The sequence below is a fragment of the Modestobacter sp. KNN46-3 genome (assembly GCF_011039295.1).
This window is the reverse complement of record NZ_JAAKGN010000003.1, coordinates 56,232-97,729: the sequence shown is the minus strand read 5'-3', so window position 1 is coordinate 97,729 and position 41,498 is coordinate 56,232. Positions and strand designations below refer to the sequence as shown.

The window sequence follows — 41,498 nt, the reverse complement described above, 5'->3', positions numbered from 1 at the left end:
CATGCCCGTCGAAGGTGAGTACGAGCCGAGTCCGGAGAAGTGGGTCCGCGACCAGGTGGAGGTGTACGAGCGCACCGGCGGCAGGGAGGGCAACACCCTGCCCGGCCGCACCGAGCCGGTCGTCGTCCTGTTCCAGGTGCTCGGCGGCGGCGGGGGCGACACAGCGGGGCTGGCCAGCACGCTCGGTGGGCTGAGCGGGGGTCAGACCGCCGACAACGCCGAGCTGGCGGCGAACTGCCGGACCGGCGCCGACGCCAACGCCTCGGTGGAGTGCGCACTGGTGGCCGACATCGAGTCGATCCAGGACCACTGGGGCGCGACGCTGGGCTCCGACTACCGCCCCGCGGACACCGTCTTCTTCGCGGGCACCGTGCAGACCGGCTGCGGCGGCGCGACCAGCGGGTCGGGCCCGTTCTACTGCCCGGCCGACGAGCAGGTCTACATCGACCTGAGCTTCTTCGACGACCTGCAGACCCGGTTCGGCGCCGCGGGCGGCGCCTTCGTCAACGCCTACGTGCTGGCCCACGAGTACGGCCACCACGTGCAGCACCTGCTGGGCACCAGCCGGCTGGTCACCCCGGGCGAGACCGGACCGGCCAGCGGCACCGTGCGCCTGGAGCTGCAGGCCGACTGCTACGCCGGCACCTGGGCGGACCACGCCGAGTCGGTGCCCGACTCCGGCGCACCGCTGATCGCCGACATCACCGACGACGACATCGACCGGGCGCTGGACACCGCCGGGCGGATCGGCGACGACTTCATCCAGACCGAGCTCGGCGGCGGCACCGTCGACCAGGACGCCTTCACCCACGGCTCGTCCGAGCAGCGGCGCCAGTGGTTCAGCACCGGCTACGCCACCGGCGACCCGGCGCAGTGCGACACCTTCTCCACCGACGACCTCGGCTGAGCGGGAGGACCGCTCAGCCGGCGGCGAGCGCCTGCTCGGCCGCCTCGACCTCCGCGTTCCACTCCGGCTTCTCGGCCTGCCAGCGGTCCTCGGTGCGGCCCTGCCGCCAGTAGCCGGAGATGGAGGTGAACGCCGGGTCGAGGCCGCGCTCGGTGCGCAGGTGCAGCCGGAGCTCCTTGACCAGGCCCGCCTCGCCGTGCACGAACACGTGGCCGGTGCCGGCCGGCAGCTGGACCGCCTTCACCGCGGTCACCAGGGCCTCCCCCGGCGCCCTGCCCTCGCGGTGCACCCACACGACGGTGGTCCCGTGGCCGAGCACCAGGTCCGACTGCTGCTCCGCCGGCCCGGCGACCTCCAGGAAGACGAACGCCGGCACGCCCCCCGGCAGCCGGGGCAGGGCGGCAGCGATCGCCGGCAGCGCGCTCTCGTCCCCGACCAGCAGGTGCCAGTCGGCGTCCGGGTTCGGGGTGTAGGCGCCGCCGGGACCGAACAGCTGGATCCGGTCGCCGGGCTGCGCGTTCGCCGCCCACGGCCCGGCCAGGCCGGTGTCGCCGTGGTGCACGAAGTCGATCGTCAGCTCGCCGGCGGCTGGGTCCCAGGAGCGCACGGTGTACGTACGGGTGACCGGCCAGAACTCGGCGGGCAGCTCGGCGCGAACCTGCTCCGGGTCGAAGGGGACGCCGTAGGGCGCATCGGCCGGTGGGAAGAGCAGCTTCACGTAGTGGTCGGTGAACTCGCCGGCCGGGAAGCCGGCCAGACCCTCGCCGCCCAGCACCACCCGGATCATGTGCGGGGTCAGGCGCGAGGTGCGCAGCACCTCGGCCACCCGGGCCACCCGGGGACGGCGGACCCGCTCGGCCTTCGTCGCACTGGCCATCACGGCCTCCTCTGGTCAGGGAAGGCTTGCCTTGCCTCCGGGCGCACCCTACGCGGCGACACCACCGCGACTCCGACCCCTGTCGCAAGATCGACGAAATCCGGAAATGCCCGTTTGTGCGCGTGTCCATCAGGGGTAACAGGTGTTCAGCGGAACGGCGCCCCACCGAGGCCACGGTGGGACCCACCGAGCGTTTTCGACCAGGGCACGCGGGTGCCCACACGCCGCCCCGCCACCTCGCATGACCACATCGACCCTGCAGGCCGGTGGTGGACCGTGCGATGGAGCGGGCGTGGTCGATGGGCACGGATGCCCAGGCATCGACGACAGACCACGAACAGCCCATGCAGGACGAGGAGGAACGATGACCCACTCCATCGACACACCGAAGCAGTCCGACAGCGGAGCATCAGAGGCTTCCGGCGCGCCCAAGAAGTCCGACGTCGCCAAGGACCAGGCGCGCGACGTGGGCAACACCGCGAAGCAGGCCGGCAGCGAGGTCGCCGGGACCGCGGCAGACCACGCCAAGGACGTCGCCGGCACCGCGGCGGAGCAGGCCAAGCAGGTCACCCAGGAGACCAAGCAGCAGGCGCAGGACCTCGTGAAGCAGGGCGTCTCCCAGCTCCAGGACCAGGTCCGGGGCGGGACGCAGAAGGCCGGCGACGGGCTGAGCGACATCGCCAAGCAGATGCGCATCATGGTCGACGGCGGCGACGAGACCCCGTCCGGCCCGGCCGCTGACCTGGTCCGCCAGGCCGGCGACAAGGTCGAGGAGCTCGCCGGCTGGCTGAAGAACCGTGAGCCCGCCGACCTCGTCAACGAGCTCCGCAGCTTCGCCCGCCGCAAGCCGGGCACCTTCATGCTCGGCGCGGCTCTGGCCGGCGTCGTCGCGGGTCGCCTGACCACCGGCGCCGTCGCCTCCCACAAGGACCAGGGCTCCTCCGGCAGCGGCAATCAGCAGCACCAGGGCGGCCAGCACCGCGGCGACACGGGCACGTACGCGACCGAGACCGCTGGGACGGACTACGTCGCCGGCACCCCGGCCGCTGGCTACGCGACCACCGGCACCACCGGGACGGTCCCGCCGCCGCCGTACGGCACCGTCCCCCCCGAGACCGCTGCGGTGCCCCCGGCCACCGCGGCCGGCTGGGACGACCCGGCCCGCACCCCGGGTGAGGGTCTGCGATGACCCAGCCCACCGCCCCGGGCGCACAGCCGTACGGGCAGCCCGGAACCGGCTACGCGCAGAGCGGTTCCACCGGCTACTCCAGCCCGCCGACCGGGTACGAGACCCACCACGTGGACAACTCGGCTCAGCCGATGACCGAGGAGGGGCACCCCGAGGTGGAGAACACCTCGGTCGGCACCCTGCTCGGTGAGGTGAGCAAGGACCTGTCGACGCTCATGCGTCAGGAGCTCGAGCTGGCCAAGGCCGAGCTCAAGCAGGAGGCCGGCCACGCCACCGCCATCGCGAAGGAAGAGGCGAACAAGGCCACCGCCATCGCGAAGGAAGAGGCGAACAAGGCCAGTGGCATCGCCAAGGAAGAGGCAGCCAAGGCCGGCAAGGGCGCCGGGATGCTCGGTGGCGCAGCCTTCGCCGGCTTCATGCTGGTCCTCTTCCTGAGCCTGGCCCTGATGTGGGCCCTCGCCGACCTCTTCGACAGCCTCGGCTGGGCCACGCTCGTCGTCGCCGTCCTCTGGGGCATCGCAGCGGCCGTCCTGGCCGCGATGGGCAAGAAGAAGCTCAAGCAGGTCGACCCCAAGCGGGTCACGCAGGTCGACCTCGCGCGGCTCAAGCAGGTCGACCTCAGCCGCTTCAAGACGATCAACCCGAAGCCCGAGCAGACGGTCGACACGCTCCAGCAGGTCCCCGGCGCGCTCAAGCCCAACTGACCTCCCACACAGCTACTCCGCAGAGGAGAACGACATGACCAGCAGTGACCCGGATGCGATCCGGCGCCAGATCGAGGACACCCGCGCGAACCTGAGCTACGACGTGGACGCGCTCAACGAGAAGGTCAACCCCACGCGGGTCGTCGACCGCCGCGTCGGCAAGGCCAAGAGCGGCATGTCCGGCCTGAAGGACAAGGTCTTCGGGGCCGCACACGAGGCCCGTGACCAGGCCGGCGGCCGCGCCTCCCAGGCGCAGGGCCAGGCACAGGGCGCGGCGCACCAGGCACAGGGCGCGGCGCAGAACGCTGCGGGCAGCGTGCAGGATGCCGCGCACAGCGCCATGGACACCGTCCAGCAGGCCCCCGAGACCCTCCAGCGCCAGGCGCAGGGCAACCCGCTCGCCGCGGGCCTCATCGCCTTCGGTGTCGGCTGGCTGGTCTCCTCCCTGATGCCGACCAGCGAGAAGGAGAAGCAGCTCGCCTCGCAGGCCGAGTCGGCCATCAGGGAGCACTCCGAGCCGCTGAAGCAGCAGGCCATGGAGCAGGCCAAGAACGTGGCTCAGGAGATCGGCGACAACCTGAAGCCGGCCGCCGTGAGCGCTGCGGGTTCGGTCCTCTCCACGGCTGCGCAGGGCGCCAAGGAGGTCAAGGACGAGGGCCAGCACGCCGCGAAGGACGTCAAGAACCAGGCCCAGGACTCCAAGCAGGAGGTCAAGGGCCAGGCCCAGGACTCCAAGCAGAAGGTCCAGGGGCAGCGTTCCTCCTGACCCACGCAACTCCCCGACGGGCCCCGGTGCAGCTGCACAGGGGCCCGTCGTGCGTCTCGGGCCCCGATGGTGGCGCCCCCTGATCGGGTGAGCACCCCCTCCCGGCAGCTCCAGCCCGGCCCGGCGAGCGCCGTTCCCCGACAGGACGGACTGCGTCCCCGGCTCGGGGCGGAGCCGGCCGAGAGGACGGAGCGACCGCGGTGGACGCACCCGCACGCGTGCTGGTGGCCGACGACGAGGAGGACATCCGGCACCTCGTCGCCCTCGCGGTCGGCAAGGCCGGCTGCACCGTCGTCGCCGCGGTACCTGACGGCGCCCAGGCCCTGACCGTGGCACGCGCCGAACGACCCGACCTGGTGGTCCTCGACGTCTCCATGCCGGGCGCCACCGGCCTGGAGGTCTGCCTCGCACTGCGCGCCGACCCCGCCACTGCCGACTGCCAGGTGCTGCTGCTGTCGGCCGGCGCCTCCCCCGACGACGTGGCCCGCGGCCTGGCCACGGGCGCGGACGCCTACCTGCCCAAGCCCTTCACCGTCGCCGGCCTGGTCCGACAGATCCAGCTGCTGACCGTGGAGCACCCCGCGTGACCGCCATAGCCGATCCCGTCGCGCGCTCCTCCGGGCCGGCCCACCGCACCGGCGTGGCCGGGCTGGGCGCCGCCGCCGCGGCCGCCACCGGCGTCCTGGCGCTCGTCGTCCGTCCCGCCCTCCCCCTGGTCCTGCTGGCCGGAGCCGTCGTGCTGCTCGCCGTCGCCGACCTGACGTGGCGACTGCACCGGCAACAGACCGCCGCCCGGCTGCTGGAGGCCCAGCGCCTGGACCTCTTCTCGCAGGGTCAGTCGACCGCGGACGAGCTCGAGGTCGCCACCCGGATGCTGCGAGCCCGGGCGGAGACCATGACCAGCGTGATCGACGCGGTCACCGAGCAGTCGATCATCGGCACCGACCGGGACGGTCTGGTTCGCGTGTGGAACCCCGGGGCCGAACGGATGCTCGGGCTCCCCCGGGCCGACGTCGTCCGCACCCGGTCGATCATCGACTTCCACGCCCCGGAGGAACTGACACCCGAGCAACCGGACGCCGGGGGCGGCACCCCGTTCGCCACCCTGGTGCGGGTCGCCCGGGAGCAGGGCAGCGACGTCCGCGACTGGACCTACCTGACCGCGGACGGCCGGCGGCTGACCGTGTCGGTGGCGATCACCCCGCGCACCGACGACGACGGCGAGCAGACCGGCTGGAACTTCGTCGGCACCGACATGACCGAGGTGCGCGCCACCGAACGGCTCAAGGACCAGTTCGTCAGCCTGATCTCCCACGAGCTGCGCACCCCGCTCAGCTCGATCCTGGGGTACCTGGAACTCGTCCTGGACGACCCGGAGCAGCCGCTGACCGACGACCAGCGGCAGTACCTGGGCACCGTCGAACGCAACGCGCAGCGCCTGCTGCGGCTGGTCGGCGACCTGCTGTTCACCGCCCAGGTCGACGCGGGCCGGTTCACCCTGCAGCCCGCGGAGGTCGACCTGGCCGACATCGTCCGGTCCGCCGAGGAGACCGCCCGGGTCACCGCCACGGCGCGCGGGGTGGCGATGTCCGTCGACGTCCTGGACGGCGGACTGGTCGTCTCCGGCGACGCGCTCCGGCTGGGGCAGGCCTGCGACAACCTGGTGTCCAACGCCGTCAAGTTCACCCCCGCCGGCGGACGGGTCGCCCTGCGGCTGCAGACGGCCTGGCGGGACGCGGACGGTGCGCTCGTCGACGTCCCCGCTGCGGGCGCGACCCCGGTGGCGTTGCTGTCGGTCAGCGACACCGGCGTCGGCATCCCGAACAGCGAACAGGGGAGGCTGTTCACCAGCTTCTTCCGCGCCTCGACCGCCCGGCGCAACGCCGTCCCGGGGGTCGGGCTGGGCCTGACCATCACCAAGGCGATCACCACCGCGCACGGCGGCACCCTGGACGTGGTGAGCGCCGAAGGACGCGGGACGACCTTCACCCTCGCGCTGCCCCTGCCGGCCTGACGGCCCCCGCCGCATCTTGCGGTTCTCTTGCGGATCGCTGGTGGGAGCCCTGCGGATGGCCCTCCAGAGTCGTGTCCGTCGCCGGGAGCACCCGTCGACACGGCCAGACCAGGGAGACACAGACATGACCGCCACCACCCGCACCCGGACCGCCCGCAAGGTCATCGGCTCGCTCGGCATCGTCGGCGCCGCTGCCGCCGTCGCCGGCATGGGCACCTTCGGCACGTTCACCGACAGCACCGCCCCGCTGAACGCCTCGGTCGCCTCGGGCACCCTGTCGCTGGACCTCAACTCGGTCAACAGCACCGCCACGCTGCCGATGAACGCCGCCGGCTTCGTCCCGGGGGACTCGATCAGCCGTTCGGTCGACCTGGTCAACAGCGGGGACCTCGGCTTCGCCGGCATCCAGCTCACCTCGAGCGCCACCGTCTCCAGCGTGCTGGACACCGACAAGGCCAACGGCCTGCAGCTGAGCGTCACCTCCTGCTCGGTGACCTGGACCGAGTCGGTCGTCAACGGCGTCGCCACCTACACCTGCAGCGGCGTCAAGACCCCGGTGGCCACCGGCCCGGCCGTGACCGACGTCGGCTTCGCGAAGGCCGCGAGCCTCGCGCCGAAGGGCACCGACCACCTCGTCGTCACCCTGAGCCTGCCGACCACCGCCGACAACACCTTCCAGGGCAAGAGCTCCACCCTGGCGCTCAGCTTCACCGGCACCCAGCAGACCGGCACCAACCGCTGACGCGGTTGCCCCTGCCCACCTGCTGACCCCGCCCCGGAGGAATCGCCATGACCACCGCCCTGCTCGCCTCTCCCGCAGCCCTCACGGACACCGCGATCGCCCGGCGTCCGGCGCAGCAGTCCACCCGATCAGGCCGCACCGCCGGCCTCGGGAAGCGCGTGGCCGGGTGGGCGTTCCGCTGGTCCCTCCGGCTGCTGGTCACCGTCGCCGTCCTGGCCTTCGGCCTGCTGGCCGTCGGCCCGCACGTCCTGGACTACCGGACGATGACGATGCTCACCGCCAGCATGTCCCCGGCCATCGACCCGGGTGACGTCACGATCGTGACGCCGCTGCCGGTCGGCGAGGTCACCGAGGGCATGATCATCGCCTACCACATCCCGATCGACGACCACCACCTCGTCAGCCACCGCGTCGTCTCCGTGGAGCACGGCGCCGACGGGACGGTCACCGTCGAGACCAAGGGAGACGCCAACGAGGCGGTCGACCCGTGGCAGGCAGTCCTGCAGGGCGACACCGCCTACCAGGTCCGGGCCGTCGTCCCCGAGCTCGGTCACGCGATCCAGGCCCTGCGCACCCCGGTGGTCAGCCAGGCGCTCGTGTACGGCGCCCCCGCCCTGCTGGCCGGCTGGCTGCTGCTGTCGATCTGGCGCCCGGCCACCGAGGTCCGCGAGGACGACGAGACCGAGGTCCAGTCGTGACCGGCCTCCGCCGCGGGGTCCTGCTGCTCGCCGTCGTGGTCGCCACCGTGCTGGCGGGCACCGCGACCGCCGCCCAGGCCGCGTTCGACGACGAGGCGTCGATGGCCACGCTGACCGTCGGCACCACCACTGTCCTCGCCCCGACGAACGTGACCGTCGAGACGTCCGGCTGCAAAGCCCGCTGGGTGGACGTGACCGTCAGGTGGGGCGCCAGCACCACGGAGAAGGTGACCGGGTACCAGGTCACGGCCCACCGCAGCGACGGAGTCGTCCAGGTGGTGGCCCAGACCGACGCGGCCACGACCAGCGTGTCCGGCACCGTCGACAAGTTCACCCTCACCGGCTACACGACCACCCTCACCGTCATGGCCCGGACCAGCTACGGCTGGACCGCGGTGTCCGCACAGACAGGGACCGTCCGATGCTGACCGCCCTCGTGATCGACGCCTCCCCCACCGCGCGACAGCAGGTCACCGGCCTGCTCGAGCTGGCCGGCTGGGGCGTCCACGAGGCCGCCGACGCCGAGGACGCCCGCTGGCTCAGCAGCGCGGTCGCCCTGGACCTGGTGGTCACCTCCGCCACCGTGCCCGGGGCCGTCGACGGCCCCGGGCTGCTCACCGAACTGCGCCGCGCCGGCAGCACCGCCCACTTCCTGGTCGTCACCCCCGACCCCACCGACGAGGTCCGCGCCGCAGCAGCCGCCGCCGGCGCCCTCGCCTGCCTCGCCGCGCCCGTCGACGCCCGACTGCTGGTGGACCTGGTGCGCAGCCGCACCGCCGCCGCGGCCGACGAGGCCGGCGCCCACGACCTGGTCGACGTGGAGGACCTGCACGACGCCGACCTGGACGCCGACCTGCAGGACCGGCTGAAGGCCATGTACGCCGACGCCCTGCCCACCCGGCTGTCCGCCATCTCCCGGAGCGTCCGCGCCGGGGACCCCCGCGCCGTCGCGGCCGCGGCCTACGCCCTCGCCGGCCCGTCCGGCCAGCTCGGCCACCCCGAGGTGGCCGACGTGTGCCGGGCGATCGCCGCCGACGCCCGGCGCGGCGTGCTGGCCCACCAGCGGCTCGCCCAGCTGACCGGCCTGACGGGGCCGGCGGCCCGGCGGGACGACGCCCGCCGCCGTGGGGAGCTCGCCTCGGCCGCCGACGCGACCACCGGACGCCACGACCTCGCCGGGCTGGTGCAGGTCGTCGACACAGCGATCGCCCGGACGGCCGCCCGGCGGCGCGGCCTGGCCGCCTGAACGACAACGAGGCCCGGTCCCCACAGGGGCCGGGCCTCGTCGTCGGATGCAGCTGTCCTGCCCAGGACCGAGTGCGGTCCTGGCCCTTCCTCAGGCCACCAAGCGGTACCCGACCCCCCGGACGGTCTTGATCGCGGGGTGGCTCAACCCTGCGGCCGTGAGCTTGCGCCGCAGGTTGGACATGTGGGCCTCGACCAACCGGAGGTTGCCCTCCCAGTCGGTCTGCCAGACCTCGCGCAGCAGCGTCTCCCGCTGCAGGACCCGGCCGGGCCGGGACACCAGCGCGGCGAGCAGGTCGAACTCGGTGCGGGTCAGGTCGACGGCAGCGCCGTCCACCCGGACCTCGCGGCTGTCCGGGTCGACCTCGAGGTCGGCCAGCCGCTGGACGGAGTCCTCCACGGAGGCGCGTGGCTCCGGGACCGCCGTGGTGCGCGGCCGGCGCAGCATCGTCTGTACCCGGGCCACCAGTTCCCGCGGCGAGAACGGCTTGGCCATGTAGCCGTCCGCCCCGACGGCGAGGCCGATCAGCAGATCGACCTCCTCCGCCCGCGCGGTCAGCATCAGGACGTAGCAGTCGGTCTCGGCGCGCAGTTGGCGGCAGACCTCGGTGCCGTCGGCGTCGGGCAGGCCGAGGTCGAGGACGACGACGTCGGGCGCCTCGCGGCGCACCTCGGCCAGGCAGGAGGCACCGGTGGTGGCCTCGCGCACGTCCATCCCGGCCCGGCGGAGCACCGTGACGACGAGCTCACGGATCTCGTCGGTGTCCTCGACCACGAGCACGGACTGACCCGGCACGACCCCTCCCCCCACGACTGATCACCAGCACCGGACGCCGCTCCGGCGTCCTTGCTGGTGATCGTCCGCAGGCGGTCGGCTCTGCACCCCAGCCCGAGCCCACCGCCCCGAAGGGGTGAGGGTGCACCTGCCCCTTGCGCTTCCGGCCCCCTTTCAGGGGCCCGCCGCGAGCTTGCGAGTCGTGGGGGGAAAGGGGGTCCTTCTTCAGACGAAGGCGCTCATCCCGGTGATCGAGCGGCCGACGATGAGGGTGTTCATCTCGCGGGTGCCCTCGTAGGAGTACAGCGCCTCGGCGTCGTTGAAGTACCGGACGACGTCGAAGTCCAGCACGATCCCGTTCCCACCGAACAGCTCCCGGGCCCAGCCGACGGTCTCCCGGCCCCGGGCGGTCACGTAGCTCTTGGCGAGCGCGGCCTGGTCGTCGCGCAGCTCGTCGGTCTCCTGCAGCTGGGACAGCCGGACGGTCATCCCCAGGCTGGCGGTGACGTTGCCCAGCATCCGGGCGAGCAGGTCCTGGACCAGCTGGAAGGAGCCGATCGCCTTGCCGAACTGGTGGCGCTCCTTGGCGTAGGCCACCGCCACCTCGTAGGCGCCCAGCTGGCAGCCGACGCCGCTCCAGGCGACCCCGCCCCGGGTCACCTTGAGCACCTTGTTGACGTCCTTGAAGGTGTTGCCGTCCTCGAGCTTGTTCTCCGCCGGGATGCGGCAGTCGGTGAAGGTGAGGTCGGCGTTCTGCACCGTGCGCAGCGCGAACTTGTCCTCGATCTTGGTGGCCGTGAAGCCGGGGGTGCCCTTCTCCACGACGAAGGTCTTCACCTGGTCGTCGGCCTCGTCCCGGGCGAAGACCACCACGACGTCGGCGAAGGTGCCGTTGCCGATCCAGCGCTTGGCGCCGTTGAGCACCCAGGAGTCGCCGTCCCGCCGGGCGGTGGTGCGCATGCCGCGGGCGACGTCGGAACCGCCCTCGGGCTCGGTCAGCCCGAACGCGCCGATGGTCTGCATCTGCATCATCGACGGGATCCAGCGCTGCCGCTGCTCCTCCGAGCCGAGGATCATGATCGAGCCCATCGCCAGGCCGTTGTGCACGCCCAGGAAGGTGGCCATCGACGGGTCGACCCGGGACAGCTCCATCGCCTGGAAGCCGGTGTAGAGCCGGGAGGCGCGCGGGCGGCCCTCCCAGTCGTAGGAGCGCCCCACGATGTCGGCCTCGGCGAACTTGGGGATCAGGTCGTGCGGGAACTCCGCCGCCGCCCAGGCGGCGTTGACGTGCGGCTTGATCTCCGACTCCAGGAACTCCCGGAGGGCGAGCAGTTCCTTCTGCTCGTCGTCGGACAGCAGCGTCTGGAAACCGAAGAAGTCGGCGGGCAGGAGCAGATCGGTCATGGCGGCGGTGCCTTCTCTCTCTCGTCGTCCTCGACGTCCTGCCCCCGATGCTGCGCCCCAACTCCCAGCCCAGCCACCGAGGGTGTCCCAGGTCACCCGCGGTGCGGTCGCAGCTCCACCGCGATCGACGGACGGGGCGGGGTGTCGCCGGTGTGCACCGCCGTGACGACCAGCCCGTGCGGCGCGGCGAGCGCGGCGACCTGATCGGCCCGGGTCTGCGCCCGTCCGGGCTGCAGCGGCTGGTCGACCAGGAGGAACCGGCCACCTCCGGCGAGCACCCGGCGCACCACCGCGTGCTCCTCCCCCGGAGCCCGCCAGAAGGCACCGACGTGCACCGCGACCACCAGGTCGAAGGCCGCGTCCGGCAGGTCGGCGTCGGCCAGGCCGGCGGTCTGCAGCGCGACCGTGCCGGCCGCCACCGCCGCCGCGTTCCGCACGGCCGCGGCGGTGGTCATGGTGGCCGAGCGGTCCAGCCCGAGGACGGATCCGGTGGTCAGCCTGGCTGCGAGCAGCGACAGCAGGACACCGTGTCCGCAGCCCACCTCGAGCACCCGCTCCCCCGGCCCCGGGTCGGCGACGTGCGCGGCCCAGGAGAGCCGGGCGGAGGCATCGGCGGCCATGTCAGCTCAGCGAGCGGGTCGCGCCCGGCAGGGTGCCGCCGGCGACGAGTTCCGCGGCGGCGTCCTGCAGCGCGGTCAGCGCGACCCGCTGGGTGAACGGCCCGGTGGAGACCCGGGCGACGCCCAGCTCGGCCAGCTCGCGTCCCGGCGGAGAGGCCGCCGGGACGCTCATCACCGAGACGCGTCCGCGGCCGAGGCCGGCCACGAGGCCCGCGATCTCCTCCCGCGAGACCACGCCGGGCACGAAGACCACCGGCGCGCCCGCGGCCAGGTAGGCCTGCCCCCGCCGCACGGCCTCGGCGAGCAGCGCGCCCCGGTCGGCCCCGGGCTCGGCCAGCAGGAAGGCGTCGGTGCGGGCGTTGAGCACGAAGTCGATGCCGGCGTCCCGGCCGGCGCGCAGCACCGCCTCGACGGCGGCGACCGCGTCGTCCAGCGGCCGCAGCTGGTCCTCCAGGTTGCCGCCGACGACGCCCAGCCCGATCGCCCGGCGGGCGGTCTCCCCCGGATCGCCGTAGCCGGCCTCCAGGTCCATCGACACCGGCAGGTCCACGGCGCGGGCGATGCGGCCCACCATGTCCAGGTGCAGGTCGAGCGGGATCTGCTCGCCGTCCTCGTAGCCGAACGTCGCCGCGATCGCGTGGCTCGCGGTGGCCAGCGCACGGACGCCGGGGGTGGCAGCGACGACCCGGGCCGAGACGACGTCCCAGACGTTGGCCAGCACCAGGATCTCCGGTGGGCGGTGCAGGTCGAGGAGGGTGCGGGCGCGGGTGGCGAGATCGGTCACCAGGGCAACGTAGCGACGGAACGGCCGGCTGACCGGCGGTTCCCGGCCGTGACGGTGACCGGCTGCTCCGCGCCCCTCTCTAGCCTGTCCGCATGGTCTCCCTGGGCACCCCGCTGTCTCCTTCGGCCACCCGCGTGCTGCTGCTGGGCAGCGGGGAACTGGCCAAGGAGGTGCTGATCGCGCTGCAGCGGCTGGGGGTGGAGACCATCGCCGCCGACCGGTACGACGACGCCCCCGGCCACCAGGTCGCCCACCACGCCCGGACGCTGACGATGAGCGACCCGGCGCAGCTGCGGTCCCTGATCGAGGCCGAGCGGCCCGACGTCGTCGTCCCGGAGATCGAGGCGATCGCCACCCAGACGCTGGTGGAGCTGGAGGCCGAGGGGGTGCGCGTCGTCCCGACCGCGCGGGCCGCCCGGCTGACCATGGACCGCGAGGGCATCCGCCGGCTGGCCGCCGAGGACCTGGCCCTGCCGACCAGCGCCTACCGGTTCTGCGACTCCCTCGAGGAGCTGCGCGCCGCGACCACCGAGGTCGGCTTCCCGTGCGTGGTGAAGCCGGTGATGTCCTCCTCCGGCAAGGGCCAGAGCAAGCTCGACGGCCCGGACGACGTGGACGGCGCCTGGGCGTACGCGATGGCCGGTGGCCGGGTCGCCGGCACCCGGGTGATCGTCGAGGGCTTCGTCGACTTCGACTACGAGATCACCCTGCTGACCGTGCGCTCGCTGCGCGACGGGGGGACGGTCACCGGCTTCTGCGCGCCGATCGGCCACCGCCAGGAGGCCGGCGACTACGTGGAGAGCTGGCAGCCGCAGCCGATGTCGGCGGTGGCGCTGGACCGCGCGCAGGCGATCTCCGCGGCGGTGACGGCCGAGCTGGGTGGGCTGGGCGTGTTCGGCGTCGAGCTGTTCGTCCGCGGGGACGACGTGTGGTTCTCCGAGGTGAGCCCGCGGCCGCACGACACCGGCATGGTGACGATGACGACGCAGTGGCAGAACGAGTTCGAGCTGCACGCCCGCGCCCTGCTGGGGCTCCCGGTGGACACCACGCTGCGCAACCCGGGCGCCTCGGCGGTCGTCTACGGCGGCGTGGAGGCCACCGGGGTCACCTTCGACGGGGTCGACGATGCACTGTCGCTGCCCGGTGTCGAGCTGCGGCTGTTCGGCAAGCCGGAGAGCTTCGCCCGCCGGCGGATGGGCGTGGCGCTGGCCCGCGCCGAGGACGTCGACGCCGCCCGGGCCACCGCCCGCGAGGCGGCCTCCCGGGTGCACCCCCGCGCCTGAGCCGCCCGCCGGCGTCCACAACGGGACGCCCGGTCCACAACCGCCTGGATCGCCCCCGGCGCGGCCCACCCGCCGCCACGCTGGTCCGGCGCACGCACGAGGAGAGGACCGCCGATGACCACCGACGAGGTGCTGATGCTGCTGCTGGCCGGCGCCCGGCTCGCCGCCGAGCCCGGGGTGCAGGCCGCCGAGCTCGACCCGGTGGTCGCCCGGCTGACCCGGCGCGACCCGGGTGTCGACAGCGGCGGCCAGGCACAGCAGACGCTCACGGCGGCGCTGCCGCAGCTGTGGGAGGGCGGCTGGCAACCGGTGGACGTCGTGCACGTCGCTCGTCGCCGGGTGAGCCAACGGGCCGCCCGGCTGGCGGCCGCGGTCATCACCGCCGAGTCCGGGTCGGCCGCTGCCGGTCAGGTGCCCGAGGCCTGGACCGCCCAGCTCGGCGCGCTGGCCACCGACGTCCGCTCCGTCGCCGACTGGTGGCGGGCCGAACGGATCCAGCCCGCACCGGCCTGGCGCGACGTGCTGCGGCTGATCGGGCTGTTCCGCACGCTGCCGAGGCTGGAGCAGCTGCTCACCCCGCCCAGCGGCTGGTCGGCTGCGTCATGGCCGGTGGAGGCGCCGGGCAGCGAGGCCGACGGCAAGGTGCTGCACCGGATCCGGTCGTTGCTGGCCAAGGCGGAGTCCACGGAGTTCGCCGAGGAGGCCGAGGCGCTCACCGCCAAGGCGCAGTCGTTGATGGCCCGGCACGCCATCGACACGGCGGTCCTCGCGCAGCGGGGGAACGGCGCCCCGGCCGGCGTGGTCGCCCGGCGGCTGCACCTGGACGACCCGCACACCGAGGCGAAGGCGGCGGTGGTGCAGGCCGTCGGCACCGCGAACGGCGTCCGGGTGGTGCTGCTGCCGAGCTTCGGCATCGCCACCCTGGTCGGCTTCCGGGACGACGTGGACCTGGTGGAGCTGCTGGTCACCTCACTGCTGCTGCAGGCGGCCCGGGCCCTGGCCGACGCAGCCTCCAGCGGCGGGGCCCGGGCGCGGTCGACGCCGTTCCGCCGGGGCTTCCTCTACTCCTTCGCCCAGCGGCTGGAGGAGCGGCTCACCCAGGCCCGCGAGCAGGCGACCGCGGAGGCCCGGGCCGACTACGGCGCCGAGCTGGCGCCGGTGCTGGCCGAACGGTCGGCCGCGGTCGACCGGGCGGTCGAGGAGCTGTTCCCGTCGCTGCGCCGTCGCGGCGGCAGCACGGTCGACCCGGCCGGCTGGCACGCCGGTCGGCGCGCCGCGGACCAGGCGGACCTCGGGTCGAACCGCCGGTCCTTGCCGAGCGCGGCGGGGTCTCCCTAAATCAGGACGTCGAAGCTCGCGCCGAGGTCGCGGAGCAGCATCGCCTGCGCGGTGAGGTCGGTGGCCGTGGTGAGCCACCCGGCCACGAACATCAACGATTCCGCGGGGGTGTCGTCCAGCGACGCCGTCGTCGCTGCCATCCCTGCCTGAGCCACTGCACTGCACGCCAGAGTCATCATGACCGGCCCCTTTCGTCTCTGCTGGTGTCGGCAGGGACGGCGGGGCGCTGGAGCGTCGTCGCGGCGAACGGCGGGTCAGCTCACCCTCAAGGGGGTGGTCGGCGGAGTCCGTCGACGAGCAGGTGCAGCAGCGACTCGTAGGTGACCGCCGGGTCGGAGGTGAGCACCGCCCCGCCCAGCTCCAGGCTCACCGCCCCGTGCACCGAGCTCCAGATCAGCTGGGCGGTCTCGGTCGGGTCCTGCTCGCGCAGCGCCCCGCGGGCCATCGCGTGGCGCACGTGGTCGACCAGCGCCTCGAAGGCGGCAGCGGCGTGCGCGACCAGCTCGTCGGCGCCCTCGGTGGGCAGGGGTCGCCCGCCGAACATCGCCCCGTAGTGCTGCGGCTGGGCCAGCGCGAACCGCCGGTAGTTGCGTCCGCTGGCCAGCAGCCGGGCGATCGGGTCGGGGTCGGCGTCCTCGGTGACCGCGGCGCGCAGCCCGTCGAAGCCGCGGACCAGGACGGCGGCGATCAACCCGTCCTTGCTGCCGAAGCGGTTGTAGACGCCCATCGGCGCCACGCCGGCCTCGGTGGCGACGGCCCGCACGGTCACCGCGCCCAGGCCGTCCCGGACCAGCACCCGCTCGGCCGCGTCGACCAACGCCTGCTCAACCGCGCGGCTGGGGGTGCGCCCGGCGCCGGACCTGACGTCTGTCACGACCTCATCCTCCTGCACCGATCCTGCTTGCCTCTTGTAGAACGCCGTCCTATTGTTCTGGCACGTTGTTCTACAGTCCGGAGGCTGCGATGACCACTTCCCCGCCCGCCCTCGCCACCCGTCGGTGGTGGGTGCTCGCCGTGCTCTGCCTGTCCGTGCTGCTGGTCAGCATCGACAACACGATCGTCAACGTCGCGCTGCCGACCATCAGCCGCGAGCTGTCGGCCAGCACCCGGGACCTGCAGTGGGTCGTCGACGGCTACACGCTGGCCTTCGCCGCACTGCTGCTGCTCGGCGGTGCGCTCGGTGACCGGTTCGGCCGGCGGCGGGTGCTCCAGGCCGGGCTGGTCGCCTTCGCCCTGACCTCTGTGCTGGCCTCGGCGGCCACCAGCACCGACCAGCTCATCGCCGGCCGGGCCGCGATGGGCGTGGCCGCAGCAGCGATCTACCCGGCCACCCTGGCGCTGCTGGTCACCACGTTCACCGACCGCCGGGAACGGGCCACCGCACTGGGCGTCTGGTCCGCGGTCACCGGCCTGTCGGTGGCCATCGGCCCGGTGACCGGCGGCCTGCTGCTGGAGCACTTCGCCTGGGGTTCGGTCTTCCTGGTCAACCTGCCGATCGCGGCGGTCGCTCTGGTCGCCGGCCGACTGGTCGTCCCCGAGGCGCGCGCGGCGCGGGCGCACCGCTTCGACCTGACCGGCGCCGCCGCCTCGGTGCTCGCCATCGGCCTGCTGGTCTGGACGACGATCGAGGCCCCCGGGCACGGCTGGGGATCGGCGACCACGCTGGGCGGCTACGCGGTCGCGGCGGTGGCGCTCGCCGGCTTCGTCGTCCACGAGCTGCGCACCGCCGAGCCGCTGCTGGACGTCCGGCTGTTCCGCGACCCGCGGGTGTCGGTCGGCAGCGGTGCGATCGCGCTGGCCTTCTTCAGCCTCTTCGGGTTCATCTTCATGATCACCCAGTACTTCCAGTCGGTCCGCGGGTACGACACCCTCACCGCCGGCGTGGCGACCCTCCCCTTCGCCACCGTCATCGGCGTCACCGCGCCGCTGGCGATCGTCGCGATGCGGGCGGTGGGCACGAAGCTGGTGGTCGCAGCCGGGCTGTTGACCATGGCCGTCGGGTTCGCCGTCGCCACCGGCACCACCCTGGAGTCCGACTACTGGGGCCGGATCGTGATCGCGATGGTGCTCATGGCCGCCGGCCTCGGGCTGGTCACCAGCCCGGCGACCGAGGCGGTGATGGGAGCGCTGCGCGGCGACCAGGCCGGGGCCGGTTCAGCGGTCAACGACACGGTGCGCGAGGTCGGCGGCACCCTCGGCGTCGCCGTGGTGGGCTCGGTGCTGAGCACGGTCTACGGCCCGGCCGCCGTCGACGGGCTCACCGCGGCCGGCGCGCCGGCCCGGGTGGCCGAGAGCGCGGCGGACTCCGTGTTCGCCGGGCTCGCGGTGGCCGGGCAGCTGCCCGGTGGTGCGGTGACGGCGGTCCAGCAGTCGTTCCTGGACGGCGTCGTCGCCGGCTCGTGGGTGTGCGCCGTGGCCAGCGGGGTCGGGGCGGCCGTCGTCCTGGCGTTCCTGCCGGCCCAGCACCGGCTCGCCGAGCCGACACCCGCGCCGGATCACCGCCCGGGCGTGGACGGCCGGTCGTCGGGCCCGGTCGGTGCGACGGTCGCGACGCCCTCCTCGAGCACCAGGTCCCCGGCGCCGTCGAGCATCGTCTCGCCGCGGAAGAACGCCGGCGCGACCCGGCTGTAGACCACCATCAGCACCAGCCCCAGCAGCAGGGCGCCGACCCCGACCACGAACACCCCGCCGACGCCGCCGATCACCGTCTCGCCGTAGCCGGGGTCGGCGTACTCGACGCAGGCCAGCACGAAGACGGCGAGCATGAACAGCCCGCCGAGCAGCGGGAGCACCAGGCGCATGACGACGTCCCGCGGGCCGCGCAGCGCCCGGCGGAACTGCCAGGCGCAGGCGAAGCCGGTGAGCCCGTAGTAGAAGGCGATCAGCATGCCAGTGGCCGTGATGGAGTCGATCAGCACGTTCTCGCTGACGATCGTCAGGCCCACGTAGAAGGCGATCGAGACGATCCCCATCCAGACCGTGGAGACCGTGGGCGTGAGGTACCGCGGGTGGATCCGGGCGAAGGACCGGGGCAGTGCGCCGTAGGCGGCCATCGCCAGCGTGCCGCGGGCGGTGGGCAGGATCGTGGTCTGCGTGCACGCCGCCGCCGAGGTGAGCACGGAGATGATCAGCAGCGCCTCGAAGGCCCGCCCGAGGACGTCGTCCCCGAAGACCGTCGCGCCCAGGGCGACGAACACGTCCTCGGCGTTGGCCTCGTTGCCCAGCCCGATGCCCTCGGTCCCGACGCCGGCGAAGGCCACGGTCGCCACGGAGACCACCGTGTAGATGCCGACCAGCAGCACCGTGGAGATGATCGCGGCCCGCCCGGGCGACCGGGTCGGGTTGGCGGTCTCCTCGTTGACGGCGACGGCGGAGTCCCAGCCCCAGTAGATGAAGATCGCCAGCAGCACCGCCTCGGTGAGCGCCGGCCAGCCGAGCCCGGAGGGCCACAGCCAGGACAGGGACGGGGTGAGCGAGCCCTCGGGCGCCGTCCCCGCGTACACCTTGACCAGGGCGTACACCGCGAAGGCCACCAGCACGACGCCCTCGACGGACAGCAGCACCCGCTGCAGGCGTGCGGTCGGCTCGATGCCGCGGTAGCAGACCCAGGTCATCACGGCGATCCAGGCGACGCCGGCCACCGTCGTCCAGACGGCGCTCTCCGCCAGCCCGTCGAGCCCGACCAGCCGGTAGCCGTAGGAGCCGGCGATCTGGGCGAGGTTCGCCATCACGATGACGTCGGCGGCGATGATCCCCCAGCCGCCCATCCACCCGGCACGTGGTCCGAAGGCCCGGGCGGCCCAGGTGAACGTCGTCCCGCAGTCGGGCTCGCGCTTGTTGAGCTCCGAGTAGGCGACCGCGGTCAGCCACATCGGCACGAACGCCAGCAGCATGATCGCCGGGGCCTGCACTCCGACGACGATGACGACGAACCCCAGCGTCGCGGCCAGCGCGTAGGCCGGGGCGGTCGAGGAGACGGCCAGGACGATCGAGGAGACCAGGCCCAGGGCGCCGGTCTTGAGGCCCTTGTCGACGGCCGCACCCTCGAGGCGGGGCGGCGCGAGCGGCGCCGGGGACGAACTGGTCATGCCGGAGCCGTGCGCGTGTCCATGGCAGGTGTTATCGCACAACGGTGCGCCGGAGCGGACACCGGTGCCCGCTCCGGCGACGTGATCTGCGTCGGGGTGCTTGCCCCAACTCGGTGGCACGTGACATAACTCCTGCAGCTCAACAGTGAGCGACGAGGCTCCCGGCCCGGATGTCGGGCGACCAGGTGGAGTGGGTGTCAGTGGCAGAGCCCACACACGTCGGCGACCTCGCGGACGACGTCGAGGGCGACCGGCTCCGGGCGCAGCTGGCCATCGACGCCGCGCGGATCGGGACGTTCGACTGGGACCTCCGGAGCGGACGGCTCGTCTGGGACGCCCGGCTGATCGAGATGTTCGGCTACGACCGGGAGACCTTCGAGCAGAGCATCGAGGCGTTCAACGCGCGCCTGCACCCCGACGACCTGACCTGGGTGACCGACGCCCTGCAGGCCGCCATCGACAGCTGTGCGGAGTACGAGGCCGAGTTCCGGATCGTCCTGCCGGGTGGGCACACCCGGTGGGTGTCGGCCCGCGGCCAGGCGGTCGCCGGCATCGACGGGTCGGCGGCCCGGGTGGTCGGGGTCGCCTACGACGCGACCGACGAGCTCGCCGCCGAGGCCCGGGTGGTCCGCGTGCTCGAGGCGATGCCGGCCGGCTTCTACTCCCTGGACCCCGAGTGGCGCTTCGTGCACGTCAACGCCGAGGCCGAGCGGCTGCTCGGGAGCAGTCGGGACGAGCTGCTGGGCCGGGTCATCTGGGAGGCCTTCCCGGCTGCGGTCGGCAGCCTCTTCGAGGAGAGCTACCGCCGGGCCGTCGCCACCGGCGAACCGGCCGCGTTCGACGCGCACTACCCCGCCCCGCTCAACGGCTGGTACGAGGTGCGTGCCTGGCCGACGCCGGACGGGCTGTCGGTCTACGCGATCGAGGTCACCGCCCGCCGCGAGGCTCAGGAGCAGGCCGAACGGTCCGCCCGCCGGCTGGCGCTGCTGGCGCAGGTCAGCGCCGAGCTCGCCGGCACCCTGGACGTGCAGTCGGCGACCGCCCGGCTGCCCCGGCTGGTCGTCCCGGCGCTGGCCGACTGGTGCATCGTGACGGTCATCGACGCGCACGGCCAGCCCCGCGACGTCGGCAGCTGGCACGTCGACCCCGCGAGCCGGTCGGTGCTGGAGCGGTACGCCGAGGTGCGGCTGGACGCCATGCCGATCGCCGCGCCGGTGGGCCGCGCTCTGCACGCCGTCGAGGCGGTGTCCTTCGCCGGTGCCGAGGTGCTCGAGCTGCTGCCGCCCGGGCAGGCGCGGGACCTGCTGACCGTGCTGGCGCCCCGGGCCGAGGTGGCCATCCCGCTCCGGGCGCGCGGCCGCACGCTGGGGCTGCTGACCCTGGCGTACGCCGACGGGCACGACGCCACCGAGGCGGACGTCGCGGTGGCCCAGGACGTCGCCGACCGGGCCGGTCTGGCGCTGGACAACGCGCGTCTGTTCGACCAGCAGCAGCAGATGGCCGAGGTGCTGCAACGCAGCCTGCTCACCGATCCGCCGGAGCCCGACCACGCCGAGATCGCGGTGCGCTACCTGCCCGCGGCCGAGGCCGCCCGGGTGGGCGGTGACTGGTACGACGCCTTCCTGCAGCCCAGCGGGTCGACGATGGTGGTCATCGGGGACGTCGTCGGGCACGACACGGCCGCAGCCGCGGCCATGGGCCAGGTGCGCAGCCTGCTGCGCGGCATCGCCGCCTACAGCGACGCCGGGCCGGTGGAGGTCCTCCGCGGGCTGGACTCGGCGATGACGCTGCTCCAGCTGAACACCCTGGCCACCGCCGCGGTGGCCCGGTTCGAGCAGACCGCCGACGAGCTGGAGCGCGGGGTGACCCGGATGATCTGGGCCAACGCGGGGCACCTGCCGCCGCTGGCGCTCAACCCCGACGGCAGCCTCGCGGTGCTCGCCGACTGGAAGGCCGACCTGCTCCTCGGCGTCGACGCCACGGTCGAGCGGACCGAGTCGGTGGTCACCCTGGACCGCGGGTCGACGGTGCTCCTCTACACCGACGGGCTGATCGAACGCCGGGACGCCGACCTGGACACCGGCCTGCTCCGGCTGCGGACCCACCTGACCGAGCTGGCCGACCTCCCGTTGGGCCAGCTGTTGGACGAGCTGATCGAGCGGCTGGTCGACGGCAAGCCCGAGGACGACGTCGCCGTGGTCGCCGTGCGACTGCACCGGCAGGACCGCCCGCGCCCGACGGAGGCCGGCCCCAACCGGGTGCCTGACGTCGTCCCGGACGACCCGGCGGGGCGCTGAGGACGGGCTGCGGGACCCCCGGCGGGGCACACCCGCAGCTGCCGCACCGGCATCGGCCTACCGTGGGCCCCACGCCCCGGCCCAGACCCTGCCCCGACGAACGAGAGGACCCGACACGTGCACGCACCGCCAGACCAGCTGGGTCCGGCCACGTTCCGGCACGACCTGGTCCTGCACAGCTCCGCCGAGGAGCTGGCCGCCGTCGCCGTCCCCTTCCTGCGGGCGGGGCTGGAGGCCGGCGACGCGGCCGTCATCACCACGAGCGAGCCGTCGGCCACGATGCTGCGGGATGCGCTGGGCGACGAGCACGTGCACGTGCTGCCGCGGCAGGAGGTGTACCAGGCGCGCACTCCTGCAACGATCACCTCCTTCCGCCGGCTCGCCGAGCGGGTCACCGGTCGCGGGCACGCCCGGCTGCGGGTGGTCGGGGAGACCGACTTCGGGAAGACGCCGCGGGACTGGCTGGAGTGGCAGCGGTACGAGGCCGTGCTCAACGAGGCGATGCGCTCGTGGCCGACCTGGGGGCTGTGTGCCTACGACGTCGAGTCGCTCCCCGGGGAGCTCGTCGACTGCGGGCTGCGCACGCACACCCACCTGGTCAGCGCCGACGGCCGCCGAACCAACCCGCACTTCACCGAGCCGGCCGACTACCTGCGCGCCCTGCCGGTCCCGGACGAGCCGCTGGAGGCCACCGAGCCGCTGCTGCAGGTCGTCGACGCCAAGGACTTCGCCGGGCTTCGGCATGCGGTCGGTGCCCGGCTGACGCAGCTGCACGGCTCCCGGGACGCGCTGGAGGACCTGCACCTGGCGATCGACGAGATGAGCGCGAACGCGGTGCGGCACGGCGGGCCGCCGGTCCAGCTGCGGTTGTGGGCGTCGGCCGACCGGGTGGTCTGCCGGATCAGCGACGGCGGCTCGGGGATGGACGACCCGTTCGCCGGCTACGGTCCCGCGCACGGGGACGACCTCTCCCACGGCGGCATGGGCCTGTGGCTGGCCCGCCAGCTGTGCGACCACGTGGACGTCGTCGACGGGCCGAGCGGGCTGTCCGTGCGGTTGACGACGCTGCTGCGCTGACCTGACGCCGCGCGGTGCCCGACCCGGCGTGCAATCGTTCCCGTCCGACCGGACTCCCGACGCGCCGCTCTCACCAGCGCGTTCCCGCCCTCGGCCCCCCTAGGCTGACCGCGCGAGGCGGGCACGGGTCCGCGTCCGAGAGGAGTCCGAGTCGTGCGCTTCCCGTCCCCGCGGGGCACCGCAGCGGTGCCCGGCGCCGTCGCGCCCCCGGCCGACGGGCCGGCGACCGTCGCCCCGCGTCCGGCGGCGCCCGCGCGTGCCCGCCGCAAGCCCGAGCAGGACGACAGCATGGCCGCGGCCGCCCAGCAGGCCGGCGTGCTCTCCTCGGCCAGCCGCGAGGTGTCCGACACCTCCCAGCAGGCCGCCGAGTCGCTGACCGAACTGCGCTCGGCGATCGCGGACATCTCCTCGCGCACCACGCAGGCCTCGGCGGTCGCGGAGGAGGCCGTGCGGGACGCCCGCGCGGTCGACGAGCGGATCGCCGCGCTGCAGGAGGCCAGCGAGTCGATCACCCAGATGGTGCGGTTGATCTCGGCGATCAGCCAGCAGAGCCGGTTCCTGGCGCTCAACGCCTACGTCGAGGCGGCGCGCGCCGGCGACGTGGGCCGGGGCTTCGCCGTGGTGGCCGACGAGGTCAAGGAACTGGCCAGCCGCACCGCCCAGGCCGCCGAGGACATCGGCGCGCAGATCGAGGCGGTGCAGTCCGAGACCCGGCAGGCGGTCACCGCGATCGGCCGGATCACCGGCACGCTGGGCTCGATCGCCGATGCGCAGGACGCGATCGCCGCCGCCGTCGAGCAGCAGCGCGCCGCCACCGACCGGGTCGTGGACAACGTCGACCGGGCGGCCAGCGGGTCGGCCCGGATCACCCAGGCGGTCGCCGAGCTGGCCGACAGCCAGCGGCTGGTCTACGTCCGGCGCGCGCTGACCCTGGCCGAGGACCTGCTCGACGAGGCCGGCGGCATCGACCTGGGCAGTGGGCACCGGACGGTGACCGTGACCGACCAGGCGACCTCGGCGACGCGCTCCGTCGGGCTGCCCGAGCTGCTGCTCGGCGGGGAGGTGCTGAGCTGGAACGACGACCCGCGGCACCGATCGGCGCTGGTCGACGACGTGGTGGCCCAGGTCGGCGGTACCTGCACGCTGTTCCAGCGGCTCGACGACGCCGGCGGCATGGTCCGGGTGGCGACCACGGTGGTGAACCCGCAGGGCCGGCGGAACATCGGCACCTGCCTCTCCCCCACCGGCGCCGACGGCAGCCGCAACCCGGTGCTCGCCGCGGTGCTCGACGGGCGGGTCTACACCGGCCCGGCCACCGTCGCGGGCAAGCCGTACTTCACCGCCTACGCCGGCGTGCACTCCGCCGCGGGCGCGCTGATCGGCATGCTCTACGTCGGCCTGCCGATCGACGCACCGGCCTGATCCGGCGGGCGCCCCGGGTTAGCCCAGGGACTCCAGCACACCCATCGCGGCGGGCCCGACGACGATGATCAGCAGCGCCGGCAGGACGCAGACCATCAGGGGAAAGGTGACCTCGACCGGCACCTTCATCGCCTGCTCCTCGGCGCGCTGCCGGCGCTTGACGCGCATCTCGTCGGCCTGCGCCCGCAGCACGTCGGCGAGCGGGATGCCGTAGGCCTCGGCCTGGTTCACCGCACCGACGAACCGCCGCAGGTCCGCGACCTGGGTGCGGGTGGCGAGCGCCTCGTAGGCGGCGCGGCCGGCGACCGTGAGCATCGCCAGGCCGGGCGTGGTGCTGGTCAGCCGGCCGCGGACCGGCGCCGCGACGGGCGGGATCCGGCCGACGAGCGTCTGCAGGCCCCGGGTGACCGGGTCCTTGCCGCCCTTCTGCAGCAGCGGGGCGCCGGTGTTGGTCGACAGCGGGACAGTGGAGTGCCGTGGCAGCACCAGCTCCAGCGGGGCGCCGACGGTCTGCTCCACGTCGGCCAGGTCCAGGCCGCTGCTGCCGCCGTCGCTGTTGTTGAGCACGAGGTGCCGCCGAGCGGGCACCAGGCCCAGCTCACCGAGCACGTCCAGCTCCTTGCGCAGGCCCCGGACGCCGGGCACACCCATGCTGCCCCGCATCACCAGGTCGGTCGCCCGCTCCAGCGCGGTGAGCGTGTGGTCGGTGAGCCCGGGGGCGGTGTCGACCACGACGTAGCGGAACTCCCGGCTGAGCATGTCGACCAACCGGCCGACGTCGGCGGGGGTGACCGCGTCACCGGCCGCCGGCGAGTCGCTGCCGGCGACGACGTGCAGGCCGGTGGAGTGCCGGCTGAGGAAGGTCTTGAGCACCAGCGGGTCGTTGGTCGCCGCGCCGTGCACGGTGTCGGGCAGCGTGTACTCCGGCCCCAGTGCGAGTGCGCTGGCGACGTCACCGAACTGCACGTCCAGGTCGACCAGGACGATCGAGCCCGGCAAGGCGGCAGCCAGCCCGACGGCCACCGCCGGTCACGGCAGGAGCAGGACCCAGTCCTCGGTCAACAGAGCCGCGACCAGGGCACCGCCGAGCAGCGCCGGCCCGAACGGCAGCCCGGTCCGGCGCCCCACCCGCCGGGCGGCGAGCAGCGCCAGCCCGACCACGGCCTGCAGCAGGAAGCCGAGGAGGAACCCGACCAGGACGACGGGCCAGCCGAGCCAGCCCAGGTACAGGCCGAGCAGCCCGGCCAGCTTGACGTCGCCCATGCCCAGTCCGCTCGGGGCGGCCAGCGCCATCACCAGCAGCACCGCGAACGCGGCTCCCCCGGCCAGCGCGGCGCGCCCCAGGCTGGACCAGTCGCCGTCGGCCCCGGCGGCGAGAGCCAGCAGGGCGAGGCCGCCGAGCAGCCCCGGCAGCAGCACCCGGTTGGGCAGCAGCTGCTCGCGCAGGTCGACGACGGTGAGCAGCAGGCCGACGGCGACAAACCACAGCCACGCGGGCAGCTGCGCCGTCCAGCCGAACCGGAGGGTGACCGCGACGGCGCAGATCGCCCCGGTCAGTTCCGGCCACGGGGCCCCGATCGCGCGGCCCCGCCGGTCGACGCGGGTCGCGACCGCCCCGTCGCCGGCCCCGACCCGACGAGGCGCGACCAGCGCCAGCGAGTCGACGACGCGGCCGGTAACGGCTCCGCCCAGTCCGGCGACCACCGCGGCGAACACGACGCTCACGTCAGGCGGGGCGGGGTCCGGTGCAGCACGCCGCACAGGGTGACACGCGGACACCGCTCCCCCGGGCAGGCTCGAGGCGGTCGGCTACGCGCCCTCGCGCCGGACGGCCACCACCAGCCAGCGGTCCTCGGCGTCGTCGACCTCGGTGACGCGCCAGCCGGTGCCGGTGAGCAGCTCCCGGATCCGGGGCTCGCTGCGCACGTCGTCCGGGGTCAGCTCCCGGCCGTGCCGCCGGGCCAGCGCTGCCCGGCCGACCGGGTGGAACAGGCCGAGCCGCGCGCCGTCGGCGGCGACCCGGGCCAGCTCCCGCAGGCCGGCCTCGGGATCGGGCAGGTGGGAGACCAGCCCGGAGGCGAAGAGGACGTCGAACGACCGTGTCCCGAACGGCAGCCCGGTGACGTCGCCACGCACCAGGTGCGCCAGCTCCCCGCGACCGCGCCGCTGGGCCTCGGCCAGCATCTCGGCGGTCAGGTCGAGGCCGACGAGCAGCCCGGTCGCGCCGGTGGCGGCGCGCAGCACCGGCAGGGCGCGCCCGGTGCCGCAGGCGGCGTCGAGGACGGCGTCCCCGGTGTGCACCCCCAGCTCGGCGACGGCCCGCTCGAACCGGGGCCCGTCGTCGGGGAACTTCTCCTCCCAGGCGGCGGCGCGGGAGCCGAAGAACGTCTGGGTGTCGCCGCCGGTCAGTCGGTCGCCTCGGCGGGGGCGGTGTCGCACTGCTCGTCGGTGAGCGTGGCCAGCTCCCCGACCAACGGGGCCGCGTCGGCGGAGCCCAGGACGACGGTGAGGTTCTCCCCCGTCGCGGGCCGGAGCAGCGTGACGACGCCGAGCGCCTCGGCCAGCTGCCGCACCGGCTCCTCCTGACCCTCGAGGTGCTCGATCGCCGAGTCGGTGACCTCGGCGCTGCTGACCGTGCCGAGGGTGAGCCCGGCGTCGGTGAGGACCCTGGTCACCGCCTCGACCAGGACCGGGTCACCGGTGCCGTCCACCACGTCGACGACGACCGGCTCGAACTCGGTGCCGCACAGGGCCGGCTCCGGGCTCGGCTCGGGTGCCGGGACCGGCGCGGGCTCAGGTGCCGGAACGGGCTCCGGCTCCGGTACCGGGGCGGGCTCGGGAGCCGGGACCGGCGCAGGTTCAGGTGCCGGGACGGGCTCGGGCACGGGCTGCGGTGCCGGGGCAGGCGCGGGCTCGGGCTCGGGCTCGGGCTCAGGAGCCGGGACGGGCGCGGGCTCCGGCGCAGGAGCGGGCTCCGGCGCGGGAGCCGGAACGGGCGCCGGCTCCGGAACGGGCCCCGGTGCCGGGGCAGGCGCGGGATCCGGCGCGGGCGCGGGCTCCACCGGCGGTGCCGGCGCGGCCGAGAGCGGCGGGGGCTCGACCGGCGCCGCAGGCGGCTCGACAGCCGGCGGCGGCTCGATCGCGGGCGGCGGGGCGGGGGCGGCCGGTGGCACGGTCGGCGCCGGACCCTCCGGGGTGGGCACCGGTTCCGGCGTCGTCCCGGCGTACGTGGCGGACAGCCCGAGCACCGTGGCCACGTAGCTGTCGGAGTGGTTGTAGGCGAAGACGGCGCGCGACTGGCCCTCCGGCGTGGAGAGGTCCCCACCCGCGGCGCAGAGGTACTTGCCGGTGGCGACGGCGGCGTCGTTGATGTTGAAGGGGTCGCGGCGCCCGTCGCCGTTGCCGTCGCTGTCGTACATCGCCCAGGTGGTCGGGATGAACTGCATCGGGCCGACGGCGCGGTCGTAGACGGTGTCGCCGTCCAGCAGGCCGTCGTCGGAGTCGAGGATCCGGGCGGTGTTGTTGGTGCCGTCGAGCGGGATGCCGATGATCGGCGGGCTCGACAGCCCGTCGGTGTGCAGGGTGGCGCCGGCGAAGCGGCCGTGGTTGGACTCGACCCGGCCGATGGCGGCGATCAGGGTCCAGCTGATGCCGCAGTCGGCGGAGAGCTCGGCGGCGCGCTGGTAGGCCGTCAGTGCGGTCGACGGGATCCCGCTGGCGGCCAGCGGCGACGCCTCGCCGGTCGGGGCGGCGGCGGGCGTGGCGGTGGCTGTCGCGGGAGCGCTGGGATCGGCGCTGGGATCGGCGTCGGTCGCGATCGCCACGGTCTCCAGCAGCGGTTCGAGCGGTGGCGCGAAGACGTCCCGCAGACCGGACGGCGGGCGGGGCACGAGCGCGTCGGCCTCGACGGCCATCAGGCGGGAGGACTGCGGTGGCGCCGGAGTGGCACCGGGTGCGGCGCTGGCCGCGGGGAGGAAGGCGACCAGGGCGGTGGTGATGCCCGCGCTGGCGACGACGCCGGGTGCCCGCACCCGGCTCGACCGGGTCTTCGTGTGCCGTCCGCGGCGGGCCCGGCTCATCAGCCGAGGACCTGCACGCGCTCGCATGGCATGACTTCAGGCACCAGTTCCCCCTGTGGCCGTCAACCTGCTGCAGCCGGGCGGGCATCGAACGATGCCCGGCTCCGGACGGGGACGACCGTAAACCGGGCCCCCCGGCTGCGCCATGCCCGTTCGGTGAACTCCTGGCAGCCGGCTGTGGTCGGCGCGCGACGCGTACGACGGTCACATCGCGAAACGGGCGGGCCGGAACGCATCGAGCAGGGGGCTCGGCTCTCCGTCCAGGACCTCGCCGGCGAGCAGCTCGCCGGCGATGAGGCCGAGCGTCGCGCCGCTGTGGGTGAAGGCGACGGTGAGGCCGTCGATGCCGGGGACGGCGCCGAGCACCGGGTGCCCGTCGCCGGGGATCGGCTTGCGCCCGACGCCGTAGGACGCGCAGGACAGCACCGGCCGACCGGCCAGCACCTGCGCCGCCTCGGACAGCAGCCCCTGCACCGTCGAGTCGCGGACGTCGAACGTCCCGTCGTCCCGGCGCACCACCTCCTCCTCCGACCAGCCGGCGTCCAGGACGATCCCGCCGCCCAGGGCGGGCCGGAGGGCCACCCGCGGCGTGTTCAGCACGGCGCGGAGCCGGTGCCCGAACGGCGGGGTGCGCACGAGCAGCGCGTTCGAGGTGGCGTCGGGCAGGGGCACACCGAGACCGGCGAGGGTGCGCGGGACGTCGGCGCCCGTGGCCAGCACGACGGCGTCGGCGTCGAGCACGTCACCGGTGCCGGTCCGCACACCGACGACCCGGCCGCCCTGCACGACGACCTGGCACGGACCGGCCGAGGTGCGCACCACTCCCCCGGCAGCCCGCAGGTCCCGCACCAGCTGCGCGATGAGCGACGGCAGGTCGACCCAGCCCTCGTCCGGGTTGAGCAGCGCGCCGTCGCCCGGGATCGCGCCGGCGTCCACCCCGGGGAGCCGCGCGGCGACGTCCGCCCGGCTCAGCCACTCGGCCGGGTAGCCGATCCGGCGCTGGTGCTCGAACGAGGCGCGGACGCCGTCGCCCCAGCGGAGGCCGCCGTCGAAGGCGATGTGCGCGGTCGAGTCGGGGCGGGCGGCGAACGCCCGGTAGCGATCGAGGGCGAGCATGCGGAGCCGGTGGTACTCCGGTGGGAAGTCGCCGGCCGAGTTCAGCCAGGACAGGGACCGTCCCGACGCGCCGCTGGCCGGCTCGCCGTCCGTCACGAGCGTGACCCGGGCTCCCCTGGCGGCCGCCTGCGCCGCGGCCGACGCCCCGAGCACTCCCCCGCCCAGGACGACGAGCCGCACCTGGTCACTGCCTCCGCTCACCCCCGCAGTCTCCCGGAGGGGTGTCACACCCGGCGCGCGGCCGGTGTCTCCATGTCGACCCACCACACACCTGGAGGAGACATGACGAGCAGCACCCGCGTCCCGGCGACCGAGGTCACCGGCGTCTACGGAGCCCTGGTCACGGCGATGACCCGCAGGATGTTCGGCGCGGTGCCGGAGTCGATCGGCGTGATGTGGCACCACCCGCCGGTGTTCAAGGCCCTGATGGGGCTCGGCCGGAAGTCCGACTCCTGGGATCGGCTGGACCGCGACCTGGCGTCGTTCGCGTCCATGGCCGCGGCCAGCACGATCGGCTGCAGCTTCTGCCTGGACCTGCACCACTTCCTGACCCACGACCGCGGACTCGACGAGGCCCGGGCGCGGGAGGTGCCGCGGTGGCGGGAGTCCGACGTCTTCACCCCCCTGGAGCGCCGGGTGATGGAGTACGCCGAGGCGATGAGCCAGACGCCGCCGGCGGTGACCGACGAGCTGTCGGCCGCCCTGCTCGCCGAGCTCGGGGCGCCCGCGCTGGTCGAGCTGACTGCCAGGATCGGCGCGATGAACCTCAGTGCCCGGACCAACGTCGCGCTCGGCATCCGGTCCGCGGAGTTCTCGGCGTCCTGCGGCCTGCCGCCGCTGGCGACCCCGTCACGGGAGGACAGCGCCTCGGCATGACCGACGACCCGTTCCTGGCCCACCGCAGCCTCCTGTTCACCGTCGCCTACGAGATGCTCGGCTCGGCCGCCGACGCCGACGACGTCGTGCAGGAGACGTGGCTGCGGTGGGCCGAGGCGGACCGCACGGAGGTGCGCGACCCGCGGGCGTACCTGGTCCGGGTCATCACCCGGCAGGCGCTGAACCGGCTGCGCACCGTGTCCCGCCGCCGGGAGGACTACGTCGGCGAGTGGCTGCCCGAGCCGCTGCTGACCAGCCCGGACGTTGCCGAGGACGTCGAGCTCGCGGAGAGCGTCTCGCTGGCGATGCTGACCGTGCTGGAGACCCTGGGGCCGACCGAGCGTGCGGTGCTGGTGCTGCACGAGGTGTTCGCCGTGCCGTACGAGGAGATCGCCGAGGCGGTGGGCAGGTCGGGCGCCGCCGTCCGGCAGATCGCGCACCGGGCGCGGGAGCACGTGGCCGCCCGCCGTCCGCGCATGGTGGTCGACCCGGCCGAGCAGCAGCTGGTCGTGGACCGGTTCCTGGCCGCGCTCACCGGCGGCGACGTGCAGGCGCTGCTGGACGTGCTGGCACCGGACGTCGTGGTGGTCGCGGACGGCGGCGGCCTGGCGCCCGCTGCCCGGCGCCCGCTGGCCGGCCGGGAGCGGGTGGCCGGGGCGCTGTCCCGGTTCGCCGAGCTCGCGCCCGGGGTGCGGATCACCACGCCGCTGATCAACGGCGGGATCGCCGCCCGGATCGACCCGGGCGGCCAGTTCGACACAGCGATCACCTTTGTCGTGGAGGACGGCCGGATCTCCCGGATGTACGCGGTGCGAAATCCGCGCAAGCTGGGCCGGCTGGACGAGGTGGCCGAGCTCCGGCGCTGACCGGCCGTCAGGCGGACGGTCCGCCGACCTCCGCCAGCCCGAGGGTGCGGATCAGGTCGAACCGGGAGGCGTCCTCGGTGCCCGGCTCGGCGGTGTAGGTGACGATGCGCAGGTCGGTGCCGATCACGGTGAGGACGTCGCAGTCGACCGTCACCAGGCCGACGCGCGGGTGCACGAAGGTCTTCGCCTGGAACCTGTGCTCGACGACGGCGCCCTCGGCCCACAGCTGCGCGAAGCGCGGATCGGGCTGCAACTCGGCGAGCAGGGCCCGCACGGACGGGTCGTCCGGGTAGCGGATCTGGGCACTGCGCAGGTCGGAGACGAGGGCCCGCTGGTGGCGCTCCAGGTCGCCGTCGCTCCACACGACCTGCGGGGCCCGGCCGGCGAACTCCGCAGCGACCAGGTTGAGGCCGGCCGGCATGTCCCCCAGCAGGGCACGCCACGCCGCGTTGGCGGTCAGCAGGGTCCAGTGCGCCGTCCACACGCCGATGGCGACGTCCGGCAGCCGGGCGAGCAGCCGCTGCACGCTGGCCGGGATGTGCGTGGGGACGGCGCTGGGCAGCGGTGCGGGCAGACCGGCGGCGAGGTACAGCTGGTCGCGCTCGAGGTCGGACAGCTGCAGCACCCGGGCGAGCGAGGCGACGACCTGCGCCGAGGGGCGGTCGGCGCGGCCCTGCTCCAGCCGGACGAGGTAGTCGACCGAGACGCCGGCCAGCAACGCGACCTCCTCCCGGCGCAGCCCCTTGGTGCGGCGCTGCCCGGTGGGGAACCCGACCGCGGCCGGCTGGAGGCGTTCCCGCCATGCGCGCAGCAGTGCGGCGAAGTCCCCTCGGTCGGTCATGAGCTCATCGTCGTCCACCGCGGCCGGGATGGGTGGTACTGCCAGTCATACGGTCGAACGGGACCACCGGACGCCGCCTGGACCGGCGCACTGTCGGTGACATGACGACGACATTGATCACTGGCGGCAACAAGAGCCTCGGCTTCGAGGCGGCCCGGCGACTGAAGGACCTCGGGCACCGGGTGGTCATCGGCGCCCGCGACGCCGAGCGCGGTCAGCGCGCGGCCGAGGAGCTGGGCGTGGAGTGGGTGGGCATCGACGTGACCTCCGACGAGTCGGTGGCCTCGGCGGCGAAGGAGGTGCGCGAGCGGTTCGGCGGGCTGGACGTGCTGGTCAACAACGCCGGCATCTCCGGGCCGATCGGCGCGGTCGACGAGTACACCGCCGCGGACCTGACGGCGGTGCTGGACACCAACGCGGTGGGGATCGTGCGGACGACGCACGCCTTCCTGCCGCTGCTGCGCGAGTCGGCGGCCCCGGTGATCGTGAACGTGACCAGCGGACTCGGTTCGTTCGCCGTGCGCTCCGACGAGTCCCGGATCGAGCACTCGGTCCCCTCGCTCGGGTACTCGGCCAGCAAGGCGGCGGTCAACATGCTCACCTCCGTCTACGCCCAGTTCCTCCCGGAGCTGCGGATCAACACGGTGGACCCGGGCTACACGGCGACGGACTTCAACGGTCACGCCGGCCCGCAGACCGTCACCGAGGGCACGGACGCGATCGTCGCGATGGCGTCGATCGGGCTCGACGGCCCGACCGGCACCTTCACCGACCGGCACGGCGCCGTCGCCTGGTGACGTTCGCCCTGCTCAGGCCGGGGCTGGTTGGCGGCGACGACCGTGGGTGGACTGACCCACGATCCGGTCACGGTTGTTCCATCTCCGCTCCGGGTCGCCCTACTGTGCGGCGTCCACTGCGAACGTACAGACGGGGAACAGCATGAGCCAGCCGCCTTTCCATCAGCCGCCCCCGCAGTGGGGGCCGGCCTTCGGGCCGGGCGGCGGCCCTGCGGCTGCTGAGGTCTCACCGGACCCCGGCCAGCCGTTCTACCGGCGGACGTGGTTCCTCGCGTCGGCCGGCGTCGTGGTGCTGCTGGTCGGCGTCGGGATAGGGAGTGCGGGCGACAGCACCCCGACCGTCGCGGTGGCCGACGCCGCGCCGGTCACCGCGACGGCGCCGGCGACCACGACGGTCACGGCCACCCCGCCCGCGCCGGCCCCAGCGACCGTGACCGAGACGGTGACCGTGACGGCGCCTGCCGCTGCTGCTCCCGCCGCCACGACCAGAGCCCCGCAGCCCACACCCGCCCCCGCACCCGTACCCGCGCCGGTTCCTGCGCCGGTTCCTGCAACCGGGCAGACGACAGCGCAGGAGAACGCTCTCGAGTCCGCCAACGACTACCTCGAGTACTCGGCGTTCTCCCGCTCCGGTCTGATCGAGCAGTTGGAGTACGAGGGCTACGCGACCGCTGACGCGACGTGGGCTGTCGACAACACGCGCGCGAACTGGAACGAACAGGCAGCCCGGACCGCGCAGGACTACCTCGAGTACAGCTCCTTCTCCCGGTCCGGCCTCATCGACCAACTGGAGTACGAGGGGTACACGCCCGAGCAGGCCGAGTACGGAGTGAGCCAGACAGGCCTCTGACGCGAGCGGCAGGACGTCGCACGGCGCGCACCGGCAGCCGGCCACGGTCGAACCGTGGCCGGCTGGCGGGGGTCGGGCAGTCAGTGCAGCAGGGGGCCGATCAGTATCTCGGTGTCGTCGGGGCGGTAGGTGCGCCATCGCCCGCCGGGATCTCGCTGGACCCGGAAACCGTGATGGACCTTGGTGTGGTGCCGTTCGCACAACAACGCTGAGTTCTGCAGGTTGGTCTCCCCGCCGTGCAGCCAGTGAATGAGGTGGTGGACGTCGCACCACCAACTCGGGGCGCCGCAGCCGGCGAACACGCAGGACTTGTCCCGCCGCTCCACTGCTTTCCGTAGCCCGGGGGTGACCACCCGATGATCTCGGCCCAGGTCCAGCGGCACCCCGTCGGGGCCCATCACGATCCGGGAGATGCTGCCGTCACACGCCAGATACCGGGCCCGGGCGGCGGAGATCGTCGCCCCGAACCCCATCTCCGCGGCCCCGGCACCGGTGGCCGGGTCGACCAGGTCGTCCAGGTCGATCCCCACCACCACGTGTGGCTTCACCGTGCGCAGCGTCGGCAGGTGGCCAGACGCCAGCTGGTTGTCGCAGAGCTGCACGAGGGCGTCGGCGTTCTGCTGCGCGCGGGTCCGCGCATCACCCTTGGGGCGGTCGGCCTGCACGATCGACTCGATCGCCGCCTGCACCTTCTCCCCACCCACCGCATCCAGGTCGAACCGGCCGGTGATGCTGCCGTCGGCGTGCTTGGCGATCGTGAGCCGGCGGCCCTCCGTCGGGTCCGGCTCCGGGCCGTCGGGGTCCAGCGCGTCCTCGAACGCCCGCACAGCGGCGACCAACGACTGGTGCGGCGACTCAGCCGCCACCTGCGCCCACACCCGATCGAACGCAGCCAGGTCGACCCCCTGCTCGGCGGCCCGGGCCCGCTCCCGCTCCCCCACCGCAGCGGCGACCACGTCCATCTGCGCCGCCGTCACCGACCCCTCAGCGAACCCAGCGCCCAACGCCGGGAAGTGCTCCAACACCCGACCCGACCGCAGGACCCGCGACGCCTCGGCCGGGGCCAACCGCGCATGCCCGGTCAGCCACGACCGCATGCTCTTCGACCCGTCGTGCTCCGCGGCCTGCATGGTGTCCGCGCGGCGCACGGTGCGGGTCAGCTCCGCGGCGATCCGGTTCTGCACGGCCACCAACTCGGCGACCCGGTCCAGCACACCGCCGTCCGTCAGACCGTGCAGCTCCTCGGCCGCCAAGGCGTCGAGAGCCGACATCAACTCGCTCACGACACCTCCCGACCTGTTCGAACGTATGTACGAAGAATACCGCTCGACCCGTCGCCCCGCAAGATGAATCCGCAGGTCAGGCGCTTGTCCTCAGATCAGCCGGAGGTCTTGACAGCAGCGCCGGGCATCTCGCCGAGGAGGCGGTCGACTGTCCCCGTCATCGAGCGACGTCCGATGTCGAGAACGCGCCACCGGTTCCGTCCCAGGGGTGTCCGCGGCCACGATGAGCCGCACCACCGAGGAGGAACACGATGGCCAAGTACCTGATGCTCAAGCACTACCGCAGCACGTCGAAGTCGCTCGACTGCGCGCCGATGGACCAGTGGACGCCGGAGGAGGTCTCGGCCCACATCCAGTTCATGCACGACTTCGCGGCCAAGCTGACCGAGACCGGCGAGTTCGTCGACGCCCAGGGGCTGGCGCCGGAGGGCGCGTGGGTCCGGTACGACGGCGAGGGGCGCCCGCCGGTCACCGACGGGCCGTTCGCCGAGACCAAGGACCTCATCGCCGGCTGGATGGCCATCGACGTCGACAGCTACGAACGCGCCGTCGAGCTGGCCGGCGAGCTCTCCGCCGCCCCTGGACCGGCCGGGGAGCCGATCCGCGAGTGGCTCGAACTGCGGCCCTTCCTGGGTGCACCGCCCACCATCACGGAGTGACCCCACCGGTGGACGACGTCCTGCTCAGAACCCTGGTGCCGGGCGTGCTCGGCGTCCTCGTCCGTCGCGGAGCCGACTTCGCGGCGGCCGAGGACGCCGTCCAGGAGGCGCTGGTCGAGGCGGTCCGCAGCTGGCCGACCGCCCCGCCGCGGGACCCGACGGGCTGGCTGGTCACCGTGGCCTGGCGCAAGTTCCTCGACGCGACCCGGGCGGAGACCACCCGCCGTCGCCGGGAGGCGGCCGTCGCCGACGAGCCGCCGTCCGGGCCGGTGCTCTCGGCTGACGACACGCTGCAGCTGTACTTCCTCTGCGCCCACCCGTCGTTGACGCCCGCGTCGGCGGTCGCGCTCACGCTGCGCGCCGTGGGCGGGCTGACCACCCGGCAGGTCGCCGCGGCCTACCTGGTGCCCGAGGCGACGATGGCCCAGCGGATCAGCCGGGCCAAGCGCACCGTGTCCGACGTCCGCTTCAACGAGCCCGGCGACGTCGCCACCGTGCTGCGCGTGCTCTACCTGGTGTTCAACGAGGGCTACTCCGGGGACGTCGACCTGGCCGCGGAGGCGATCCGGCTCACCCGGCAGCTCGCCGCCGCCGTCGACCACCCGGAGGTGGCGGGGCTGCTCGCCCTGATGCTGCTCCACCACGCGCGGCGGGCCGCCCGGACCGCGCCCGACGGCAGCCTGGTGCCACTCGCCGAGCAGGACCGCGACCGGTGGGACACCGCGCTGATCAGCGAGGGAGTCCAGGTGCTGCAGAGCGCACTGGCCCGGGACCGGCTGGGCGAGTACCAGGCCCAGGCGGCGATCGCGGCGCTGCACGCCGACGCGCGGTCGGCCGCGGAGAACGACTGGGTGCAGATCGTGGAGTGGTACGACGAGCTGGTCCGGCTGACCGGCAGCCCGGTGGTGCGGCTCAACCGCGCGGTCGCCGTCGGCGAGGCGGACGGTCCGCGCGCCGGCCTGGCAGCGCTCGCGTCGGTGGACGCCTCGGTCCCCCGCTTCGCCGCCGTCCAGGCGTACCTGCACGAGAAGGACGGCGACCGGACGACGGCGGCGCGGCTCTACGCCGAGGCGGCCGCCCTGGCGGGCAACACGGCAGAGCGCGACCACCTGACGCGCCAGGCGGCCCGACTCAACTCCCGCTGACGGCCGGGCCGATGACTTCCGCGTCGTCCCGGAGTCGGTGCTGCGAGGCGACCGATCCCGGAGGAGACCCCATGCCCACGATCCTGCCCATGATCCTCACCGCTGACCCGGAGAGCCTGAGGGACTTCTACGTCGGCGCCCTGGGCGCGCAGGTGGTCGAGCGGACCCCGCCGGAGGACGACGGCGACCCGCCGTTCTTCCTCAGCCTGCGCATCGGTGACTCGGTGCTGGGGCTCGTCCGGGAGGCCGAGCCGCCTGCCGGCAACCGGACCCTGCTGGGGATCGGCGTCGACGACGTCGATGCGCTCCTGGACTCCGTGCGCTCGCACGGTGGCTCGGTCACCGGAGGGCCGACCGACATGGCGTGGGGCATGCGGGTGGCCCACGTGCGCGACCCGGACGGCAACCCGATCAACCTGCAGTGCCCCGTCCGGGGATGAGCTCCGGGCGGGCGCGGTCCATCCACTCGCGGAGCAGTGCGCCGAACACCTCGGGCCGCTCGTGCACGAGGGCGTGACCGGCGTCGTCCACGACCGCCAAGGTGGCGTGCGGGTGGTGACCGAGCAGGCCGACCGCGTCGACGTACCCGACGGTGGAGTCGCGGCGGCCGGCGACGATCGAGGTGGGCCCGTCGTAGCCGCCCGTCCCCAGGCCGATCGACCACCCGGAGAAGACCCGCTCCAGCGCGGCCTCGTCGACCAGCGAAGTGCCCGGGACGACGTGGTCGCGGTAGCGGCGGGCGGTCGTCCGGGTCCGGACCACGAAGTACTCGTCGAACCCCGCCCGCTGCTCCGGCGCCAGCTCGTCATGGGCGTCGACGTCCTGGCGGACCACCTGGTGCTCGGGCACCTGTCCGGTCCGCTCGCCGAGCGGGCACACCAGCGCGAGACCGCGCACGAGGTCCGGACGGCGAGCCGCCAGACCCCGGGCCAGGTAGGCGCCGTAGGAGTGCCCGAGCAGCAGCACCGGCTCGCCGGTCAGCTGCTCGACGAAGCCGGCGAGCAGCGTGACGACGTCGTCGTTGCTGGTCAGCCCGTCGGCCGTCGAGCGCCCCATCCCGGGCAGGTCCGGGTAGACGCGGCGCAGTCCGACGTCCGGGACGGCGGCCTCGACCGCCGCCTCGATCTCCCGGTGGTCGACGCCGGCGCCGTGCAGCGCGACGAGCGGCGGGCCGGTCCCGTGCTCGACGTGGTGGACCGACACCCCGCCGACCTGGCTGTCCATGCCGGCACGCTAGTGAGCAGTCCACCGCCCGGGTAGAGGTCACCGGCGAGGCGCCGACCGCCCGCCGAGACGCGCCGCCACGACCGCCGCGCCGAGCAGGCACAGCGCACCGTTGACCGCGATCGCCGTCGTCACCCCGTCGAGCACCCCGGCGCCACCGAGCACCACCGCGGTGACGACGGCGCTCATCACCGGCGTACCGAGCGTGATGCCGATCTGCTGGCTCATCGTGGTCAGCCCGGTGGCCAGTCCCTGCTCGCCCTCCGGCAGCCCCGACGTCGCGGTGACCATGAACCCGACGATGACGACGAGGTTCGCGACTCCCCCGACGAAGGTGGCGGCCAGCACCAGCCAGATCGACGCGGCGGCCTCGGAGATGAGCACCAGCGACAGCGTTGCGACTGCCTGGACGACGAAGCCGCCGACGATCGCCGCCCGGTTGCCGAACCGGCCGATCACCCGGGGCCCGAGCAGCCCACCGGCCACGGTGCCGAGCCCGAGGACGGCGAACGAGAGCCCGGCGCCGAGCGGGCTGTAGCCGAGCACCTCCTGCAAGTACAGGGTGAGCAGGAAGACCAGTGACGTCTCGGTGACGAAGGCGAGCGCGCCGGCGATGTTGCCGATGGCGACACTGCGCCGGCGGAGCACCGCCAGCGGCACGAGCGGGAACGCCGTCCGCTGCTCGACGGCGACGAAGGCGAACCACAGCGCCACCGCAACGGCGAAGGCGAGCAGCGTCAGGCCGTCGGTCCAGCCGTGCGACGCGGCGCGGGTCAGCCCGAAGACGAGCGCGAGCAGCCCGAGCGTCACGGTCGCTGCACCGGGCACGTCGAGCCGGGTGCGCTGTTCGGCCGGGCGCTCGGCGAGAACCCGCGGCGCGACGACCAGCACGAGCACGGCGACCGGGACGTTGAGGAAGAAGGCCCACCGCCAGCTGAGCAGGTCGGTCAGCAGCCCGCCGAGGACGGCGCCGGTGGTGAACCCGGCAGCCATCAGCGCACCGTTCAGCCCGAGCGCCCGGTCGCGGGAAGGGCCCTCGGGGAACGTTCCGAGCAGCAGCGCCAGCGCGGCCGGGACGACGATCGCGGTGGCGACGCCCTGGGCGACCCGGGCGGTGAGCAGGACCGCCGGTGTGGTCGCCAGCCCGCCGAGCAGCGAGCCGGTGCCGAGCAGGGCCATGCCGAGCAGGAACATCCGCCGCCGTCCGGCGAGGTCGGCGACCCGGCCCATGAGCAGGGTGAGCCCGGCGGCGCAGAGCGCGAAGGCGGTGGCGATCCACTGCAGGTCGGCGAGGCGGAAGCCGACGTCCGCGCCGATGGTGGGCAGGGCGACGTTGAGGATGGAGAAGTCGACGGCGAGGGTGAAGCTCGCGGTGAGCAGCACGGCGAGGGCGGCGCGCTGCCGGGTCGTTGGGGCGAGAGTGGTCACCCCGGCGACGCTGCGCTGGTCCCCGCCGGGCAACCACACCCCCGGGTTCCTGTCACTGGCAGGGACAGGCTGGGCGTTGCGGCCGGCGGCAGGATGAGCCCATGACCGAGCTCGGGGAGTTCCTGCGCGTGCGCCGCGCGGCGTTGCAGCCGGCGGACGTCGGCCTGCGCGGCTACGGCGCGCGGCGAGTGCCCGGGCTGCGGCGCGAGGAGCTGGCCATGCTGGCCGGGGTGAGCGCCACGTACTACGCGCGGCTGGAGCAGGGGCTCAGCGCGAACGCGTCGGAGGCGGTGCTCGATGCGCTGGCCCGGGCGCTGGAGCTGGACGCCGACGAGCGGGCGCACCTGCGCACCCTGGCCCACGCCCCCACCCGCCGCCGTTCCCGCCCGCGCCCGGACGTGATCCGCCCCGGGATGCTGCGGCTGATCGAGTCGATGCCGGACACCCCGGCGGTGGTGCTGGGCCGGCGCAGCGAGGTGCTCGGCTGGAACGCGCTCGGGCACCGCCTGGTCGCCGGGCACCTGCCGTTCGACTCACCGCACCGCCCGGCCGAGCGACCGAACATGACCCGGCTGCTGTTCCTCGACGCGCACACCCGCGAGCTGTACAGCCGGTGGGACGACGAGGCCCAGCGGGCGGTGTCGTCGCTGCGGGTGCTGGCCGGCCGGTCGCCGGACGACGACGAGCTCACCCGGCTGGTGGGCGAGCTGACCGTGCAGAGCGCGGAGTTCGCCCGGCTGTGGGCCCGGCACCCGGTGGCGAACTGCGTCTCCGGCACCAAGCAGTTGCGGCACCCGGAGGTCGGCGAGCTGGAGGTGGCGTTCGAGGTGCTCACCCCACCCGACGACGCCGGCCACCGCGTGCTGCTCTACACCGCCGCGCCCGGAACACCGTCCGCCGCAGCCCTGGACTTGCTCCGCCACAACCGGACGGCACCCCGGGCCGGAGTGCCGCACAACGCTTCTTGACTCGTTCCCAGGCGCGCCCGGCTCCATCGGTGGTGCGGTAGCCGGTCAGGGCGCTTGGACCAGCCCCTCCTGGTAGGCGATGACGACGAGCTGGGCCCGGTCGCGGGCGCCCAGCTTCGTCATCGCCCGGTGCACGTGGGTGCGCACCGTCAGCGGGCTCACCACCAGCCGGTCGGCGATTTCCTGGTTGGACAGGCCGAGCGCGGCCAGCCCGGTGATCTCGCGCTCGCGGTCGGTCAACCTCGGGAGCAGTCCGCGCGGCAGGTCGCCGATGCCGTCCGGGCTGGCGAGGAAGCGGTTCACCAGCACCCGGGTGGCAACCGGCGACAGCAGCGCCTCCCCGTCCACGACCGTCCGGATCCCGGCGAGCAGCTGCGCGGGCGTGACGTCCTTGCCCAGGAAGCCGCTCGCCCCGGCCCGGAGCGCGTGCGCCACGTGCTCGTCGGACTCGAAGGTGGTCAGGATCAGCACCCGCGTGCCGGCCAGGACCGGGTCGGAGCAGATCTGCCGGGTGGCGGCCAGCCCGTCCAGGACCGGCATCCGGATGTCCATCAGCACCAGGTCGGGACGGTGCTGACGGGCGAGCTCGACCGCCTCCGCGCCGTTCGCGGCCTCGGCGACGACCGTCAGGTCGTCCTCGGAGTCGATGAGCATTCGGAACGTCGAGCGCAGCAGCGCCTGGTCGTCCGCCAGCAGCACCCGGATCATCGGGGTCCCTCCCAGGGCGTCAGCGGAACGGTGAGGGTGACGGCGTACCGGTCCTCCCCCGCCGGGCCGGCGTGCACCGTCCCGCCGAGTGCGAGCGCGCGTTCGCGCATCCCGATCAGCCCGTAGCCCGATCCCACCGGACCGGGCCGGACGCCGGTGTTCACCACCTGGACGCAGAGGCTGTCCTCGGTGCGGCGCACGGTGATCGTCACGGACGGCCGGACCGCGTGTTTGGTGACGTTGGTCAGCGCCTCCTGGACGACCCGGTACGCGGTGACGTCGACCAGCCGGGGCAGGCCCGCCGGCACCCCCTCGCGGAGCACCGTGACCTCGATGCCGGCCGCCCGGCAGGGCTCGACCAGCTCCGCAAGCTGATCGAGCCCCGGTGCCGGCACGGTGTCCGCCGGTGGGTCGTCGTCGGAGGTGCG

General features: G+C 74.0%; 42 protein-coding genes and 1 pseudogene (1 of these 43 only partly in view). 24 read left to right on the top strand and 19 right to left on the bottom strand.

Features of this window, described 5'->3' with window-relative positions; translation table 11 throughout:
* The first annotated feature begins 1 nt into the window (after nucleotide 1).
* Nucleotides 2-907 (top strand): neutral zinc metallopeptidase, encoded by a 906-nt coding sequence (locus G5C62_RS02290; protein ID WP_164699856.1) that lies wholly within the window; start codon nucleotides 2-4, stop codon nucleotides 905-907.
* A 13-nt stretch (nucleotides 908-920) separates the two neighbouring features.
* Here the strand turns inward: G5C62_RS02290 and G5C62_RS02285 are convergent, their stop codons facing one another.
* Entirely contained in the window at nucleotides 921-1,784 is an 864-nt protein-coding gene (locus tag G5C62_RS02285) for a siderophore-interacting protein (RefSeq protein WP_164699855.1), read from the bottom strand.
* A gap of 364 nt (nucleotides 1,785-2,148) precedes the next feature.
* Between G5C62_RS02285 and G5C62_RS02280 the strand changes: the two genes are divergently transcribed.
* The 9 genes from G5C62_RS02280 to G5C62_RS02240 all read left to right on the top strand — a co-directional run bounded on the left by G5C62_RS02280 (nucleotide 2,149) and on the right by G5C62_RS02240 (nucleotide 9,143).
* Nucleotides 2,149-2,973, top strand: coding sequence for a hypothetical protein (locus G5C62_RS02280; RefSeq protein ID WP_164699854.1), 825 nt, complete (start codon nucleotides 2,149-2,151; stop codon nucleotides 2,971-2,973).
* Entirely contained in the window at nucleotides 2,970-3,677 is a 708-nt protein-coding gene (locus G5C62_RS02275; protein WP_206330431.1) for a phage holin family protein, read from the top strand. Before G5C62_RS02280 ends, G5C62_RS02275 begins: the two co-directional genes overlap by 4 nt.
* Nucleotides 3,678-3,711: 34 nt before the next feature.
* Nucleotides 3,712-4,443: a DUF3618 domain-containing protein gene (locus G5C62_RS02270; RefSeq protein WP_164699853.1), complete on the top strand. Its 732-nt coding sequence runs from the start codon at nucleotides 3,712-3,714 to the stop codon at nucleotides 4,441-4,443.
* A gap of 200 nt (nucleotides 4,444-4,643) precedes the next feature.
* Complete coding sequence (locus G5C62_RS02265) at nucleotides 4,644-5,030, top strand: response regulator transcription factor (RefSeq protein WP_164699852.1); 387 nt, start codon at nucleotides 4,644-4,646, stop codon at nucleotides 5,028-5,030.
* Nucleotides 5,027-6,457, top strand: coding sequence for a cell wall metabolism sensor histidine kinase WalK (locus G5C62_RS02260; RefSeq protein WP_164699851.1), 1,431 nt, complete (start codon nucleotides 5,027-5,029; stop codon nucleotides 6,455-6,457). The genes G5C62_RS02265 and G5C62_RS02260 overlap by 4 nt, the downstream gene beginning before the upstream one ends.
* Before the next feature lie 124 nt (nucleotides 6,458-6,581).
* Nucleotides 6,582-7,199, top strand: a complete 618-nt coding sequence (locus G5C62_RS02255; RefSeq protein WP_164699850.1) for a TasA family protein — start codon at nucleotides 6,582-6,584, stop codon at nucleotides 7,197-7,199.
* A 47-nt stretch (nucleotides 7,200-7,246) separates the two neighbouring features.
* Nucleotides 7,247-7,897: a signal peptidase I gene (locus G5C62_RS02250; RefSeq protein WP_164699849.1), complete on the top strand. Its 651-nt coding sequence runs from the start codon at nucleotides 7,247-7,249 to the stop codon at nucleotides 7,895-7,897.
* Nucleotides 7,894-8,325 (top strand): hypothetical protein, encoded by a 432-nt coding sequence (locus G5C62_RS02245; RefSeq protein ID WP_164699848.1) that lies wholly within the window; start codon nucleotides 7,894-7,896, stop codon nucleotides 8,323-8,325. Before G5C62_RS02250 ends, G5C62_RS02245 begins: the two co-directional genes overlap by 4 nt.
* A complete protein-coding gene (locus tag G5C62_RS02240) occupies nucleotides 8,319-9,143 on the top strand; it encodes a response regulator (protein ID WP_164699847.1) in 825 nt (274 codons plus the stop codon). The genes G5C62_RS02245 and G5C62_RS02240 overlap by 7 nt, the downstream gene beginning before the upstream one ends.
* 90 nt (nucleotides 9,144-9,233) lie before the next feature.
* Here the strand turns inward: G5C62_RS02240 and G5C62_RS02235 are convergent, their stop codons facing one another.
* From G5C62_RS02235 to G5C62_RS02220, 4 genes are all read right to left on the bottom strand, one after another.
* On the bottom strand, nucleotides 9,234-9,938 hold the full coding sequence (locus G5C62_RS02235; RefSeq protein ID WP_164699846.1) for a response regulator transcription factor: 705 nt from the start codon (nucleotides 9,936-9,938) through the stop codon (nucleotides 9,234-9,236).
* A 204-nt stretch (nucleotides 9,939-10,142) separates the two neighbouring features.
* Nucleotides 10,143-11,321, bottom strand: coding sequence for an acyl-CoA dehydrogenase family protein (locus tag G5C62_RS02230; protein WP_164699845.1), 1,179 nt, complete (start codon nucleotides 11,319-11,321; stop codon nucleotides 10,143-10,145).
* A 92-nt stretch (nucleotides 11,322-11,413) separates the two neighbouring features.
* A complete protein-coding gene (locus G5C62_RS02225) occupies nucleotides 11,414-11,941 on the bottom strand; it encodes a class I SAM-dependent methyltransferase (protein WP_164699844.1) in 528 nt (175 codons plus the stop codon).
* A 1-nt stretch (nucleotide 11,942) separates the two neighbouring features.
* A complete protein-coding gene (locus G5C62_RS02220) occupies nucleotides 11,943-12,725 on the bottom strand; it encodes an isocitrate lyase/phosphoenolpyruvate mutase family protein (protein ID WP_164699843.1) in 783 nt (260 codons plus the stop codon).
* A gap of 92 nt (nucleotides 12,726-12,817) precedes the next feature.
* Here G5C62_RS02220 and purT point away from each other — a divergent pair, with 92 nt between their 5' ends.
* Entirely contained in the window at nucleotides 12,818-14,008 is a 1,191-nt protein-coding gene (gene purT / locus G5C62_RS02215; RefSeq protein WP_164699842.1) for a formate-dependent phosphoribosylglycinamide formyltransferase, read from the top strand.
* Nucleotides 14,009-14,122: 114 nt separating this feature from the next.
* On the top strand, nucleotides 14,123-15,346 hold the full coding sequence (locus G5C62_RS02210; RefSeq protein WP_164699841.1) for a DUF2786 domain-containing protein: 1,224 nt from the start codon (nucleotides 14,123-14,125) through the stop codon (nucleotides 15,344-15,346).
* Here G5C62_RS02210 and G5C62_RS02205 read toward each other — a convergent pair.
* Together G5C62_RS02205 and G5C62_RS02200 are read right to left on the bottom strand one after the other, a co-directional pair.
* Complete coding sequence (locus tag G5C62_RS02205) at nucleotides 15,343-15,486, bottom strand: hypothetical protein (RefSeq protein ID WP_231558346.1); 144 nt, start codon at nucleotides 15,484-15,486, stop codon at nucleotides 15,343-15,345. The two genes, G5C62_RS02210 and G5C62_RS02205, sit on opposite strands and share 4 nt — an antisense overlap.
* Nucleotides 15,487-15,611: 125 nt before the next feature.
* Nucleotides 15,612-16,220 (bottom strand): TetR/AcrR family transcriptional regulator, encoded by a 609-nt coding sequence (locus G5C62_RS02200; protein ID WP_164699840.1) that lies wholly within the window; start codon nucleotides 16,218-16,220, stop codon nucleotides 15,612-15,614.
* A gap of 89 nt (nucleotides 16,221-16,309) precedes the next feature.
* Between G5C62_RS02200 and G5C62_RS02195 the strand changes: the two are divergent.
* Nucleotides 16,310-17,560: pseudogene (locus G5C62_RS02195) on the top strand (DHA2 family efflux MFS transporter permease subunit); the annotation flags it as partial.
* Nucleotides 17,561-17,841: 281 nt separating this feature from the next.
* Here the strand turns inward: G5C62_RS02195 and G5C62_RS27750 are convergent.
* The gene (locus G5C62_RS27750) at nucleotides 17,842-19,434 is read right to left on the bottom strand and encodes an APC family permease (RefSeq protein WP_164699839.1); all 1,593 of its coding nucleotides are present in this window, start codon (nucleotides 19,432-19,434) and stop codon (nucleotides 17,842-17,844) included.
* 200 nt (nucleotides 19,435-19,634) lie between these two features.
* On the opposite strand from G5C62_RS27750, the gene G5C62_RS02185 reads away from it, so the two are divergent.
* From G5C62_RS02185 to G5C62_RS02175, 3 genes are all read left to right on the top strand, one after another.
* On the top strand, nucleotides 19,635-21,731 hold the full coding sequence (locus G5C62_RS02185) for a SpoIIE family protein phosphatase (protein ID WP_241175661.1): 2,097 nt from the start codon (nucleotides 19,635-19,637) through the stop codon (nucleotides 21,729-21,731).
* A 117-nt stretch (nucleotides 21,732-21,848) separates the two neighbouring features.
* Nucleotides 21,849-22,808 carry a sensor histidine kinase gene (locus G5C62_RS02180; protein WP_164699837.1) on the top strand — a complete coding sequence of 320 codons (960 nt, stop codon included), beginning with the start codon at nucleotides 21,849-21,851 and terminating at the stop codon, nucleotides 22,806-22,808.
* Between the two features lie 153 nt (nucleotides 22,809-22,961).
* A complete protein-coding gene (locus tag G5C62_RS02175; protein WP_241175660.1) occupies nucleotides 22,962-24,230 on the top strand; it encodes a Cache 3/Cache 2 fusion domain-containing protein in 1,269 nt (422 codons plus the stop codon).
* Between the two features lie 18 nt (nucleotides 24,231-24,248).
* Here G5C62_RS02175 and G5C62_RS27745 read toward each other — a convergent pair whose 3' ends face one another.
* From G5C62_RS27745 to G5C62_RS02150, 5 genes are all read right to left on the bottom strand, one after another.
* On the bottom strand, nucleotides 24,249-25,253 hold the full coding sequence (locus G5C62_RS27745) for a type II secretion system F family protein (RefSeq protein WP_241175659.1): 1,005 nt from the start codon (nucleotides 25,251-25,253) through the stop codon (nucleotides 24,249-24,251).
* 6 nt (nucleotides 25,254-25,259) lie between these two features.
* Nucleotides 25,260-25,955: a prepilin peptidase gene (locus G5C62_RS02165; protein WP_164699836.1), complete on the bottom strand. Its 696-nt coding sequence runs from the start codon at nucleotides 25,953-25,955 to the stop codon at nucleotides 25,260-25,262.
* Between the two features lie 84 nt (nucleotides 25,956-26,039).
* Nucleotides 26,040-26,669, bottom strand: coding sequence for a class I SAM-dependent methyltransferase (locus G5C62_RS02160; protein ID WP_206330429.1), 630 nt, complete (start codon nucleotides 26,667-26,669; stop codon nucleotides 26,040-26,042).
* Nucleotides 26,636-28,309, bottom strand: coding sequence for a lytic transglycosylase domain-containing protein (locus G5C62_RS02155; protein ID WP_164699835.1), 1,674 nt, complete (start codon nucleotides 28,307-28,309; stop codon nucleotides 26,636-26,638). Before G5C62_RS02155 ends, G5C62_RS02160 begins: the two co-directional genes overlap by 34 nt.
* Nucleotides 28,310-28,513: 204 nt before the next feature.
* Complete coding sequence (locus tag G5C62_RS02150; RefSeq protein WP_241175658.1) at nucleotides 28,514-29,626, bottom strand: FAD-binding oxidoreductase; 1,113 nt, start codon at nucleotides 29,624-29,626, stop codon at nucleotides 28,514-28,516.
* An 81-nt stretch (nucleotides 29,627-29,707) separates the two neighbouring features.
* Between G5C62_RS02150 and G5C62_RS02145 the strand changes: the two genes are divergently transcribed.
* Together G5C62_RS02145 and G5C62_RS02140 are read left to right on the top strand one after the other, a co-directional pair.
* Nucleotides 29,708-30,301 carry a carboxymuconolactone decarboxylase family protein gene (locus G5C62_RS02145; protein WP_164699833.1) on the top strand — a complete coding sequence of 198 codons (594 nt, stop codon included), beginning with the start codon at nucleotides 29,708-29,710 and terminating at the stop codon, nucleotides 30,299-30,301.
* Entirely contained in the window at nucleotides 30,298-31,167 is an 870-nt protein-coding gene (locus G5C62_RS02140) for an RNA polymerase sigma-70 factor (RefSeq protein WP_164699832.1), read from the top strand. Before G5C62_RS02145 ends, G5C62_RS02140 begins: the two co-directional genes overlap by 4 nt.
* Before the next feature lie 7 nt (nucleotides 31,168-31,174).
* Here the strand turns inward: G5C62_RS02140 and G5C62_RS02135 are convergent, their stop codons facing one another.
* Entirely contained in the window at nucleotides 31,175-32,008 is an 834-nt protein-coding gene (locus G5C62_RS02135; RefSeq protein ID WP_164699831.1) for a helix-turn-helix transcriptional regulator, read from the bottom strand.
* Between the two features lie 101 nt (nucleotides 32,009-32,109).
* Here G5C62_RS02135 and G5C62_RS02130 point away from each other — a divergent pair, with 101 nt between their 5' ends.
* On the top strand, nucleotides 32,110-32,805 hold the full coding sequence (locus G5C62_RS02130) for an SDR family NAD(P)-dependent oxidoreductase (protein WP_164699830.1): 696 nt from the start codon (nucleotides 32,110-32,112) through the stop codon (nucleotides 32,803-32,805).
* Nucleotides 32,806-32,947: 142 nt separating this feature from the next.
* Entirely contained in the window at nucleotides 32,948-33,655 is a 708-nt protein-coding gene (locus G5C62_RS02125; RefSeq protein WP_164699829.1) for an Ltp family lipoprotein, read from the top strand.
* Nucleotides 33,656-33,735: 80 nt separating this feature from the next.
* Here G5C62_RS02125 and G5C62_RS02120 read toward each other — a convergent pair whose 3' ends face one another.
* On the bottom strand, nucleotides 33,736-34,938 hold the full coding sequence (locus tag G5C62_RS02120; RefSeq protein ID WP_164699828.1) for an HNH endonuclease signature motif containing protein: 1,203 nt from the start codon (nucleotides 34,936-34,938) through the stop codon (nucleotides 33,736-33,738).
* A gap of 251 nt (nucleotides 34,939-35,189) precedes the next feature.
* Between G5C62_RS02120 and G5C62_RS02115 the strand changes: the two genes are divergently transcribed.
* The 3 genes from G5C62_RS02115 (at nucleotide 35,190) to G5C62_RS02105 (ending at nucleotide 37,182) form a co-directional block, all read left to right on the top strand.
* Nucleotides 35,190-35,597, top strand: coding sequence for a YciI family protein (locus G5C62_RS02115; protein ID WP_164699827.1), 408 nt, complete (start codon nucleotides 35,190-35,192; stop codon nucleotides 35,595-35,597).
* Nucleotides 35,594-36,742, top strand: a complete 1,149-nt coding sequence (locus tag G5C62_RS02110) for an RNA polymerase sigma factor (RefSeq protein WP_206330428.1) — start codon at nucleotides 35,594-35,596, stop codon at nucleotides 36,740-36,742. The genes G5C62_RS02115 and G5C62_RS02110 overlap by 4 nt, the downstream gene beginning before the upstream one ends.
* Nucleotides 36,743-36,813: 71 nt before the next feature.
* A complete protein-coding gene (locus tag G5C62_RS02105; protein WP_164699826.1) occupies nucleotides 36,814-37,182 on the top strand; it encodes a glyoxalase/bleomycin resistance/extradiol dioxygenase family protein in 369 nt (122 codons plus the stop codon).
* Here the strand turns inward: G5C62_RS02105 and G5C62_RS02100 are convergent.
* Nucleotides 37,154-37,966, bottom strand: a complete 813-nt coding sequence (locus tag G5C62_RS02100) for an alpha/beta fold hydrolase (RefSeq protein WP_164699825.1) — start codon at nucleotides 37,964-37,966, stop codon at nucleotides 37,154-37,156. The two genes, G5C62_RS02105 and G5C62_RS02100, sit on opposite strands and share 29 nt — an antisense overlap.
* A 39-nt stretch (nucleotides 37,967-38,005) precedes the next feature.
* The gene (locus G5C62_RS02095) at nucleotides 38,006-39,394 is read right to left on the bottom strand and encodes an MFS transporter (RefSeq protein ID WP_164699824.1); all 1,389 of its coding nucleotides are present in this window, start codon (nucleotides 39,392-39,394) and stop codon (nucleotides 38,006-38,008) included.
* A 101-nt stretch (nucleotides 39,395-39,495) separates the two neighbouring features.
* On the opposite strand from G5C62_RS02095, the gene G5C62_RS02090 reads away from it, so the two are divergent.
* Nucleotides 39,496-40,362, top strand: a complete 867-nt coding sequence (locus tag G5C62_RS02090; RefSeq protein ID WP_164699823.1) for a helix-turn-helix domain-containing protein — start codon at nucleotides 39,496-39,498, stop codon at nucleotides 40,360-40,362.
* A 45-nt stretch (nucleotides 40,363-40,407) separates the two neighbouring features.
* On the opposite strand, the gene G5C62_RS02085 is transcribed toward G5C62_RS02090, so the two are convergent.
* Both G5C62_RS02085 and G5C62_RS02080 read right to left on the bottom strand, forming a co-directional pair.
* Entirely contained in the window at nucleotides 40,408-41,070 is a 663-nt protein-coding gene (locus G5C62_RS02085) for a response regulator transcription factor (protein WP_164699822.1), read from the bottom strand.
* Nucleotides 41,067-41,498: the end of a sensor histidine kinase gene (locus tag G5C62_RS02080; RefSeq protein ID WP_164699821.1), read on the bottom strand. Its footprint extends 732 nt past the window's final position; only the last 432 of its 1,164 coding nucleotides appear in the window; its start codon lies off the right edge, out of view; its stop codon occupies nucleotides 41,067-41,069. The genes G5C62_RS02085 and G5C62_RS02080 overlap by 4 nt, the downstream gene beginning before the upstream one ends.

Bases quoted from the DNA above. Each gene is read 5' to 3' on its own strand.
- G5C62_RS02290 (WP_164699856.1), top strand. From the start codon at position 2: ATGCCCGTCGAAGGTGAGTACGAGCCGAGTCCGGAGAAGTGGGTCCGC.
- G5C62_RS02285 (WP_164699855.1), bottom strand. From the start codon at position 1,784: ATGGCCAGTGCGACGAAGGCCGAGCGGGTCCGCCGTCCCCGGGTGGCC.
- G5C62_RS02280 (WP_164699854.1), top strand. From the start codon at position 2,149: ATGACCCACTCCATCGACACACCGAAGCAGTCCGACAGCGGAGCATCA.
- G5C62_RS02275 (WP_206330431.1), top strand. From the start codon at position 2,970: ATGACCCAGCCCACCGCCCCGGGCGCACAGCCGTACGGGCAGCCCGGA.
- G5C62_RS02270 (WP_164699853.1), top strand. From the start codon at position 3,712: ATGACCAGCAGTGACCCGGATGCGATCCGGCGCCAGATCGAGGACACC.
- G5C62_RS02255 (WP_164699850.1), top strand. From the start codon at position 6,582: ATGACCGCCACCACCCGCACCCGGACCGCCCGCAAGGTCATCGGCTCG.
- G5C62_RS02250 (WP_164699849.1), top strand. From the start codon at position 7,247: ATGACCACCGCCCTGCTCGCCTCTCCCGCAGCCCTCACGGACACCGCG.
- G5C62_RS02240 (WP_164699847.1), top strand. From the start codon at position 8,319: ATGCTGACCGCCCTCGTGATCGACGCCTCCCCCACCGCGCGACAGCAG.
- G5C62_RS02230 (WP_164699845.1), bottom strand. From the start codon at position 11,321: ATGACCGATCTGCTCCTGCCCGCCGACTTCTTCGGTTTCCAGACGCTG.
- G5C62_RS02225 (WP_164699844.1), bottom strand. From the start codon at position 11,941: ATGGCCGCCGATGCCTCCGCCCGGCTCTCCTGGGCCGCGCACGTCGCC.
- purT (WP_164699842.1), top strand. From the start codon at position 12,818: ATGGTCTCCCTGGGCACCCCGCTGTCTCCTTCGGCCACCCGCGTGCTG.
- G5C62_RS02210 (WP_164699841.1), top strand. From the start codon at position 14,123: ATGACCACCGACGAGGTGCTGATGCTGCTGCTGGCCGGCGCCCGGCTC.
- G5C62_RS02205 (WP_231558346.1), bottom strand. From the start codon at position 15,486: ATGGCAGCGACGACGGCGTCGCTGGACGACACCCCCGCGGAATCGTTG.
- G5C62_RS27750 (WP_164699839.1), bottom strand. From the start codon at position 19,434: ATGACCAGTTCGTCCCCGGCGCCGCTCGCGCCGCCCCGCCTCGAGGGT.
- G5C62_RS02155 (WP_164699835.1), bottom strand. From the start codon at position 28,309: ATGAGCCGGGCCCGCCGCGGACGGCACACGAAGACCCGGTCGAGCCGG.
- G5C62_RS02145 (WP_164699833.1), top strand. From the start codon at position 29,708: ATGACGAGCAGCACCCGCGTCCCGGCGACCGAGGTCACCGGCGTCTAC.
- G5C62_RS02140 (WP_164699832.1), top strand. From the start codon at position 30,298: ATGACCGACGACCCGTTCCTGGCCCACCGCAGCCTCCTGTTCACCGTC.
- G5C62_RS02135 (WP_164699831.1), bottom strand. From the start codon at position 32,008: ATGACCGACCGAGGGGACTTCGCCGCACTGCTGCGCGCATGGCGGGAA.
- G5C62_RS02130 (WP_164699830.1), top strand. From the start codon at position 32,110: ATGACGACGACATTGATCACTGGCGGCAACAAGAGCCTCGGCTTCGAG.
- G5C62_RS02125 (WP_164699829.1), top strand. From the start codon at position 32,948: ATGAGCCAGCCGCCTTTCCATCAGCCGCCCCCGCAGTGGGGGCCGGCC.
- G5C62_RS02115 (WP_164699827.1), top strand. From the start codon at position 35,190: ATGGCCAAGTACCTGATGCTCAAGCACTACCGCAGCACGTCGAAGTCG.
- G5C62_RS02105 (WP_164699826.1), top strand. From the start codon at position 36,814: ATGCCCACGATCCTGCCCATGATCCTCACCGCTGACCCGGAGAGCCTG.
- G5C62_RS02100 (WP_164699825.1), bottom strand. From the start codon at position 37,966: ATGGACAGCCAGGTCGGCGGGGTGTCGGTCCACCACGTCGAGCACGGG.
- G5C62_RS02090 (WP_164699823.1), top strand. From the start codon at position 39,496: ATGACCGAGCTCGGGGAGTTCCTGCGCGTGCGCCGCGCGGCGTTGCAG.
- G5C62_RS02085 (WP_164699822.1), bottom strand. From the start codon at position 41,070: ATGATCCGGGTGCTGCTGGCGGACGACCAGGCGCTGCTGCGCTCGACG.